We start from the raw sequence: 44453 nt of genomic DNA, 5'->3' as shown, positions 1-44453 counted from the left end.
ACGCACCATGTTGATGAGTCTGGCGTTCCACATGTTTTGCAAAATGGCGCGGATGAATTCCTGCGGCTGATCGGCGGAGGGCACCTCGTAAAAGGTCGGCGCCTGCTGACCGCCCGGCAGCCGGTCGATCTCACCGTGGGTATGCGGCGTGGCGGGCAGCACCGCCGCGTGGGCCAGTCTGATGGGGTCGTAACCCATCTGGCGGACCTCGGTGACGCCGTCGTGAGCCAGCCACTCCTCCACGATCCGGTTGCCCACGGTGAAACAGTCGGCCATACCCCAGCGCCAGACCCGGCGCCCCGTCGGTGGGCCGTGCTCGCTGTAGCCAGTGTTGACGCCCACGCTGGAGACGCGGTGGGAGGTGTAAAACCCACTGCGCTCGTCGCCGCTCCAGATCACGTCGTCGGCGAAGGCCCGGCGCTCGGCGTAGACCGCCATGCGCTGGAGGGTATTGACCACCATCGCCTCGCGCCCGTAGAGGGTGCCGCCCGACGTATGCACCGTGACGTTGTGGGCGTAGTGGGTGTAGATCAGCCCGACGGCCTTTTCTTCCCAGATCCTGTGGGTGCAGCGCACGATGTAGTCGACGATATCGGTGTAGTCCTCGTCGAAGCCCTCCAGGCCGTGCCTGCGACCCGTGCTGGCGGCGCCTGTGAAGTGGGAATAATCAGGCCGGTCCGCGAAGTCGAACACGGCTGCTGTCGAGAGTTGGTCTGCCGGTACCGGGGAGCTGGAGGGCGCAGCGGCCTGACTGGACACGGCGCTGGGCACCGCCTCAAGCGTTTGCGGGACGTGAATGGGTGCTGAGTGGGGCTCGCCGGTCTGAGCTTCGGTAGACTGAAGGCTGCTGGACTGGGCGCTGCTGGACGATTTTCTGGTCATAGGTCGGAACACCACCGGGTTGTCGTGGGAAGGCGTGGGGCGGGCGGCAAAACCCATACACCCCCACCCCGCCCACCGGCCCGGCTATGTCCCTGAGCACCTGACGCGCGTAACGGACGCGGACGGTTGTGGCCTTCCGGCTCATTCACTTGACCGCCTCACTTGACCGCTCCCACCGTGATGCCCTCGACGAAGTATTTGCGAATAAAGAACGACATCACTAAAATCGGCACCATCACGATCATTCCGGCTGCCGAGAGCTGCTCCCACATCGGGCCGCGCGGGCCGCTGATGCCCAGAATGGCGACGGGCAGGGTCAGCGACTCCGAGCGGGTCAGGATCAGCGCGAAGAAAAACTCGTTCCAGGCCGAAATGAAGGTGAACACCGCCGCCACCAGGATGCCCGGCAGCACCAGCGGCACCGTCACGAAGCGCAGGGTCTGAAATTCGTTGCAGCCGTCGATGTACGAGGCTTCCTCGATCTCGACCGGCAGGGCGTCGAAAAAGCCGCGCAGCAACCAGATGGCGTAGGGCAGCGTGAACGACAGGTAGACGATCACCAGCGCCAGGGGCGTGTCGATCAGGTGAGCGGCCCGGAACAGGTTGAAAAAGGGGATGGCCACCACCACGGCGGGCACGAACTGGGTGATGAGAATCAGCAAAAACAGCGTGTTGCGGCCCCGGAAGCGGTGGCGCGACAGCACGTAGGCGGCGGCGGCCCCCAGCGGAATGGTGATGGCCACCGTCAGGAACGACACCAGGGCGCTGATCCAGATTCTGCCGCCGAGCAGCACCGGACTGGCGAAGACGGCCCGGAAATTGTCCAGCGTCGCCTGAAAAAACAGCTTGGTCGAGTAAATGTCGATCTCGTTTTTGAAGGCGCCCAGCAGCATCCAGACCAGCGGGAACATCACGAAGAAGATGATCGCCAGCGCCCCGAAGACCTCGGCCCCCTGCGCCAGGCGCCTACTCAGCGGCGCGGGCCGCCGGGGCAGCGGTGGCAACTCAGCTACCAGGTCGCCGCGCACCTCAGTCGCCCTTCAGCAGCGTGCGGACATAGAACGTGGAGATGATCGCCATGATAACCACCAGGATGTATGAGAGCGCGGAGGCGTAGCCCATGTCCAGATTGCGAAAGGCGACCTGATACACGAAATAGTACAGCGTCTGGGTCGAGTCGCCGGGACCGCCGCCGGTCATGATGGCGATCTGGTCGAACATCTTGAAGGCCGAGATGATCTTGAGCAGCGCCACGATGTAGATGACCGGCGCCAGCAGCGGCAGGGTGATTTTGCGAAAAATCTGGAAACTGGTCGCCCCGTCCATCCGCGCCGCCTCGGTGGACTCGGCGGGAATGGAGCCGATGGCCCCGATGAACATCAGCGCGAACAGCGGCGCCCAGCCCCAGATCTCGGAGAAGGCGATGGCCAGCAGCGCGCTGAAATCGTGGCCTAGCCAGACATAGCCCCTGAGCGGCGGAAAAATGGCGCCGAGCATCTTGGCGTACACCCCGAATTCGGGATTGAGCATGAAGCGCCAGCTAAAGCCCTTGAGCACCGGCGCGACGGCGAACGGAAAGATCAGCATGGTGCGGGTCAGCACGTTGAGCGGCGTGGGCTTTTGCAAGATCAGCGCGATGCCCAGCCCCAGCACCAGCGTCAGGCTCACCGACACGAAGATGTACAGGGCGCTGACGGCCAGGCTGTTGAGAAATCCCGCGTCGGTAAAGGCGCGCGCATAGTTGGCGACCCCCACGAACGGCCCCGGATCGGGCGAATCGATCAGTCGCCACTGGCGAAAGGAGCTGATGAACGAGGCGATCAGCGGATAGATCACCGTCAGGCCGATGATCGCCAGGGCCGGGCCGAGCAGCGCCCAGCGCAGCGAACCGCTTCTACGCTGACGGGGCTTGCGACCAGGCTGCTGGGTGAGACCCGCCGGGCCATGTTCAGAGACTGAGGGTTGAGGTGCGGTCATGTTCACCTCCTGCACTGCTTTACTTCCTGTACTGCTTTGTTTACTGCACTGTGCCAAATTTCCTGCACCATGCCGGTCAACACGGACCGGGAAAGCGTTCCAGGGAGCCGAAACCTTCCGGCCCCCTGGGCACTACAGCGCTGACTGCTCTTTAGCTGACTCGTTCAGCACGCGCCGGTCCAGCACGCGCCGGTTCAGCACCTACTGGTACAGGCCGCCGCGCTTCTGAATGGCGTCCACGTCGGTAGCCATCTGATCGAGCGTCGCCTTGACGTCATCGCCGCTGGCCATCTTGTTGACGCCGATTTCCAGCACGCTCTGAATCTCAGCCCAGGTTTTGACCTGCGGCAGAGCGCGGGCGGTCTTGAGCGCCGCCGCGCCGACCTTGGGAATGCCGTTGTTGGCGGCGTTGACCTTGGCGTTGTTCATGCCCGAAAAGGTCACGATGGTGTTGTCGGCCTCAGCCGGAATACTGCGGTTGGCCGCCACTTTCTGCTGGACGCCGGTGCTGCTGACGTACTTGATGAACTCCCAGGCGGCGTCCTGATTTTTGGAATTCTTGAAGATGCCCAGCGGCCAGACCAGGGCGTAGTTGGCGGCGGTGCCGCCCGCCCAGCCCGGCGCGGGCGCAAAGCCCACGTTGTTCAGCACGTCCGCCGAGACCGCTTTGGGATCGGAGAACTGGGCGTAGTACCACCACCAGCCCACCCACATGGCGGCCCGGCCCTGCTTGAACTCGGTGGAGGCTTCCGGCTCGGCGAAGGTGGTCGCCGCCGGGTTAGTGATCTTGTCCTTGCGAATGAAGTCGATGTAGGTCTGGGTGGCCTGCATGCCCTTGGCGCTGTTGAACACGGCGTGGCCCTGCTTATCCAGAATGTCGCCGCCGTTGCCCCACAGCAGACTGACCCACGAAAACAAGTTTTGCCCGGCGCTCACCTTGTACATGGTCGAGAGGCCGCTGAGCTTGGGGTCTTTTTGCTGAATGACCTTGGACTCGCGCACCACGTCTTGCCAGGTCTTGGGCACCGGCAGCTTGAGACCTGAGAGCACGTCCTTGCGGTAAAACAGCACCAGCGGATGACCCCGGAACGGCATGCCGACGATGTTGCCGTCCTTGTCGCTGGACGCCTGGATGTACGCCTTGGGGTAGTCGGCCAGGTTGATCTTGTCGGCCTTGATACGGTCATTGAGCGGCACCATGTACTGCTTGAAGGCCTCGCCCCAGGAATCGACCCAGCCCACCGCGTCGTAGGTGCTGCCGGTGGTGGCCTCGATCAGAATTTTTTGCTGAAGCGACTCATACGGCGTGTTTTCCCACTGCACGGTGATGCCGGTCAGTTTCTCGAACTCACCGCCGGGGGCCGTCAGCTTGATCATCTGGGCGAATTGTCCGGCGGTGGCGCAGCAGATCAGGAACTTGAGCTTGGTGCCGTTGTAGGGCTTGCCCGACTTGAGGCTGTACGGCACGCTGCCCTGCGCCTGCGCCACCGGCCCCAGCGAGCCGATCACCAGCACGCCTGCCAGGCCCAGCGCCAGTTTGGCCCGTTGCCGGAGCAGTGAGCCGGTACTGCTCGCTGATGTCGCCTTGTCGGTGCGCTGCGGGGTGGTCTTCGGATCTGCTCTGTTCATAGGTGCCTCCGGAGTGGGCCAGAATCGAGTAACGGCTATCGAAAAACGGCTGGGGTCGGTGGTGCGGAGTGCAGGTGGCTGCCGGGTGTGGCAACGGTAGCGCAGCGGTTCAGGGCGGGTCTGGACTGCTCTGGACGTCTCGAATCAGGCCGCTGCACTCGCGTCAGCCTGGACCAGCTAGACCTCACAACATAGACCTCACGACGCAGACCTCACAACAAGGTGGCCGAAGGTGATGTCTGGTCGAAGGACCAGCGATATGAGCACCGGTCCTACCCTGGGTTTGCCATCGGCCCTCCCTGTTGCGCTTTGCATACGTATGCATACCGTACACGTCATCTTCAGATTCGTCAAGATAACGTCAGGCCAATCGCTGTTAGGCGGCGCTAAAGCCTCTGCCAGCCGTGCTTGAGTCATTATTGAACCATTTCTCACATCCTCTCATAAATTTGAGGGTAAGGCACTGGCACAGAGTTTGGGTTGCGCCGCTGCACCACTCAGATTCCCTACAGAGTCCCTATGAAGCACGGTCTGCCCAGAGCCAGGCCACAGTCAGGCCACAGTCAGGTCAAGCTCGACTGGAACAGTGCTGCGGCAGATCACACCGCTGGCGACCAAACGGCACACCTGGGGCGGGCGCCACTGCCGACTAGATACTGCCGACTAGCTGCCGACTTGACAAATCCAAAACAGGGCTCCTATGGTATGCATACGTATGCAAGTTCAGAGACTGAGGGAGTGCTGTCCTCCGGTCATCAGCCGTCCACCGGTTTCACGCCGTCCCTTCCCAGAGCCCTGCGCCGAGAGTCAGCCCAGCTCAGTCAGCTCAGCCGCGCCCCCGCTTCGCCAGGAGAGCTTATGACCCCCATCCCCGGCCCCAGCACCCCGCCCAGCAGCCAACCCAGCAACCAACCCCAGGAAGACCTCGGCGCCATGACCGGCAACGTGGTGCGTTTCGCCGACCTGAAATCGCGCCCGATTGCGCTGATGTTCATCGACAGCATCATTCCCGGCCATCAGCGCCACAACTACGCCGTCATCGGCGACACCGCCAGCGAGAACGACAGCTATCAGCCGTTCATCAGCTCGCCGCACGGCTTCCAGGTCGGCGTGGTCCGCGCCCGCCAGGGCAACGGCCCGGCTTACCACACCCACGACTACATCGAGTCGTTTCTGCCGCTGCGGGGGCGGTGGCGCTTTTACTGGGGCGCCTCGCCCGACAAGATCGACGGCGAGACCATCCTGAACGAGTTCGACTACATCACCATCCCGGCCCAGCTCTGGCGGGGTTTCGAGTGCATCGACGAGGGCGAGAGCTGGATTTTCGCGGTGCTCGAAAAGCATGAGGTCTACCAGGGCAAAGACCCCTACTGGGCGCCGGAGGTCATCCGCCAGGCCCGCGAGCACGGCTTCGAGGCCAGCGAGAACGGCAAGATGATCAAGCCGGGCAACTTCGCCGAACTCGAAGCAAAAATGCTGGCCCAGTTCGGGGACACCTGAGCGTGAGCGCCTCGCCGCCGGTGCTGCCGCTGACCAGCTTGCTGGCGCTGCCCACGGTGCTGCTGCCCGGCACGCTGTGCGGCGCGGCGCTGTGGGCGGGCGTGGCGTTGCCCGCCGGGGCGCAGGTGGTGGGGGCAGTGCGCGGCAACTCGCTTCAGCACGCGGCGGCGCTGATCTTGCGGGGGGCGCCCGAACGCTTTCATCTGCTGGGCTTCTCGCTGGGCGCCGTCCTGGCCTTCGAGGTGTTGCGCCGAGCGCCGGAGCGGGTCGCCCGACTGAGCCTGCTCAGCGCCAATCCACACGCGCCCACGGCGGCACAGCTCGAAGTCTGGGCGCAGCAGGAGCAGCAGGTGCGGGCCGGACGCTTCGGCGAGGTGGCGGCGAACCTGGCTGGAAGCTCTGGACCTCACCGTCAGACGGTGCTCGACATGGCTTATGTGGTCGGACCGGAGGCGTTTCTGGAGCAGTTGAACATGCTCCGCTCCCGCCCCGACAGCCGCCCGACGCTGGCCAGCTACAGCGGCCCGCTGACGCTGAACGTCGGCCAGGCTGATACGGTGACACCACCGTCACTGGTGCGCGAAATGGCCGCGCTGGCTTTGCAGGCCGACGTTCAGCTCATTCCCGGCGCCGGGCATTACCTGCCGCTGGACGCCCCGCAGGCCGTCTCGACGCTGCTCCGTGAGCTTGCTCATGCCTGACGCCCTGGCGCGGCTGCACACCCGCCTGAGCGCGGGCGAGACCGTCTTCAACGGCTGGCTGCACCTGCCGGGCGGGGTCAGCGCCGAGCTGATGGGCCGGGCCGGGTACGACGCCCTGACCATCGACTTGCAACACGGCCTGATCGGAGACGGCGGGCTGGTGGGCACCCTCCAGGCCATCGGCGCCACGCCCGCCGCCGCGCTGGTGCGGGTGCCCTGGCTGCACCCACCGGACCTGATGCGAGCCCTCGACGCCGGGGCCGCAGGCGTCATCTGCCCGATGATCGACACCGCCGAGCAGGCCCGGCAACTCGTCTCGGCCTGCCGCTACGCACCCCAGGGAACGCGCAGCTACGGCCCGACCCGCGCCCGAATGCTCTACGGCGACGACTATCCGGTTCGCGCCGATACCCAGACGCTGATCTTCGCCATGATCGAGACCGCCCAGGCGCTGGGCAACCTGGAGGCGATTCTGGACACGCCCGGCCTCAGCGGCGTCTACGTCGGCCCGGCAGACCTGAGCCTGAGCCTGAGCGGCGCGGCCACGCTGGACTTCTCAACGGGTGAAATCACCGACGCGGTGGCCCGAATCGCGGCCCAGACTGCTCAGCGCGGCCTGATTCCCGGCATCTTCACCCAGGGCGGCGAGCTGGCGCGGCTGGCCACGTCGCTCGGTTACCGTTTCGTGACCGCCGGATCGGACTTCGCGCTGCTGGGCGGGGCCGCCCGCGCCGTGCTGGACGACCTGCGGGCTAAGGCGCCGCCCAGACCGTCCACAACGAGTTACTGAACAACCCACCTACGGAGGTCCACCATGACACGCATCCTGAAATCCGGCATGAACCCTGAGACGCAACTTAGAGCGCAAGACAGCGTGCAGCAGACGGTGCGCGGCATCATCTCCGATATTCGGGAGCGCGGCGACGACGCCCTGCGCGAGCTGTCACAGCGGTTCGACGGCTGGAACCCGGACGCCTTTCGCCTGAGCGCCGAGCAGATTCAGGCCGCCGTGGCGCAGGTGCCCGCAGAGGTGCTGGACTCGATTCGTTTCAGCCTGACGCAAGTACGTACTTTTGCACAGGCGCAACGGGCCTCCATTCGAGAGGTCGAGATCGAGACGATTCCCGGCGTGACGCTGGGCCACAAGGTCTTGCCGATGAACTCGGTGGCCTGCTACGTGCCCGGTGGGCGCTACCCGATGATCGCCAGCGCCCTGATGAGCGTCGCCACCGCCAAGGTGGCGGGCGTGGGGCGCGTGGTGGCGGTGACGCCGCCCAAAGACGGCCAGCCCTACCCGGCCACCGTGGCGACCATGCACCTGGCGGGCGCCGACGAGATCTACATCATGGGCGGGGTGCAGGCGCTCTCGGCCCTGGCACTGGGCACCCAGAGCATCGCCCCGGTGGACATGCTGGTCGGGCCGGGCAACGCCTACGTGGCCGAGGCCAAGCGCCAACTCTTCGGCCAGGTGGGTATTGACCTGCTGGCCGGACCCACCGAGACGCTCATCATCGCCGACGATTCGGTGGACGCCGAGATGGTCGCCACCGACCTGCTGGGCCAGGCCGAACACGGCCCCAACAGCCCCGCCGTGCTGCTGACCACCTCCGAGACGTTGGCGAACGCCGTGGTGGCCGAGATCGAGCGCCAGCTCACGGTGCTGGCCACCGCCGAGGTCGCCTCAGCCGCCTGGCGCGACTACGGCCAGATCATCCTGGCCGACAGCGACGCCGAGATGGTCCGCGTGGCCGACGAGATCGCCAGCGAGCACGTCCAGGTGCTGACCCGCGACCCGGATTACTTTCTGACCCACATGACCAACTACGGCTCACTGTTTCTGGGGCCGGAAACCAACGTGGCCTACGGCGACAAGGTGATCGGCACCAACCACATCCTGCCTACCGGACGGGCGGCGCGCTATACCGGCGGGCTGTGGGTCGGCAAGTATCTGAAAACCGTGACCTACCAGCGGGCCACCCGCGAGGCCAGCGTGATTATCGGGCGGCACACCTCGGTGATCTGCGGCGTCGAGGGCTTCGCCGGGCATCAGCGCCAGGCCGATCTGCGGGTCGAGCGCTACAGCAAACCCGAACTGGTGCAGTCCACCGATTGAGCGGGCGGGAGTGGGAATGCCTACCCGCTGACGCGCCCCACCGTCAACACTATCCTGGGGGCTCAAGCATGACCACCCAACTATGACTACAAGGCCGCTCAGCCCAGCCCCAACCCTATCGCGGGTCACGTCGCTCGACGTTTCAAAGGAGGCGGGCGTGTCGCAGTCGGCGGTGTCGCGGGCCTTCACGCCGGGCGCCTCGATCAGCCCGGCCACGCGCCAGCGGGTGCTCGACACGGCGCGGCGGCTCGGCTACCAGCCCAACGCCATTGCCCGCAGCCTGGCGACCCAGCGCAGCGGCATCGTGGCTTTGATCGTGGGCGACCTCCACAACCCCTTTTACCCGCAGGCGCTCTCGCAGTTCGCGCAGGCCCTGGAGGCGCGGGGCAAGCGGGCGCTGCTGCTGACCCACGACTCAAAGCGCGACGTGCAGGAGACGCTGGACATGGCCGCCTCGTACCAGATCGAGGCGGCCATCGTCTTCCCGACCCGGCTGACCAGTAGGCCGCCGAGCCTGGGGGACGTGCGCTCAGGCGGCATTCCGGTGCTGCTGTTCAACCGCCACCTGCCGGGCCAGAACCTCCTCTCGGTGGCCTGCGACAACCAGGCCGGGGGGCGGCTGGCGGCCCAGGTGCTGCTGGGCAGCGGGGCACGCAACCTGGCCTTCATCGGCGGCGATCCCGAAACGTCGACGCACCAGGACCGTCTGCGCGGCTTTACCGGGCACCTGGCCGAGCACGGCCTGAGCCCCATCGCCACGCCGTCCCGCGCCTTCCAGTACGACTGGGGCGTGCAGGCCACCTTCGACCTGCACGCGGCAGGCGGGCGCCCGGACGGCATTTTCGGCGCCAACGACATCGTGTCTATCGGCGTGCTCGACGCCCTGCGGGCACTGGGCCGCCGCGTTCCGGAGGAGGTCGGCGTGATCGGCTTCGACGACATTCAGGAATCCGCCCGCATGGCCTACGGCCTGACCACCATCCAGCAGCCGCTGGCGGCCATGATCGAGGATTCACTGCTGGCGCTGAGCAACGATCAACCGGTCACTGGCCTGCGCCTGCACCCCGGCAAGCTGGTCTGGCGCAGCTCGGTGCGCGGGGCCAGGCCGTGAGCCGGGGTGACGTGACCCAGGGCACTGTGACTCAGGGCACTGTGACTCAGGACACCGTGACCCAGACGTCAGTGAGCGGCGAACTGGCTGGGCGGGTGGCGCTGGTCACGGGCGGCGCGGGCGGCATCGGCGCGGCCATCTGCGCGGCGCTGGCGGGGGCGGGCGCCGCCGTGCTGGTCGGTTACGCAATCGGACGTGAGCGGGCCGAGGGGCTGGCCGATATTCTCCCCGGCCCCGGCCTGCACCGGGCCGTGTTTACCCCGGTAGACGACAGCGCCGCGCTGGGCGCCGCCTCGGACGATATTCGCGCCGCCGGGGGCCGCCTGGACATGCTGGTCAACAACGCCGGTATCACCACGCCGGTGCCCCACGCCGATCTCGACGCCCTGAGCGACGAGTGGATCGACAATATCTTGCAGGTCAATGTCCGGGGGCCGTTCGCCTGCGTGCGGGCCTTCGCGCCGCTGCTCAGGGAAAGCGGCAACGGGCTGGTGGTCAACATCAGTTCGGTGGCCGGGCGCACCGGGGTGGGCAGCAACGTCGCCTACTGCGCCAGCAAGGCGGCGCTCGACAGCCTGACCCGCAGCCTGGGCCGGGCATTGGCCCCAGGTATCCGGGTGCTGAGCGTCTCGCCCGGCTGGGTAGACGGCGAATACGCGCAGCGAATGCCGGAGGTGCTGGCCGCCCAGGCCGCGCTGACACCGCTGGGCCGTGTCGCCCGCGCCGAGGAGGTCGGACGCGCCGTGCTGGCCTGCGCCACCCACCTGACCTTCAGCACCGGCGACGTGATCGCGGTAGACGGAGGCCGCCCGCTGAGCTGACTGGCCAGACTCAGGCAATGGCGCGAATGATGTGCTCATACCCCACTGCTTGAGCCCGGAAGTGGCCAGCGGGGCGGCGATTAGATGTCAAGGTCAATCTTCGCGCTCCGAGGCCAGTTCCAGGGCGTAAGACTCGCTGAGTTTGGCTTGCAGCAGGGCGCGGTCAGGCAGCTCGGTCATGTGGCGGGCCACCAGCGCGGGCGAGGCGCTGCGGGCCAGGGCGTACTCGACCACCTGCGCGTCGGCGCCGCTGCACAGCAACAGTCAGCGTGCTTACTCATCGGCGCCGTCCAGCGCTGAGCCCACCGTCAAGGATACGGACGTCACCAGCCCGTCGCCCAGCGCGAACAGCGTCCGTGATCCGGGGCGGCGGGGCAGGTCGGCGTGGCTGGCAGGCCAGTCGAAGGACAGGCGCCCGCTAAACGGCTGGGCGCCGCACAGCACGTCGGCCACACCCTGCCCCTCGCTGCCGGGCAACCAGGCGGCCACCAGCGCGTCCCACTGCGGCAACTGCTCGCTGACGATCAATGGCCGTCCGCACAGCAGCAGCACCACCAGCCGCTCGCAGTTGGCCCGGACGCGCTCCAGCAGCGCCATCTGCTCCGGGGTCAGGCCGAGGTCGCTGCGGTCCCCCATGCCCTCGGCGTAGGGCTCCTCGGCCAGCACCACCAGGCCCACCGGAAAGCGGCTTTCCGTATGACCATCGGGGCTATGGACCACGCGGTCACTGCCCAGCGAGGCTCGCAACCCGGCCAGGATGGTGGTGCCGGGCGTCACCGGCCCGCGCCCGCCCATCCAGCTCACCGTCCAGCCGCCGCACTGGGCGCCGAGGTCGTCGGCGTCGATTCCGGCGACCAGCAACGCCGGGCCGGTGGGCGAGAGCGGCAACACGTCGCCATCGTTTTTGAGCAGCACCAGCGACTTGCTGACCGCCTCGCGGGCGAGCGCCCGGTGCTGGTCGCTGCCGACCTGAGCGAGCAGAGCCGGATCGGTGTGGGGGTTGCCGAACAGCCCCAGCGCCCGCTTGACGCTCAGAATGCGCCGCACGGCGTCGTCGATGCGCGTCTGGGCGACGCGGCCCGACTGTGCGGCCCGCGTCAGGCTGGCGATGAAGCGCTGGTAATCGAAGGGCACCATCACCATGTCCATTCCGGCGTTGATGGACTGCACCACGCACTCGTCGTAGTCGGCGCCGAGCTGATCCACGCCCTCCCAGTCGGAGACGACGAAGCCCTCGAACCCCAGTTCGCCCTTGAGCACCTCGCTGATGAGGTGATGGTGGCCGTGCAGCTTCTGACCGAGCCAACTGCTGTACGAGACCATCACGTTCAGCGCCCCGGCCTGAATCGCCGCCCGGTACGGCGAGAGGTGAGTTTCGCGCAGCGTCGCCTCGGTCACGCTAGCGTCGCCCTGATCGAGCTGCCAGGCGCCCAGGTCCAGCAGATCGACGAAGCTCTGACCCATCTGGGCGATGCTGAGGGTCCGGTCACTCGCCAGCGTCCGGCGGTCCACCCGCCGCGAGCTGCCCCAGTCGGTGGCGCCGTCGGCGACGAAGTGCTTGACCGAGGGCAGCACCGAGGTGGCGCTGTTCCAGGCGTCGCCGCGCAGGCCCTCGATCAGAGCACTGGCCAGGCTGGACACCAGTTCATGGTCCTGGCTGTAGCCCTCGTAGCTGCGGCCCCAGCGGATGTCCTGCGGCAGGCTGACGGCGGGCGCAAAGGCCCAGCGCACGTCGGTGGCGGCGACTTCCAGCGCGGTGGCGCGGCCAATTCGGCGCAGCAAGTCCGGATCATGGGTGGCGCCCAGCCCGATGTTGTGCGGAAAGATGGTGGCGCCCACGACGTTGTTGTGGCCGTGAACAGCGTCCACGCCGTAGATCAGCGGAATCTGGAGGCGCGAGGTGTGGGCCTCGTCGATGAGGGCCGCGACCATCGAGCGCCAGCTCTGGGCGGTGTTGGGCTCCGGGTTGCCGCCGCCGCCGCTGAGCACCGAGCCCAGGCCCAGCCGGGCGACGTCGCCGGGTTTGACGCTGTTTTTCTCAGGCTGGGTCATCTGCCCGATCTTCTCGGCCAGGGTCATGCGGCCCAGCAACTCGGCGACGAAACGCTGGTCTGCCGCACTGAACGGGGAGGGGCTGAGAGCGGACTGGTCGGTTGAAGATTGGTCGGTTGGAGACTGGGTCATGGGGAAACTCCTTGCCGTGCGGGACTGTACCCGATCATAGGGCCTGAAGCCCGGCACTGTTCGGACGGAGCGGGCGAGACTGCGTGGGTCTGCGGCTGTGCGGCCCGGACGCTCCCGGTGGCCAGGTCATCCGCGAGGACACGCCACCGGGGGCGCCTCGGCGGCTACAGTAAACCCGCCGCTCTTCATCCGGACGACCTGCCGAAAGCGGCGCAGGCCCGACTGACCCGGCACACCACACGAATGTGTGTCACACGAACGGGCGCGGCGCTGGACCATGAGCGCCGACCCCACTTCAGGAGGAACAGCATGACCGAGGTATTCGGAAACAGGTTCACAGGCAAGGTCGTGCTCGTCACCGGTGCGGGCGGCGGCATCGGGCGGGCGGTGGCCCTGCGCTTCGCAGCGGAGGGCGCCAGGGTCGCCGTCAACGACATCAAGGCCGACGCGGTGCGGGGCGTGGTCGGCGAGATCACGGCGGCGGGCGGTCAGGCGCTGGGGGTGAGCGGCGACGTGTCGAGCAAGGCGCAGGTGGAGGCCATGTTCAGCCAGGTCGAGCAGGCGCTGGGCTTCGTGGACGTGCTCTACAACAACGCCGCGCTGATCGACACCAGCCGTCATTTTCTGGACGCCGACCAGGACTGGTGGCAGCGCATCATCGAGGTCAATCTCGGATCGGTGTTTGTGTGTTCGCAGCGGGCGGCGCAGGTCATGGCGCGGCGGCGCCGGGGCGTCATCATCAACACCTCGTCGGGCGGCGCGACGCGCTCACACCGGGGCAACGTCGCCTACGACGCGGCCAAAGGCGGCACCGAAGCCATGACGCGGGCGATGGCGCTCGACCTGGCGCCCTACGGTATTCGGGTGAACGGCGTGGTGCCGGGCTTTATCAACACCTACGGCCTGGAGGGCGATCAGCTCCGCGAGCGCGAACAGACCGTGCCGCTGGGCCGCTACGGCGTGGCTGAGGACCTGACCGGCGCGGCGCTGTTTCTGGCCTCCGACGACGCGGCCTACATCACCGGGCAGTTCATCACCGTGGACGGCGGCGTGCTGGTGCAGCAGCGCTCGGCCAACGTGGACACCTTCCCGGTGGCGGGCTTTCCGGTGATCGAAGCCGACCTGATGTGAGCGGGCCGGAGGTTACTTGGCCGCCAGCCACTGTTTTATTTTATTCCGGCGCAAAAGTCGGACTATGGCCAAAGCCCGCCCGACCCGTTTCGCGGTGGTACTCGTCGAGCCGCAGGGTGCGGTGCGCTTCGGGCAGATACGGGAATTCGGCGTTGTCGATCTGCTGGGCCAGCACCGTGGGCGGCACGCTATGCGATCGGCCCGGATTGCGCCCCAGCAGCGTGCTGATCGGCGGCTGAAACACCACCAGGGTAGTCAGGGCGCCGTAGTCCAGGCCCAGGCCAATCGGCACGCGCCGGAAGTCGCGGCGGGTATTGGTGGCGTCCCAGACGACCTTGCCACCCCGCCTGAGCACGACCCGCAGCGCCTCCTTGGCGGCCTGGAGCACCTGTCCGTTGAGCGACTGATCGGCGCGTTTGCCCGCCATGGCGTCCCGCAGCGCGTCGAGCGAGACGACGGTGTAACCGGGTAGGTGCTCGGCGATCCAGCCGCTTTTACCCGACCCGCTCGGCCCGCAGGTCACGACCAGTTCGGGAAAGCCGGAACGGGCTGAATACGAGCGCGACACCGCTTCCTGGGGCGTCTGGATCAGCCCCGCCTCGTAGTCGAGAATGCCGCCCTGCGCCGTCAGGTCGAGAAACGCCGGACCGAAGCCGGGCAGCGCGTCGGTGACGGTCCCGCACCAGTCGCCATAGGGGTCGCTGTTCTCCCACAGCTCGTACTCCTCGGCCTGCATCCGGAACAGCTCGGTATCGTCCAGGCGGGCTTGCCGGTCCTTCGTGACGCGCCCACGGGTGTCGGCCATTTCCAGCAGGTACAGCAGCCGCAGATCGACCTGCCGGGCCAGGCGACGAAAGGCGCTGTGCGTGCCCGCCTCCAGCGTCCGGCCCAGATCGTGGTGGTGGCCGACCAGTGCCAGGACCGCCGACTGCACGGCCTCCGGCAAGCCCAGTTCGGGCAGGCGGTACGCCAGGTACGAGCGCCCCCGGTCGGCGTGGCGCGGCGAGATGACGCGCTCCCGGCCCGTATTGTCCAGTGAGCGCCGGGTGGTCAGCGCCTTGCCGATATCGTGCAGCGCGGCGGCCAGCACCAGACTCAGGCGGGTGTCGCCGCTCAGGTCGTGGTGCTCGGCCAGCTCATACGCCCCGGTCAGCACCAGGCCGGTGTGAACCGCCACGTCGCCCTCGGCGTGCCACTCGGCGTCCTGCTCGGTGGCGGCGAGCCTGTCCAGCAGCGGCAGCGCGGCGCCGAGGGCCACCCGGAAGGCCGCGAAGTCGGGCGAGGCGCCGCGCCTGATCTCGTCCAGAAAGGCGTTCACGGCTCGCTCTCCCCTTTCAGCCGGTTGGGCACCACCGCCGCGTGCATCCAGTGCTGATCGGTCTGGACGTGGCCCTGACGCACGTACTTGGCGATGTGCTGCTGAAAGTCGGCGTGGGCGAAGCCCGCCACCGTCCGCACGACGTAGCCTTCCACCAGCGCCGCGTCGAAGGTCACTGCGCGCACCGCCGCCTCGTCCCAGGGGCCGCGCCAGAGCTGCCGGGGCGTCGGCAGGCCCAGGGTCGCGGCCCAGTCCAGCGTTTCGTCCCAGCTCAGCGCCGTATTGGAGTCGTCCCAGACGCTGAACAGATAAAAATAGCTCTCCAGCTCGTCGTAGGCCAGCGAGTGCCGGGCGTAGAGGTTCTCGCCGCAGACGCGCCAATCCGCCGGAATCAGGTAGCCGAGGCGGCCCTGGAGCCCCTTAACCCAGTCCCGCGAGGGGTGAGGCCGGGGGTCGAGCGAGCGGGCGTGCAGGCCGCGCCGGTAGAGGGTGGTGTTCTCGCCGTCGAGCTTCTCGGTGACGATCACCTCCTGACCCGCGAACTGGCGGGCACTGCCCAGCACAGTGTCGTCGCCGCCCGCGCCGGGCGACCAGGGCAGGTGCGGCGTGCGGGGATACTTCAGGCGGTCGGTCATGGGGAATCCGGTTCAGAGTAGCGGGTTGGTGGGCGACATGACAGCGCCAGGTAGCCGAGGAAAACGGTAGGCCAGACAGCCGATGCCGAGGGCCATGTCATTCGCCAGGCCCGGCGAAAGAGACCTCGAAGCCAGGTTTTATCTCCTTGCGTTCTGATTCGGCGGTTGTTGGTTCGGCGGTTGTTGGTTCAGCCGCGCCCCGCCCATTCCCGCGCCCAGTTCACAGTGCACGGTTCACAGTGCCCAGTTCACAGTGACCGGACGATCCAGTCGGTCCAGTGGGCGCCGCGCACGCCGCTTCGCTGTTCGGCGGGCGCCTCATCCAGCAGCCTGAGCAGGTCGCCGTAACTCTCAAGGCCCGCCGGAGCTTCCTCGACGCCGAAACCGCCGTCCATGTCGCTGCCCAGCCCCACGTGTGCCCAGCCGAACGCCTGGCCGTGCCTGGCCCATTCGCCGAACGTCGCCCGCGCCTCGCCCGGCTGCCAGCCTGAGCGGATAAAACGGCTGGGACTCACCAGCCCGATGACCCCGCCCTGCGCCGTGATGACCCGCGCCATCTCGCCTGATAACTGACGGTTGCCCGGCACCAGAGCGCGGCTGTTGCTGTGCGAGGCCACCAGCAGCGGCTGGAGGACGGCGGCCTCCTCGAAGCTGGCGTCGTCGAGGTGCGAGGCGTCGAGCGCGACGCCCTGTTCGCGCATGGCGATCAGCAGCTCGCGCCCCAGCCCGCTCAGTGCTCCGGGCGCGTCGGTGCCCCCGGCGTAGCGGGTCCGGCCCCAGGCGGGTCCGATCAGGCGCACCCCGGCCTCTCGCCAGAAGGCCAGGTCGTCTGCCGTACCGAGTGGGTCGGCGCCTTCCATCAGCAGCGTCACGCCCAGGGCTGAGTTGTTCTCCGGCGTCCAGCTCGCCAGGTGAGCGCTGAGCTCCACGCCGCTGGCGAGCAGCCGGATGTGCCCGGCGTCCTGCCAGCGCCGGTACTGGTCGAGCTGCGAGACGGCCTGGACGCGGGCGGCCCGCCAGCCCCCAGGGCTGCGCTGATCGTAGCCCTGGGGATAGTCGTGGTGAGCAGGGCAGGCGAACAGCGTGCCGAAACAGGCGGCGACCCCGGCCCGGCGCAGCTCGGCGAAGGTGACGCAGGGCGTCTGCCCGCTCAGCCGGTCGCTGGCCCTCAACTCGGAGAGCGGCAGGGTCAGGTCGCGCCCGATCTGGGCGTTCCAGGCCAGGTCGAGGTGGGCGTCGAACACCGGAGTACCGTTCAGCGGGCTCACCGGACGCATTGAGATCGGGCGCATTGAGATCGGGACAGCCGCGCAGGGACCGTGCTGGTCAGGTCGTGGGTCAACAACATCAGGGGCTCCTTGCCTGGCCCGGTGCCAGTGCCGACACCCGGTCAGTATTCGTAGACGGCGAAGGCTTCTTTGAGTTTCTCGGCATCCTGAAGGTGGCCGCCGCCGAGTTCACGGGCCAGCAGGGAGGCGATCAGCGACGTGATGCTCAGAAAAGGCGCCAGGGACGCCAGCGCCTCCGAACCCTGGGTGGGCAGCCGGATGCTCTGGTCGGCGACCTTACCCAGCGGCGAGGCGCCCTGGTCGGTCAGCAGCAGGATGGTGGCGCCCCGCTGCCGCAGGGCCGTCGTCACCCTGGTGGTGGCCCGGCTGTAGCGCCGGACGGTGTAGACCAGCACGGCGTCCGGTGGCCCGATTTCCAGCAATTGTTCGGGGCGGCTGCTCAGTTGATCGCTGGAGTACGCCTGGACCCGTGGCCGGAACGACGAGAACAGGTACTCCGCCGTCTGCGCCAGCCCATACGAGGACCGCGACCCGATCAGCCAGACCTGCCGGGCCTGCACCAGCACCTGAGCGAAAGCCAGGAGCTGCTGCTCGGCGATGGCCTGAAGCCCGTCGAGGTTGGAGCGTTCGCTGGCCCAGAAGTTGGCGACCACCGCGTCTTGTCGTCCCGGCGTCTTGATGCCCAGGGTGGCCCGCAGGTCCTGGCGGATCAGGCGTTGCAGGTGCGGGTAGCCCTCGAAACCGAAGCGCTGGCTCAGGCGGGTGATGGCCGGGCCGCTAACCCCCAGGCGCTCGGCGATTTCCCCGGCGCTCAGAAACGGCACCTCCTCGGCGTGGTCGACCAGAAAGCGGGCGATCAACTGATCCCTGGGGCCGAATTCCTCCAGCCTGGCGCGAAGCTGCCCGACTGCCGAGTTAGGCACTGCTGAGCTGGCGCTGGTCCCGGCGAGCGGGGGTATGGTGGTCATCTCCGCATCATCCTACAGGCCCTTGCACCGGCGTCAGGGCGCCGGGGCCGTAGAGCCGCATGCCGGGCCGGGCGCGGGTGTGCTGAGCGCCGCGCAGCACCCTTGTACCGTTGACCCACACGTCGCGCACGCCCACCGAGAGCTGGCCCGCGTCGCCGTAGGTGGCCCGGTCGGTGACGGTCGCCGGGTCGAAGATCACCACGTCGGCGTAGGCGCCGGGTCGCAGCTCACCCCGGTTTTGCAGACGGAAATGCCGGGCGGGCAGGCCGGTCAGGCGGTGGACCGCTTCCTCCAGGCTCAAAATGCCCCGCTCACGCACGTAGTGACCCAGTAGCCGGGTGAAGTTGCCCAGCGCCCGTGGATGGCCGGTGGTGCCGTTACCCGGCTGCTCGGCAGGGTCGTAGCCTGCCGCGTCGGAACCGAGCATCACCCAGGGTTCGCGGAGCTGAAGCTCAACGTTGGCCTCGCTCATCAGGTGCAGCAGCACGCCGACCCGCTCCGGCTCGGTCACGATCAGGTCCAGGGCCGCGTCAATCCAGTCCTGGCCGCGCGACCCGGCGATGCTCGCCAGCGATTGACCCACATACGCGTGGTGCTGCGGTAAGGTCAGCCCCACCGGATACGCGCCCGCTGGCCCAGCCAGATGGCCCAGCGGCTCCCAGCTTCCGTTCGGTTCCAGCATAGCCTGCCGGATCTCGGCGCGGGACACCGGGTCAGCCAGCCGCTCGCGCAGCCGGTCGCCCTCGCTGGCCCAGGGCGGCGCCAGGGCCGATAAGCCGGTGCCCCCGGCGGTGTACAGGTACATATCGGCGTGAATGTCGTTCCCGGCGGCCCGCTCGGCATTGACGCGCTCGATCAGCGCCTGCATCTTCGGCCAGGCCACCTCGCCCGCCGCCTTGAGGTGGTACAGGTGCAGCCGCGCGCCGCTGCGCCGGGTGATCTCCAGCGCTTCCTCCAGGCCGTCCAGAATGGCGGCGCTCTCGGAGCGCATGTGGGTGGTGTAGATGCCCTGATAGCGGGCGACCTCCTCGCAGACGGCGACCAGCTCGTCGGTGCTGGCGAAGCTGCCGGGCGGGTAGATCAGCGCCGTCGCCAGGCCGAAGGCGCCGTCCTCCATCGCCTCGCGGGTCACGCGGCGCATCAGCTCCAGTTCCGCCGGGCTGCTCTCGCCCTGGGCGTGTCCACGGGCGACCATCCGCACAGTGGCGCCGCCGATGAACGACCCGAAATTGACCGAGGCACCGACTTGCTCCTGGGCGCTGAGCCAGTCGCCGAAGCGGGTCCAGGACTTCGAGCGTTCTATCCACGCCTCGTCACCGCCGGGCAGGCCGTGAATCGGGAAGCCGTGCGCCTCGCCCGGCACGGCTGGGGCGGGTGTCCAGCCCTCGCCCATGATCTCGGTGGTCACGCCCTGGGTTACCTTGCCCAGACTCAGACCGCCCTGGAGCAAGGTGGCGACCGAGTGGCTCATCACGTCGATAAAGCCGGGCGCCACCACCAGGCCGGAGGCGTCTACCACCTCGGCTCCTGCGGGCGCGGGGCCGCCGGGTTCCTGGACGGCGGCAATGCGCTCACCATCGATCAGTACATCGGCCCGGCGACCCGGCGACCCGCTGCCGTCAATCAGGGTGGCGCCGGTGATCCAGATCAGGGCGCTCACGCCGTCGGCTCCACTCCATTTGATTCCGGCCCGCTGGCCGCGTCACGCGGAAAGAGTCGCCCGGCGACGCGGATGAAATCGACGCTGCCCTGCTCGTTGCGCAGAAACTCCACCGCGTAGCCTTTCAGGTCGCCGCTGCTAATCAGCGCGGTTTCGGGCGCGATAAAGCTCAGCGGGGCGCTGAGCGTGCCGCCGGTCAGGTCGTCGGGAAGACTCAGGATCAGCCCAGCACCTTCCTGGCTCACGCCGATCTTGCTGGTCATGCCGACGCGCTCGTGCGAGCCGGTGAACTCGGCCAGGCTGGCGGGGATGTGGACCGGATGCTCCTGCGGCGTGAGGCCCAGCACCTCGCGCTTGAGCCAGTCGCCCAGCTTGCGGCCCAGCGCGTGGCCCGCACCAGCGTTGGTCAGCGAGATGAAACCGACGTGCTGACCCGGCGAGAGCCAGAAGTCCGAGGTCTGCCCCAGGGTGGTGCCGCCGTGGCTGATGATGGTGGCGCCGGGGTAGCTGTCGTTGAACCAGCTCTGGGCCATCTGGCCGGGCATGCCGGGAAAGCCGTTCATCGAGATACCGATGGGCCGCACCGGGCTCCACAGTTTGGGCCGGTCCACCTGCGGCAGCAGCGACTGGGCGACGGGCGCGACCTTGAGCGGCTTGCCGTAGCCGTCGAGCGCCGGGGGGGCGTCGCTGACCGGAGCTGCGTTAGTCACGTCGGTAGCAGGCATGGTGCCGCTCAGGACGTAGTGCGCGTAGCGCAGCATGTCGCTTACCGTCGAAGAGATCGAGCCCGCCGGGCCGACCGAGCGCATCATCAGCCAGGGGCGCTGAATCTCCAGCCTGTCGCCGATCTTGTTGTGTCCGGCGGCAAAGCGGTGGGTCATGATCTCATTGACCGAGAACATCGAGTGGTCCATGCCCAGCGGCCTGAAGAGGCGCTCGGTGACGGCGGCCTCGTAAGTCAGGCCGGTGACGACCTCGGCGACCCGCCCGACCACGTAGAATCCGGCGTTGTTGTAGCTCCAGTGGCCCCGCAGCGGCACGACCTGGCGCGACTCGGCCAGGATGTCGAGCACCTTGGCGAGCGCGTCGTCGCCGTCGCCGGTATCCTCGAACAGATCGCCCTGGAAGCCGCCCTGGTGGCTGAGCAGATCCAGAATGGTCACGTTCGCCGCCACCGACTCGTCCCTGAGCTTGAAGTCGGGCAGGTGGTCGCGGATACGGTCGCTGAGCCTTAATTTGCCCTCCGCCTCCAGCACTGAGATCAGCAGCGAAGTGAAGGTCTTGGTGGTGCTGCCGATCTGAAAGAGGGTGTCGCTGGTGATCGGCAGCGGGTTCTCGACGCTGGTAACGCCCAGGTTCAGGATGTGGTCGCCGCCTGGGAGGATGATCCCCAGACTGACGCCGGGAATGCCCGATTCCTCGAACAATGGCCGGGCAAAGGCCTCGAAGGCGCTGATGATCTCGCTGGGCGATTTGGTGCTGGCGGGTGCAGTCATGTTCAAAGCTCCTCGTGAAAACGGAAACGGACCGTGAAATGGGCGGCTCTGGCAGTCGGCACGGGGCTGCACGGTGCGGTAACAACATGCGGCGGGCGGGTTCAGGGAGGAGGTCGCCCGCTGGCCGGAGCGAGACCTACTTGCTCAAAACCTTGAACAGGTTCGTCCTATTAAAGTTCTCGTAGCCCTTGAGGGACGAGACGGTGGCCGCAAATATCGACGGCTGCGGCAGGGGGAAGGCGTAGGTCTGCTGATTGAGGTACGTCAGCAACTCTTTGTAGAGCGGCTTGCGGGCGGCCTGGCCCACCGCGTCGCGGGCCTGATTGAGCATGGTTTCCATCTTGGGATCGTTGATGTTGGTGGCCGGAGCGAGGATGCCGCCCGAGCTATAGAGGCCGCGCAGGTTGGTATCAGGATCGGCTCCGCCCCAGGTCAGCGGATTGAAGGCCAGCTTGCCGCCGAGCAGGGAGGCGTTTGCCGCGCTGAGTTCCAGGCTGCTGATGGTGGCGTGGAATTTGGGGTTGAGGGCCTCAATATTTTGCTTGAAGATGCCCGCCGCCACTTCCGAGACGCCGCTGCCCGCGAAGATGGAGATCGGTACGGTAAAGCCCGTCGTCCACACCTTGCCGCCGAAGGCCTGCTTGAGTTCGGCCTCGGCGGTTTTGAGGTCGTAGGCGGGGGGGTTGAGCGTCTTGACTTCGGCCCAGTTGTTGGTGGGCAGGGTAGTATGACGCGCCAGACCATAGCCCTTCAGAGCGTCGCGGAGATAGGTTTTGGTGTCGAACAGCGCGGCAAAGGCCCGGCGGACATGCACGTCGCCAAAGAAGTTGAGCGGCATGTTGTTCTCAGCCAGTTGTCCGGCGGGTAGCAGCTTATCGTCTTTGACACTCTGGTTGTACAGCACCACGCTTGTCAGGTCGTGGGTGGGCAAATCTTCGTAGACCTTGACGCCTGATACGCCCTTGAGCTTGGCGAGGGTGTCGCGGTCAGGGATGACAGCGATGTCGGCGTCGCCTTTTTGCAGCGCCAGCACGCGGGCCGTGTCGCTGTCCACCTTCTGAAGAATCACGTTCTTGAGCGCGGGCGCCTTGCCCCAGTACCCCTCAAAACCTTTCAGCACGAAGCGGCTGGGATCGCGGGCCACGAACTGATAGGCCCCGGTGCCGTCCGGTTTCTGGGCGAGTGAGGAGTTGGAGACGTCCTTTCCGATAAAGGCTTCGAAGTCCCTGGCGGTGCCGCTCCAGTCGCCGCCCGCCACCAGCGCTTTCATCGGTACGATGTAGGTCTGGGTGATGGAATCGAGCAGGCTGGGCACGTTGCGCTCCAGTGTCAGCACCAGTTGGCCCGCCGCGTTGCACTTGACCAGGCTGGACAGTTTGGCGAAGGTGTAGGTCTTCTTGACTTCGGGTGTGAAGCCGCTGAGGTTCAGCAGGTTGGCGCGAATCTGGGCGGCCAGCGAGGTCTCGTTGCCGACCAGCAGGGTGCGGCGCATGGAGTACTCGGCGTCCGCGCAGCTCATCGCCGAGCCGTCGTGAAACTTGACGTTCTTGCGGAGTGTAAAGGTGGTGACTTTACCGTCCCTACTCTGGGTGAACCGGGTGGCGAGCAGCGGCTCGTACTTGCCAAAGTTGTTGAGATACAGCCCCTCGTACATCTGCATGACGGGCAGCACGTCATAGGTCACGACGGCCTGGGCCGGTTCGACGCTGGCGGTGGCCGAGGAGATCTGGTAGACCAGCGTGTCGGCGGGCGTAGCGAGGGCGGGCGAGGCGGCGAGAGCAATGGTGAGCGCAATCAAGGAACGGTTCATGGTGTGACCTCCGTGCGGAAGAAGACTGTATTGGTCGGCATTCAGATTGGTCGGCATTCAGCGATTGCGCGGATCGAGTTGCTCACCGAGCGCGTCGCCCAGCAGGTTCCAGCCGAGGCTGTAGAGGGCGATGCACAGGCCCGGAAAGAGGGTGACGTACCAGTAGGCGAACGGCTCACCGGGCGGCCCCTGAATCCATTTCTGGGCCAGGGCGATGAGCTGGCCCCAGTCGGCGAAGCCCAGCGGCGTGCCGAGGCCCAGGAAGGAGAGCGCCCCCGCCACGATGGGCAGGCTGCCCATTTCCAGCACCACGATGCTGAAAACCGGCCCCAGCGCGTTGGGCAGCACGTGGCGCAGGGCAATCCTCACCGGCTCGCTGCCGAGGCCGCGCGCCGCCGCCACGAAGTCCAGCTCGCGCAGCCGCAGCACTTCAGATCTCAGGACGCGGGCCGGTCCCGCCCACGACACCAGGCTCAGCGCGATGATGATGTTTTGCAGGCCCGGCCCCAGCGCGGCCACCAGCACCAGCACCAGAATCAAACCGGGGAAGGCGAAGGTGACGTCAGTCAGGCGCATCAGCACGTTATCCAACCACCCTCCAGAAAAGCCCGCCGCCAGCCCGATCAGCCCGCCCACCGTCACGGTGATGGCGACCACCGTGATGCCCAGAAAGAAGGCGGTGCGGGCGCCCCACACCAGCCCGTAGCGGATGTCGTAGCCGTTCACGCTGCCCAGCGGTGTGCCCCCGGCGGGCGGTTTGGGCTGGGCTGCGAAGCCCTGACGCGGCATCTGAAGGCACTCGATAGGCGGCGCCACCAGCTCGCGCAGGTAGGCGGTAGGGCCAGGGATACGCTGTGTTTCGGCCAGGTTGAGCGCCCGGCGGCAGTTGCCCTGCGGCGGAGCCAGCACCGGAGCCAGCAGCGCCACCAGCAAATAAAGGCAGATCAGCGCGGCCCCGATGCGGGCGGGCAGATTGCGCCGGAAGGTGCGGGCCAGCACCGAGCGCGAGGCGGGCTTTTTGATGGGTTGGAATGGACGGGACGTCACGACGCTCACGCATACCTCACGCGGGGGTCGATGACGGTGTAGGCCAGATCGGTGAGCAAATTGACGACGGCCACGATGGTCGCGGCCAGCAGCGCGAAGCCCAGCACGCCGGGAAGGTCGCCCGCCGCTGCCGCCTGAGCGGCCCACGCGCCCACACCGGGATAGCCGTAGAGCGTTTCGGCCAGCACCGCGCCTTGCAGCAGTCCTGAGACGCTCAGGCTGATGAGGGTGGCGACCGGAAGTAAGGCGTTGCGGCGGGCGTGCTTACGGATGACGACTTTCTCGGCAATGCCCTTGGCGCGGACGGTGCGGATGTAATCGCTGTGCAGCGCCTCGATCATGCTGGCGCGGGTGCCTTTGATGAGGGCCGGAATGCCCACCACCAGCAAGGTGAAGGCAGGCAAAATCAGGTGTTTGAGGCCGTCCCAGAAGACGTCCAGCCGCCCGCCCAGCAGGGCGTCTATGGTGACCAGACCGGTGACACGGCGCACGCTGCCGGTCATCAGCAAAATGGCGCTGTCGTTGCTGATGTTACCGGTGCCGGGCAGCCAGTCCAGCGCACCGTAAAAGATCACCAGCAGCCAGATGCCCAACACGAAACTGGGAATGCTGTAGCCCAGCACGGCGATCACCCGGATCACGGCGTCGGGCGCTCTGTTGCGGTGAACGGCGGCCTGAGCGCCCAGCCAGACGCCCACCCACACCAGCGGCACCAGCGTAAAGAGGCTCAGCTCCAGGGTGGCGGGAAAGCGCGCGAGCAGCGTGGCGAGCACCGGCTGCCCACTGGTGCGCGAGAAGCCCAGGTTGCCGCCCAGCGCCTGACCCAGCCACAGCCAGTACTGCTCAAAGACGCTGCCGCCTAAGTGGTTGGTCTTGATGATCTCCTGCACGCGGCCCAGTTGCTGTAAGTTAGTGGTAAAGGCCACGGCCCGCTGCTCCGGCGGAATCAGTTGCATCACCAGCACGATCAGGAACGTCACCGCCAGCATAATCAGCGGCAGCGCCAGCAAGCGGCGGATGATGAAATTCAGCACCTGGCTCCGCGCGTAAAGAGGTACTGTTCCCGGCTCAGGTCCACGTCGGTCAGGACGTAACCCCGATCAAACAGGCCACTCAGGACCGCCCTGGCCTTCAGGCGCCAGACCAGGGCCAGAGCGGGGTCCTGGCGCCGCAGCCGGGCGAAGTCGGCGGGCACGTCGAGCGCCAGGGCGTCCGGCAGCGCGGCGCTCAGCGTCTCCAGCAGCGGGTTAAGAGTCAACGTGGGATCGGGCCAGGTGGGCACAGCGGCGCGGCTCAGGTGACGCTCGACCCGTTCGCTGCCCAGCCGCCAGTCCGCCTCGAAGCGGTCCGAGGGCAACCCGGCGTTGATACCCGGCATGGCGCCGTAGTAATCGGGGAGCAGGCTGCTGACCGTCGCGCCCAGCCGGTGAATATTCAGGTGGGCGTTGGCGATCAGCAGCGGATCGAAGGTCCAGCGGACCTCGTGAATGCCGCGCTCCAGGCACCACTGGCGCTGAAACAGCTTGAGGCGCTCGGCCAGGCCCCGGCGCCGGGCGTCCGGGTGAACGCCCAGCCGGTGCGAGTGCTGCACCCTGGCGTCGCTGGTGGGCAGCCCGACCAGGTACGCCTGCAAGGCGCCGTCCTCACTGAAGACCCCGGCGACCAGCCCACCGGTCTTCCGGACGACCTGCAACAGCGCCGGGGCCTCCGGCTGATCGGCCTCACCCCAGATCGCCCGCGCCAGGCCCAGCGTCAGGCCGAACTCGGCTTGGCCCGACAACTCCCGCAGCACGGTGGGAGCGGCCTGGGTCACGCCGGGCTTCCAGCGGCAGGCCCTGCAACAGCACGCCGTACCGGCCCGATCTCGGTTCTCAGCCGGGTCAGGCTGTCGAGAAACGGCAGGTCGAGGCTCACGCCTGTTCCGGCGCCAGGCGGCACCCTCATCATGCCGCCCTCGGTTTCCAGCGGCTCGACGATGATGTCGCGTGCCCAGTAACGCGAGCTGCTGCTGGTGTCGCCCGGCTTGGTGAAGTTCGCCAGGGTCGCGAGGTGGATGTTGTGCGCCCGGCCCACCCCGCTCTCCAGCATGCCGCCGCACCAGACCGGGGCACCGAACGAGGCGGCGACGTCGTGGATGCGCCGGGCCTCCAGGTGGCCGCCGACCCGCCCGACCTTGATGTTGATTAAGCGGCAGGCTGCCGTCTCCAGCGCCTTGCGGGCGTCCTGGGCGCTGGTAATACACTCGTCCAGGCACAGCGGGGTGTCCATCAGGGCCTGAAGTTTGGCGTGGTCGTGCAGGTCGTCCCAGGCCAGCGGCTGCTCGAAGTAGTCCAGCCCCAGCGCGTCGAGCTGGCGCAGAATGCCCAACTGGCCCAGCGAATACGAGGCGTTGGCGTCCACCGTGACCGGCAGGTCGGGCAGCGCTTCCTTGACGGCCCGCACCACCGCCACGTCCCAGCCGGGCTCGATCTTGAGCTTGATACGCTTGTAGCCGAGTTCGGCGTGGCGCACGGCGCTGTCCACGGTGGCCTGCACCGTCGGCTGGATGCCCAGCGAGACGCCCACCGCCACCTCGCGGCGCACCCCGCCCAGCACGGCCCGGAGCGGCAGTCCTAGGCTGCGGGTCCACAGATCCCAGAAGGCCATCTCGACGGTCGCCAGGGCCATCCGGTTGCCGCGCAGCCCCGACAGGTGGGCCATGAGCTGTTCGGGATTTTCCCAGTCGTGTCCCAGCACGGCGGGCAGCACCGTCTCCTGCAAGAAGGCCAGGGCGCCGCTGATGGTCTCCTCGCGGTAGCGCGGCTCGGCGTCCATCACGCCCTCCGAGACGCCCTCCAGACCCTCGCCGAACAGGCGCAGCAAAATAAAGGTCTTGTCGGTCATGACCCCGAAGGAGGTTTTGAAGGGGCGCAGCAGCGGCAGAGAGATGACCCGCAGTTCGGCGCGTTCGAGCTTCATGCCGATACCTGAGTGGTGATCTGGGCCTGAATGGTGATCTGGGCCTGAGTGGTGGTCCGGCACCGCTGGTCGGCACTTCCCGTGACGGGTTCAGGCATCGGTAACTCCTCGTGAGAAGGTCGGTCAGTGGTCCTGAGCAGCGGCGTGTCGGCTCTCATCGCGTGTGCAGTTAGGTTTGCAACACAGTAGGCGTTTGCAGAATGATTTTCAAGTGGCCCGTGACCGTGTTGCTGACGGTGAACTGACGGCGCGGGGGTGAGCCGCCCGGCCTGGTGCCCTTTGCACAAGAGTTTCCACAAGATTGGGCGAGGCGTGTGAGTGGGCAACGGAGCGGCGGGGGAACTGGAAAACCACGGTCAGCACGGCAACGAGATGGTGTTCGGGAAAGTCACGTTGTGGACGCATCTGATGGGAATGGCCCCCCGAACCCTCATGCCGTCAGCGGTCTGCCTCGTCATTTTCAGGTCTGCGCGGCGACGAGCGCGATGGGAAAAAGCTCTGTGCAGAGCGCGGCGGCACGAACAAACACCGTCAGGACCGTGCTTTTCTCCGCTTTACCCTCGAAATGACCGTCCCACACAGCCCTTTTTCCTGACTGGAAACTTTTGTTTGCACGAGTCGGCGTCGCGCCCGCACACCGCCGGGTCGCCGTTCTGGTCAAGGCTGATCGCCCGTCAGGCTCGTAAAGGAGCCCGACGAGCGAGTCGCTGGCGTTTTGCTGTACCACCTGATTTTATCGCCTGGTTTTGCAACAGTGTGGACCGTGTCTGGCAGTAAGGTAGCCACAACCGGGAATGTGTCGTCTGGGCTACGTCGTCTGGCTTATGTCATCTGGGCTACGTCGTCTGGAACGGCGATCAGTCCCAGCCTCTCGCGGTGCGGGCGAACAGGTCAGGGAGATGCGGTCGAGCGTCCTGATGAGGGCAGGCCAGAGAGCTACCGCTGTGCCCAGGACGGGCGCTGCTCTGAGCGGAACGCCGCTCCGTTCACGATCAATGAAGAGCCGGACGCTCGACGCGAGGTTGCCCTGGACCTCACTTGCCGATCTGACCGATCCTGAGCTTGCCCAGTTTGGTATTGATACCGGACGCGAGCGACTTCATGGTCGCGGTGGGATCAGCCTTGTCGAGCACGATGCTGCGCAGAGCCTGCGACCAGTCGGTGGTGGTTTCAAAGAAGTACGGCTGCGGCGTGAACTTGATGGACGTGCCGCGCACGTATTCGTAGAACGAATCGGTGTAGCCGGAGAAGCCGGAGAGCGACCGGGTGAACTTGGAATTGGCCCATACCGAGCGGCGCGGCGGGTTCATGGTGGCGTCGTTGAGCGCGGCCTGAAGCTGATAGCTGGGGCTGGTGAAATACTGCATGAACAGCCAGGCCGCCGTCTTGTGCTGGCTGGCCGCGTTCATGCCGATGCCCCAGATCCATTCGTTGGCGGTGGGGCGCCCGGTGCCGACCGGGGGCAGCGCCCAGGCGATGTTGCCCGCTTCCTTGGAGTTGCCCGGCACGTTCTGGGTGAACGCGGCGTTGTCGGCGTCGAACATCATGGCGGCCTTGCCCGCGCCCAGATCGGTGCTGGCCTGATACCAGGTGTAGTTTTGCCAGTTGGGCGGCCCACCGTCGCGGATCATATCGGCCCAGGTTTTGGTGAAGGCGATGGCGGCGGGGGTATCCAGACCCGACACCAGTTTGTTGCCCTGGACGACGAAATCCCGGTTGCCTGCCGCGTTGAAGGCCGTCATGTAGCCGGGGTGGATGGTCGCCCAGCTCAGGGTGCCGCGCACCGCCAGGCCGTAGCTGCCGGGGCCGTTCCAGCCCTTGAGCTTGATGGCCAGCGCCGAAAGCTCGTCGAGCGTCTTGGGCGGCTTGAGTCCCTTGGAATCGAAGTATTTTTTGTTGTAGCTCAAGGTATTGCTCTCAAAGCCCAGCGGCAGCACCCACTGTGATCCGCTGCCGGTCGGCGAGCCGAGTTTGAGGTTCCACTTGCCCGCACTGAGCACGCCGGGGAAAAAGTCCTTGGCGTCCCAGCTCGCCTGGGTCAGCTTGGGGTTGTTCATGTACTTGTCCAGCGGCTCCATCTGCCCCGCCGTGGCGTAGTCCCACGACTGATAGATGCCGGTCATGAAGACGTCCGCGCTGCCGTCCTTGGCTTTCAGGGCCGCCGAAACCTTACCGAAGTAGTTTTCTTCGGGCGTCACCGTGTAATCCACCGTGATGCCGGTCAGCGCGGTGAAGGCTTTGATCTTTTTGACCATCGCCGCCTGATAAGGGTGCTGGTTGAGCATCACCGAGATGCTCTGGCCGGTGGCCTGCTTCCAGTTCACGCCCTGAGCACTGGCAGCGCCGCTCAGCAGGGCGAGCGAGGTGAGGGTCACCGCCGAAAAGCAGCGAGGAAACCGGGGGGGCCTGCACATACGGGGCTCAAACATAATCGGACTCCTTGAGGTGGTGCTCGGTGGTGAATTCTGGTCGCCGCCCGTCGTTTGAGCTGGCGTCAGTGTCTGTCTAGAGCAGATGTCATAAAAAGACCCTTTTTATGACCGAGCGGAGCGAGTAGTTTTGACTGAGTAGGACGCAGAATGGAGGCGCGGGGAGGCTGTTTTCCCCGTGGCGTAATTCGGAGTACTGCACTAGGGTCGGTGTCTGGCCAGGGTCGGTGTCTGGTTAGCATCGGTGTTTGGCTGGCGTCGGCGCCCGACAGGCGGGCAGCGGTCTGCCGATACGGGCCGCAGGTGCGCCCTTCACAGCTCGCAGCGGGCGTCTTCGCGAAAGGCGAGCATCGACGCGAGGTGGTAACTGCCGTTGCCCATCACCCGGCCCAGCGCGGCGTTCAGGGCCGTGCGCAGGCCGTCGTTGCCCTTGCTCACCGTCATGCCGATCCGCTCATCCCGGTAGGGACCGCTGGCGCTCATGGGAGACTTGCCGTAGACCAGCATCATTTGCAAGGCCACGTACTTGTCGGTGATGGTCGCGTCAGCCTTGCCCAGCGCCACCGATTGCAGGGCGCTCTGGGCGTTGCCCACCACCGTCACCTTCTTGGCGAAGGGAAGCTGCTGGGCATACTTCTGGTAACTGGTCCCGGCCTGCACCACGAAGGTCTTACCGTCCATCTTTTTGCTGGGGCGCAGGAGTTCACTCTGCCGGGCGACCAGCACCGCCGAGGTGCAAAAGTACGGCCTGGTGAAATCGGCCAGGTTATTGTTCGGGTCGATGACCTGGGTCGAGATCACCACGTCGTACTGGTCCTGTGCCAGCCCACGCGGCAATTCGTCGAACGGTCTGGTGACCCACTGCGTCTTGAGATTCATCGACTTGGCCGTCAGTTGACCGAGTTCGTAACTGAAACCCGCGAGCTGGCCGTTCTGAATAAAACTGATCGGTTCCACATCGGTCGTAGTGGCGATTCTGAGTACACCACTGCTCCGGATGAGATCGAGGCTGCGGGCCTGAGCACTGGGGAGCAAACTGAGCATCAGTGCGGCGAAGATACGAAAGCGCATGAGGTGACCTCCAGAATCAAAAGACGTTCAGAGCCGCGCAACTTGTCAGGGCACCGCAAAAGACGAGCACCGGGAGCGGGTACGATGAAATGTGGGCCAGAAAACTGCTAGCTTTCAAGAAATGCAGGCGATTTCAGCGAAGCGGCAACTGCCGGAATGAAACCGTGACGCGTATCGACCTATGCCAGCAGCCGTGTAACGATACCGGATGTTGTTTGAAGTGATTTTACGCGGTGTCGTCACACATGTTTCTTACAGGTAAACAGACTTAATGAAGGAGCGAGTCGGGCACGTTCAGCGAGCTGCCGGGGCCGACTTCTCAGCGGCAGAAGGGTGGTGAACAGTCGAGGCAAACAACCGGGGTAAACAATCGGGTCACCATGAATTCGTCAACCCCTCACCTAAAGCAGCCGCACGCCCTGCACCGAGGCTGCGGCTGGAGGCCCTCACCGACCTGCGGTGTTCCGAGAACTGGCTGTGAGAGCGCTCAGGGTTCCAGCACCACTTTGATGGCCCCGTCGTTGTACTCGGCCAGCAGCGCGAAGGCGGACCTGACCTGTGACAGTGGAAGGCGGTGGGTCACGATGGCCTCGACATCGACCAGGCCGCGCTGCACGTACTCGATGGCGCGGGGATAGACGTGGCCCATACGCCGCGAGAGTTTGATGGTCAGGGCCTTGCGGCGCACCAGCGAGCCGGTCAGCGAGAACTCGTCGCCGTCTGGGATGCCCACCAGGATGACCTTGCCGCCGATGCGGGCCACCTCGCTGGCGTGGCGCGGGCCGTGTGGGCTGGTGGTGGCCTCGATCACCACATCGGCGCCGCCGGTCGGCGTGCCGCGCACCGAGGCGAGGTAGCCCGCCACGTCGCCGTGGGTAGAGGTCGCGCCGAGTTCAGCCGCCCTGTCACGGCGGTAGGCCAGCGGCTCGATCACACTGATGTTCAGCGCCCCGCTTTGCCGGGCCAGCATCAGCACATACAGCCCGATGGGACCGGCGCCCAGGATGGCCAGGTGGGTGCCGGGGCGCAGCCTGGCCAGGTCGAGCGCGTGCATCGCCACGCCCAGCGGTTCGAGCAGGGCCGCCTGCACCGCCGTGAAACCGGGCGGCAGCGCAAAGACGCTGCTGAGCGGCACGGCGATGTACTCGGCCATCGCTCCGGCGTGCGGCGGCGCCCCCACGAAGACCATCGTCGGGCACAGGTGCTGGTTGCCCTGATGACACCAGTAGCACTCGCCGCAGGGCTGGGCCGGGTCGATGGCCACCAGCGTCCCGTCGGCCAGGCCGTGCGCCGCGCCGCTGCCACCGGCAATCTCTCCGGCGAACTCGTGGCCGGGCGTAAAGGCCGTGCCCACCACCGCCGAACCGATCCGGCCCTCGTGCCAGTAATGCAGGTCCGAGCCGCACAGGCTGTTGGCCCGCACCCGGATCAGGACCTCGTGGGGCGCGGCCACGGGGCGGATCACCCGACTGAACTCGACGTCGCGGGCACCGTTCATCACCGCAGCGCTCATGGTCGTGTCGTCCGGTGCGGGCGCAGTGGGTTGAGCTGAGTGGATAGTCACCGGATACTCCTCAATGGCGGTTCTGACGGTGCTGGGCACGGGCGAGGCGAATCTGGTTACTCCGGAATCAGCAGGATTTTCACCGACTTGTCGCCCGCTTTCATCAAATCGAAGCCGGTCTTGAACTCGCTCATCTTGAGGGTGTGGGTGACCATGCCCTCGGTGGGCAGGCGTAAGGCCCCAGGTGGGCGCCCAGCACGTCGAGTTCCTTGCGGTCGCCGATGATGCTCCAGTCGACGGTCACGTCCTGCCCGAAGACGCTGAACTCGACGAAACACCCCAGCTTGCGGATCATCTCCAGGCCCTGCGCCACGTCCACCTCGGTGGGGTTGAGCACCACGTCGGCCCCGAACATCTTGGCCGTCTCCAGGCGGTAGTCGCCCGGCGCGTAGGCCACGACGGCCTGCATGGTGCGCGGCAACTTCACGTCGGGGTTGATGTCACCGGGCTGGAGAGTTATAAGCGTGTCCTTGACGGGTTTGTGGATGGTGTCGGTCATGGCGAGAACTCCTCGAAAAGACGTGCCCCTGGGGTGGTCTGGGTTGGGCGCAGGCGTGCAGGCGTTACTTGATGGCGCCCATGGTCAGGCCCTGCACCAGATGGCGCGAGACCAGCAGCGAGAAGATGATGACCGGCAGCACGATCAGCGTGCCCGTCGCCATGATCTCGCCCCAGGGCACGTCGTAGCCGCTCAGGAAGGAGGTGGCCTTGACCGGAGCCGTCACACCGCTGCCTCGCGTGAGAAACAGCGCAAAAAGCAGTTCGTTCCAGCTAAAAATAAAGCTCAGGATGCTAGAGACCACCACGCCGGGCAGGGCCAGCGGCAGCGCGATTCGCAAAAAGATGAAGGCGGGCGAGGCGCCGTCGACCATGGCGGCCTCGTCGAGTTCGCGGGGGATGCTGCGAAACTGGTCGGTGCAGATCCAGACGACCACCGGAATGGAAAACGTCAGGTACATGGCGATCAACAGCCCAGGGTTGCCGATCAGCTTGAGCTGCGAGGCCAGCAGGTACACCGGCAGAATAATCACCACGGGCGACATGAAGCGGTTGGAGATAAACCAGAACCACAAGTCGTCCTTGCGCTTGAACTCGAAGCGTGCCAGCGCGTAGGCGGCGGGCGTGCCCAGCAGCACCGCCAGCGCCGTGGCGCTCACCGAGACGATCAGCGAGGTAATTAAGCTCTGACCGACGTTGTACTGGTCGCCCAGGATGGTGCGGTAGTGGTCGAGCGTGCCCTCGAAGAACACCAGCGGCGGCGTGGCCGTGATCTGGGCGCCGGTCTTGAAGGAGGTCAGCACCATCCACAAAAAGGGAAAGAGCGTGCCGAACAACACCACGATCAGCCCGACGCCGTGCAGGGCCGTCTTGACGGTGCTGCCCCGGCGGGCGCGCAGCACCGCGAGCTGGTCGGCGCTGCGAATGGCCGCCGCTGAATTTTGCTGGGTGGTCATAACGCCTCCGATTGAATCCCGGATGAGATACGGGTCTGATCCGACCAACGGGAGTGGGAGACAATACGGATTTCGCTCCATTCCCGCGCAGGCGGGAGAGCGCCGCCTGAGCGTCCATACCGCACAATCCGTATCATGCGTTGTCTCCCTTGTAGAGATAGCGGATGTACAGGCGCGAGAGCACGGTGGTCAGCACCAGCATCAGCAGCGCCTGGGCCGAGGCCACGCCCTGATCGAAAGCGCCGCGCAGGCCGATGCGGGTGATGTAGAGGTTGATCAGCTCGGTGGAGCTGCCCGGCCCGCCGCTGGTCAGGGTATAGACCATATCGAACTGTTTGAGAATATCGGCGGTGCGCAAAATCAGGATGGCGGTCAAGGCGGGCAGCAAAAAAGGAAGCTGAATCGATCTGAGCATCACCCAGAAGCTGCGGGTCTCCAGGGTGGCGGCCTCCTCGACCTCGGCGGGCACGGCGGTCAGGCCCGACAGGAAGATCAGGGCGGCGAACGGCGTCCACTGCCAGATTTCCAGCACCAGGATGGTCACGAAGGCCAACGTAGGGTTACCCAGCCACTCGGTACCGATCTTGTTGCTGCTGAGGCTGGTCTGCACGTAATTGACGACGCCGAACTGCTGGTTGAAGATCAGTCGCCCGATCAGGCCGGTGACCACCGGGGTCATGGCCAGCGGAATGACCAGCATCACGCGGGCAAAGCCGCGCAGGTGCGCCCAGCGGCCCCGCCGCAGCATGAAGGCGATGGCCAGGCCCAGCACGATCTCCAGGGGCAGGGCGACGGCCAGATAAAACAGGGTGCGGCCAATAGAGCCCCAGAACGAACTGTCCCGGATCACCGTCAGGTAGTTGCTCAGCCACACGAAGTCGTGCGGGATGTTGGGTTGCGCCAGCAGGTAGTTGTGCAGCGAGACCCAGGCCGCGAACACCAGCGGATAGATGCCGACCAGCGCCAGGATCACCACCGCAGGCGCGAGAAAGAAAAAGGGAGTGAGGCGTTTTTGGGTATGCATAGGCAGCACGCTCCGGAGCTGGGCAGGGTCGTGAACACACCGGATGGGGGGGGCGGGGCCTGCGGTGAGGTGTGGGGCGGCGCTCAGCAGCGCCGGTAGGGTTCCGGTATGGCCAAAGAGGCTTTCTCTGATATTGGGTTCTGGTGTTGGGGTCTGGTGCCGGGTAGGGTCTGGTGGGGCTAGACCAGATCAGCATGACCGGAGACTCGACTCGCGGTCATGCTGGTCTGGTCATGCTGGTCTCATGTGGGTGCAGGGCGCACACCGGGCGGCGCCCCGCTTTACTTACTGGAGCTTGGCCTTCTTGCCGCTGTAGTACCCGGCTTTGTCCAGAATGGCCTTGACCTGATCGTCGATGACCTTGGCACCGGCAGCCGTGGAGAGCTGGCCGAGCATGATCTTGGTGCCGTTCTCAGCCACGATCTGCGAGATCTGGGGCCACTCGGCGAAGCGCGGGCGGAAGGCGGGCACGGCGGTCCCGGCGCTCCAGCTCTTGACCATCGGGTCGACGTAGAGGAACTTGCTGCGGATAGCCGGGTCCTTGTAGACGGCCTGGCGACCGGAGACGCCGCCCGCCTGCACGTAGGCCTTGGCGTTCTTCTCGGAGGTGATCCACTGGATAAACAGGTAGGCGGCGGCCTGCTTCTTGGCGTCGCTGTTGGGGTTGACACCCAGCGAGAAGCCGCCGAGCGCGGGCTTGAGACCTGCCGAGCCGAGGGGTTCGGTGGTCACGCCCAGACAGTTCAGGCCGATCTTGGACTGCTTGGGATCGGTGATGGTCGGGTAGAAGGCCGACCACTCGGTGATGATGGGCACGGTGCCGTTGTTGAAGGCCGCGACCACCTCGTTGTGGTCCTGGTCCACGACGCCGGGGGGCATGAACTTGAGCAGGTCCTGGCGAAATTGCAGGCCCTTTTGCGACGCGGCGCTGGCCAGGGTGGGCTCGAAGGTCTTGGGATCGATCAGGCTGCCGCCCGAAAGCCACAGCGTGCGCATGAAGCTGTCGGCACTCTGGGTCTCGCCCCGGCGCGACTGGAGCGCGAAGGCGTACTTGCCATTGCCGGTCAGCTTGGGGCCGTACTTGGTGAGCAGCTCGTTCCAGGTCTTGGGCGGGCCAGCAAAACCGGCCTGCTTGAGAGCGCACTTGTTGTAGTACATCAGGCCCGAATAGTTGTCGAAGGGCAGGCCGTAGACCTTCTTGTTCCAGGTGCCGAAGCTGTCGAGCAGCACCGGGAAAAAGCCCTTGAGGTTCAGCGCCGGGTCGGCCAGCTTGGGGTCGTTGTAGAACTTGTCGAGCGGCGCCATCCAGCCCGCGTCGGCAAACTGCCCGATCCACACCACGTCGCTGAGCACCAGGTCGGTGCCGCCGCCGGAGGTGAAATCCAGCACGTAGCGCTGGTTGGTGCTCTCGTAGGGCACCACTTCGGTCTTGACCTTGATGCCGGTTTCCTTCTCGAACTGCGGAATCAGGGTGTCGGCGGCCTTGTAGCCGGGGCGGTCCAGAAAGATGCCGGTGATGGTGGTGCCCGCGTAGGGCGCAGCCGCTTCCTTGAGGCTCCAGGCTTGCGCCTGTTGGGTCGCCAGGGCGACGGACAGAAAAGCGGCGGTCAGAGCAAGGGTACGCTTCATGGTGTTCCTCCTGAATCTAGGGTGCTGTCGCTAGAGCGGTAGACGCAACCCAAGTACGCTCCAGTACAGGTGTACCGAACATGTTCTCGCACGAAAAACAGTGCCTTCTGAACATTTGCGCTTTGGTTGAGCATTAGTTAACCATCGCCGCCTGCGGATGTCAACACCCTGAACGCTGAACCGGGTACACCCTTTCCACTTTCGCCCATTGCTTCGCCGACCGGACACATCCTGCCTGAATCGCCATCGGCCAGACCGCGTGCCAGACGCATGCCACTTGGCATCGGGTCGGCGGCGCCGGTTTACGGCCCGGTCAGGTCAGCCGAATGGGGTTCGGGGCAGCTCAGCCGGGTCGCCTGGCTTCACGGTGCCCATCAGACCCCAACACGGCGTCAGGTGTGATCTAATGTCCAGTGTCTGAGAACTTACGCAGAACAACTGCTCAGTCAGGCTGGTCAGTCAGGCTGGTCGGTGAGGCTGGTCGGTGAGGCTGTTCGGTGAGGCTGGCCTGACCTGGGCGGCGACCGGGGGCAACTTGCGCAGCCCTCTAGTTGAGAGCCGTCCGGTCAACAGCCGTCCAGCTTTCCACAACACGAACGCTGCCGCGCCGTGCGAACCGAATTCTCTACCCCTACATACTGTGCTTCTACATTCACTGCTCCTACATTCTCTGGTTCTACTCACCCTGGAGGTGACCGCCTTATGTCTCAACTGCATTCCATGTCGCCCTCCAGTGGAAATATGACCGACGAGCTGACGACGCTGGCGACGCTGTACTACGTCGACGGACTGACCCAGGAGGAACTCTCCAAGCGCTTCGGCGTCTCGCGGGCCACCATCGGCAGGCTGCTCAAACGCGCTCAGGAAGAGGGCATCGTCGAGATTCGCGTCCGGCAGAGTCCCAAAGTCGCCGACGAACTCGAACGCGCCTTGATCTCGCGCTTCGGCGTCATGCGCGCCCTGCTGACCCCCGACCACACCGATCCTGAAAAACAGCGCGGCATGCTCGCCTCGCTGGTGGCGGGATTTCTCGACAAGAACCTGCAAGACGGCATGATCGTCGCCGTCGGCATGGGCCGCAACATCAACGCGGTGTCCGACCACGCCATCTCCACGGTGGCCCGCGACTGCTCGTTCGTCTGCGCCATCGGCGGCTCGTCGCAGGGCGGCGAGGCCATGAACCCCGATCACATCTGCCGCCGACTGGCCGCCCAGTTCGGCGGCGAGTCCGAGACCCTCTACGCCCCGGCGCTGGTGGGCGACCGGGCGACCGTCGAGCAGCTCGTCAAAAACGGCACGGTGCGCCAGACCCTCGACAAGGCCCGGCGGGCCGACCTGGCGCTGGTGGGCGTCGGGGACATGTCGGCGGACAGCAACATGGTCCGGATGGGCTGGTTTACCCCCAGCGAACTGGCCGAGGCCAAACGCATCGGCACGGTGGGCGACCTGATGGGCTACGACTTTCTGGATATCCACGGACGCACCGCCGCCACCCCGATTCAGGGCCGGGTGGTGGGCCTGAGCGTGGCCGACCTGCGCAGAATTCCCAACGTCATCGCCATGGCCAGCGAGCCGAGCAAGGTCACGGCCATCCTGGGGGCACTGAGAACCGGGGCGATCAACACCCTCGCCACCAGCGTCTCCAACGCCACCACCCTCCTGCAAATGGACGAGGCCATCAGCCTGGGACGGCAACCCGCCGACTGATACGGCCTTCGGCTGACCGGTCAGCCGAAGGGGGCGGTCAGGGTGAATTCACCTGACATTCACCCCGCCTTGATCCGTACCGTTGGTCCAGACCAGCCGGGCAGACCATGCCCGGTGCCAGACGTGCCAGACTACGTACCAGACTACGTGCCAGACTATGCGTCCGAAACAACGTGCTCGACACTGTAGGCCCGAAGCTGTTCTCTCTGTTGCCACAGTACCTTACGAGGTCAATTATGATAGTACCGGAATCGGAGTTTTTTGCCCACAGGTTTTTCGCCCCTAGCGTCACGGCCCACCTGGGGCGCGGCCCTGTCGCCTTGCGGCTGAACCCATGACCACCGCGTCCGCAGACCTGCTGATGGGCATCGATGTCGGCACCTACAGCAGCAAGGGTGTGCTGACCGACCTGCACGGCACGGTCATCAAATCCAGCGTGGTGCCGCACGGCGTGTCCTTTCCCCAGCCGGGCTGGGCCGAACAGGACGCCGACGCGGTGTGGTGGAGCGACGCGGCGCAGATTATCCGTACCCTGCTGGACGGGGTGGACGCCCAGCGCGTCGCGGGCGTGGCCCTGTCGGCCATCGGACCCTGCCTGCTGGCCCTGGACGAACACGGCACGCCGCTGCGCCCCGGCATTCTGTACGGCGTGGACACCCGCGCCTCGGCAGAGATCGACGCGCTGGACCATGAACTCGGCGAGGCCACCGTCTTCGCCCACAGCCAGATGGCGCACACCAGCCAGGCTGTCGGCCCCAAGATTCGCTGGCTGCGCGAGCACGAAGCTGAGATCTGGGCCAAGGTCCGCACCCTCAGCACCGCCAGCAGCTACCTGTGTTACCGCCTGACCGGTGAGTGGGTCATCAACCACCACGAGGCCAGCCACTACATGCCGCTCTACGACCCGCAGGCCCGCTGCTGGACCGAGCAGTTCGCGGCTGCCGTGCTGGGCGACCCGGATCAGGGCGGCAAGAGCCTGGACGTGCTGCCCCGCCTGGGCTGGAGCGACGAGCTGGCCGGGCACGTCAGCGCCCAGGCGGCGGTCCAGACCGGCCTGAAGGAAGGCACCCCGGTGGCGGTGGGCGCGGTGGACGCGCTGAGCGAGGCCATCAGCGTCGGCGTGACCCAGCCGGGCGACCTGATGGTGATGTACGGCTCGACCACCTTCTTTATCCTGGTCCAGCGCTCACCGACCCCCGATCCCCGCGTCTGGACGGTGGGCGGCGCCTTTGCCGGGCAATACAACCTGGCGGCGGGCATGTCCACCACCGGCAGCCTGACCCGCTGGTTCGCTGACGAACTCGCCCGCGACCTGCCGGAAGACGAAGCCTACAATCGGCTGTTCGAGGCCGCCGACGCCGTGAGTGCCGGGGCCAACGGCGTCATCATGCTGCCGTACTTCAGCGGCGAGCGCACGCCCATCAACGACCCGCACGCCCGTGGCGTGGTCGCCGGGCTGAGCCTGTCCACGACCCGTCAGGACCTGTTTCGCGCCGCGCTGGAGGGGGTCGGCTACGGCATCCGGCACAACATCGAGACCTTCAGGGACCTGGGCGCCGACGTCAGGCGCATCGTGGCGGTGGGCGGCGGGGCCAAGACCCAGACCTGGCTCCAGATCGTCACCGACATCGCGGGGGCCGTGCAGGAAGTCCCGGCGCAGACCATCGGCGCGAGCTACGGCGACGCCTTTCTGGCCGGGCTGGCGGCGGGCAAGCTCAGGCACGCCGACCTGGCGAGCTGGGTCAACCCAGGCCGCGTGATCGTGCCGGACGACTCCAAACGCGCCGTGTACGACAAGAACTTCGAGCTGTTCAAGGCGCTGTATACCCAGACGAAAGACATCGTGCACGGGTTGAGCTGAGCGCGCGCCACTCCAGACTGTGTTGTTCTGTTCCTGACTGTGCAGCTCCTGACGGCTGGGTTGTTCCTGACTGTGCAGCTCCTGACGGCTGTGCAGCTCCAGCCTACTGACCCGCGCCCGAATGGGCCAGCCAGGCGCGGGCCAGCGGGTCGGCCAGCAGCAGCACGCTGGTCCATTCGCCCTCCGCGCCGCCGCTGGGCTTGAGCCTGAGCTGCATGTCGGGGTTGAGCTGGTACACGCCCCGGCTGCTGCGCGTCCACAGGCGGCGGGCCGGGAGGTAGTTGCTGGCGACCTCGGCGCGGGCGAGCACGTGATTGACATAACTGCGCTTTCGCCGGGCCTCCTTGAGCACGCCGTAGGGCATGGCCTCCAGGTTGGTCAGCAGGTAATCGGCGAAGAACCCGGAGGCCCGCCTGAGACGCTGGGCGGGTGAGAGCGGCACGCCTTGCAGCGCGGAGAGGTAGTGGGGCAGCGTGGAGAGCAGCACGCTCAGGAAATAGAACTCGGCGCCGTCCGGCGGCAGCCGCACCAGCCGGTCTGATACCAAAACGTCCAGGGCTGCCGGGCGCAGCCGCTCGTCGAGCGCCCCGAAGAGCCTGCTGGCAAACGGGGCGTCCTCCAGGGCGCGGTTCAGGGCGATCAGGTGCGGGGTGCGCCCGAACAGATCGGTCTGGGTCAGGTCGGCGCCCCGCGTCAGCAGCGCGTCCACCAGCGCCAGATTGCCGGTCTCGGCGGCCAGCATCAGCGGCGTCAGGTTGGCGGGCGTGCGGTAATCCACGCCGTAGCGGTCACAGTCGCCCAGAATGCTCCTGAAATTGGCCGCCTCGAAGGGCGTGCGGTACTTGTCGAGCACCACCTGGCGCTGCAACTTGCGGTCCTTGTCGGGGTTGCGCAGATACGCCGCAGCGGGCTTGACTTTCAGCTCGCGCAGCGCCTCCAGCAGTCGGTCCTGGCGGTTGAGCAGCGCGAAGTCGATCAGGCCGCGCGCCAGTTTGGGATCGCCGGGATTGGCCCGCACGGCAACGTCCATGAGGCGCAACTGCTCCGGTGTCCAGACCTCCCAGGGGACGGGTTTTTGTTGCAGAATGCGGCGGCGAATGTCGGTGGCCTGCTCGCGTTTGCCCTGCAATTCCAGTTTGCGGGCCTCGCGCTCCCAGTCGTCACGGCTGGCCTGGCGCACGTTCAGCCGCTCGGCCTCGTCGCCCAGCTCGATGCCCAGCAACCCCAGCAGCGGGTGGCGGGTGTCGGACTCGATCAGAATGACCCGGTTCACGGCGCGGGTCACCGCCACGTACAGCGCGTTGATGTAGAACTTGTAGATCTCCAGGCTCTTGTCCGACTTGTCGCGGGCACGGCTGTAGCGCAGCTCGTCGGTTTGCAGGTCCGCCGGGACGACGCCCTCGGCGATCTGGCGGTACATCTGGCGCTGGGAGCTGATGACGCCGTACAAGATGACGTTGGGGTACTCCAGCCCCTTGGCCTCCTGCACGCTGAAGACCAGCGGCGTGGCGAAGGCGCGTCTGGCCTCCGCCTTGTCCTCCTCGCGCAGCACCAGCACGGCGTAGTCGGTGCTGCCCCGCGTCTGGTCGTCGAGCAGCTTCTTGACGGCGGCCTGGTCGGGCAAAAAGGTCACGCTGCCCGGCTCGCTGGCCACGGCGCTGACCAGAAAGTTGCTCTCGCGGTCCACGCTGCCGAAGCGGGCGTGCTTGACTTTCAGCAGATCGTTGGCGACCCGCGTGACCTGGGTGGCGTTGCGGAAATTGAAGCGCAGCACGCTGATCTGCTGGCGCTCGGCCAAATCGGGGTCGTGGTAGAGCAGCGTCTTGACCGCCGCCCACGAAAAGAAGTTGGGATGCACGATCTGGTTGCTGTCGCCGCACAGCAGAAACTGACCGGGCACCTTCAACGCCCTGAGAATCAGCGCGAGTTGCGCGGCGGTCAGGTCCTGCACCTCGTCGACCACCACGAAGTCGATATCTGGCGTGACTGCGGCGCTGTAGCTGGCGGCCAGCAGACTGTAATCGAGCAGCCCGGCGCCCTCCATCCAGGCCAGGTATTTCTGGAACAGCTCGTAGACCACCGGGCGAAGCGCCGAATCGTAGATCGACTGGCGCACGCCCAGCGCCAGGTACTCCTCGCGGCTTAGTGGCCCCTGCGGACGGCTGCTGAGCACGCCGCGAAATTCCTCGAAAAGCTGGTGGGCGTCGGTAAAATTCAGGTTCGGCTGCCGGGCGGCCCAGGCGCGGAAAGCTTCAAAGCTCACCTCCCGGCCCGGCGGTCTGCGGATGGTCTCCAGGTACTCGCGCAGCGACAGAAACTGCGCGTCCTGGGCCTCGTTCTCAAAGCCGAAGGCCCGGTAGAGTTCCCCGGCGCTCTGGGCCAGGTACGGCGAGAGCGTCACGTACAGCACCTTCCCCGGCATCTCGCGCAGTTTTTGCAGCACCAGGGCGGTCTTGCCGCTGCCCGCCGAGCCCACCACGATCAGCGGCGACGGCGTTCGGTACACCGCGTCCTGGGTGTCGTCAAAGGAGATCACCTTGTCGAGCAGGTGAAACTCGCGCCGGGTCGGGTGCAGGTATCTCAGCGGCGCGGCGGCCTGCTCGGCTTGCTGGGGCGTGAAATCGGGCAGTTTGGCGTCGTCGATCACGGCGCCCCGCAGAAAGCGCGACTTTTCGTAGGCGTGCTGATGAATGACTTCCAGCGCCAGGCAGACCGTTTCCGTGCCGCTGCGCACGAAGGTCAGCAGCAAGCGGTTGGTGTCGTCGAGCCGGGCGCGGTAATACTGGCCCTGGCTGAGTTTTTTGACGTCGGCGCTGCGAAAGTCGTCGCGTTCAATGGCACCCTGGACTTTGGCGACCAGTTTGCCGACCCTGCTGGTGTCGAGGCCCTGATAGGTCATAAACCGCATGCCGTCAGTGTCGCATGATTCGCTACCACGTGCTCTGGCGTTCACCATTGCTGGGGAGGATGGGGCTCACACCGAAACGCTGGGCCAGCGCCCTGACCTGTCGGGCACTGAGCTGGCGTTTGCCGTTGAGCCGTTCGCCGACTACTCCTGCCAGCGTGAGGTGTTGTGCTCCCTACCGGCGGCACTGCCCACCCCCGACCCGCCATACTGATCCCCACATGGCCCCCACACCCGAATCCTTCACCGCCCGCTGGTCGTCCTCCGGGGGCAGCGAACGCGCCAATTACGCCCTGTTTCTCAGTGAGCTGTGCGATCTGCTGGAGGTGCCGCGCCCCGAAGTCTCTACCGCCACCGGCAGCGGTCAGTACGTCTTCGAGCGCGAGGTCCACGAGGTCTTCACCGACGGCAGTAGTACCAACCGTTTTCTGGACCTCTACAAGCAGGGCTGCTTCGTGCTGGAGGCCAAGCAGGGCGTCGAGCTTGAGGACGCCAAAGACGATGCCCAACGCCTTCAGAGCGGCAAGCCCGCCCGTAAGAAGCGCGGCCACGGCGTACGCGGCACCAAAACCTGGGACGTCAGCATGGTCAAGGCCAAGGCGCAGGCCGAAGCGTATGTGCGCTTTCTGCCCCCCAGTGAGGGCCGCCCGCCGTTCGTGCTGGTGGTGGACGTGGGCCACGTCATCGAGGTCTACAGCGAGTTCACCCGCACGGGCGGCACCTACCTGCCGTTTCCCAGCGCCGCCACCCACCGGATTCCCCTGGCCGAGCTGAGCAGGCCGGAGATTCGTGAGCGGCTGCGCTCCATCTGGCTTGACCCGCTGGAACTGGACCCGGCCCGGCACGCCGCACTCGCCACGCGGGCGGTGGCCGTCAAGCTGGCGCAGATCGGGCAGAGCCTGGAGGCCACGCTGGATGCCCAGGGCCAGCGCCAGTTCAGCTCCGAGCGGGTCAGCACCTTTTTGATGCGGATGATCTTCACCATGTTCGCCGAGGACATGGACCTGATTCCCAGCGGTAAGTTTCTGGAGGCGCTGGGGGCGATGCGCGGCCACCTGGAGGGCTTCGTGCCCTCTATAGGGGAACTCTGGCGCAACATGGCCACAGGCGGCTACAGTGCCTTCCTGCGCGCGCCCATCCTGCATTTCAACGGCGGGCTGTTCGAGGACGTGGAGGTGTTGCCGGTCACCCCGGCGCAGCTTGAGCTGCTGATCGAGGCCACGGCCTGCGACTGGAGCCAGGTGGAGCCGAGCATCTTCGGCACGCTGGTCGAGCGGGCACTGAACGCCACCGAGCGCCACCGGCTGGGCGCCCACTACACGCCCCGCGCCTACGTCGAGCGGCTGGTCAAGCGGGTGGTGCTCGAACCGCTGCGTGAGGACTGGAACGGGGTGCTGGTCGAAGTCCAGAGCGAGCTGAATAGTGTGCCGGAAGGCGCCAGCGCCGACGATCAGAACAAGGCCCGCCAGAACGCCGCCAGCCGGGTCGAAGCCTTCCTGGCCTCTTTGCGCGACATTAAAGTGCTGGACCCGGCCTGCGGCACGGCCAACTTCCTCTACGTCAGCATGGAGCTGGTCAA

At 66.2% G+C, this 44453-nt stretch carries 34 protein-coding genes and 1 pseudogene; 10 read left to right on the top strand and 25 right to left on the bottom strand.

The window, feature by feature from the left end:
• The 4 genes and pseudogenes from Q0R23_RS03885 to Q0R23_RS03870 form a co-directional block, all read right to left on the bottom strand.
• A pseudogene (locus tag Q0R23_RS03885) lies at positions 1 to 882 on the bottom strand (hypothetical protein); the annotation flags it as partial.
• A gap of 158 nt (positions 883 to 1040) precedes the next feature.
• The gene (locus Q0R23_RS03880; protein WP_293910563.1) at positions 1041 to 1910 is read right to left on the bottom strand and encodes a carbohydrate ABC transporter permease; all 870 of its coding nucleotides are present in this window, start codon (positions 1908 to 1910) and stop codon (positions 1041 to 1043) included.
• 1 nt (position 1911) lies between these two features.
• Positions 1912 to 2859 (bottom strand): sugar ABC transporter permease, encoded by a 948-nt coding sequence (locus Q0R23_RS03875; RefSeq protein WP_293910561.1) that lies wholly within the window; start codon positions 2857 to 2859, stop codon positions 1912 to 1914.
• A 201-nt stretch (positions 2860 to 3060) separates the two neighbouring features.
• Positions 3061 to 4488 carry a sugar ABC transporter substrate-binding protein gene (locus Q0R23_RS03870; protein WP_293910559.1) on the bottom strand — a complete coding sequence of 476 codons (1428 nt, stop codon included), beginning with the start codon at positions 4486 to 4488 and terminating at the stop codon, positions 3061 to 3063.
• Positions 4489 to 5346: 858 nt separating this feature from the next.
• Here Q0R23_RS03870 and Q0R23_RS03865 point away from each other — a divergent pair.
• The 6 genes from Q0R23_RS03865 (at position 5347) to Q0R23_RS03840 (ending at position 10734) form a co-directional block, all read left to right on the top strand.
• Complete coding sequence (locus Q0R23_RS03865; protein WP_293910557.1) at positions 5347 to 5988, top strand: cupin domain-containing protein; 642 nt, start codon at positions 5347 to 5349, stop codon at positions 5986 to 5988.
• A 2-nt stretch (positions 5989 to 5990) separates the two neighbouring features.
• Complete coding sequence (locus Q0R23_RS03860; RefSeq protein WP_293910556.1) at positions 5991 to 6689, top strand: alpha/beta hydrolase; 699 nt, start codon at positions 5991 to 5993, stop codon at positions 6687 to 6689.
• Positions 6682 to 7479, top strand: a complete 798-nt coding sequence (locus Q0R23_RS03855; protein ID WP_293910554.1) for an aldolase/citrate lyase family protein — start codon at positions 6682 to 6684, stop codon at positions 7477 to 7479. Before Q0R23_RS03860 ends, Q0R23_RS03855 begins: the two co-directional genes overlap by 8 nt.
• Before the next feature lie 24 nt (positions 7480 to 7503).
• Positions 7504 to 8802 (top strand): histidinol dehydrogenase, encoded by a 1299-nt coding sequence (gene hisD / locus Q0R23_RS03850; RefSeq protein ID WP_293910552.1) that lies wholly within the window; start codon positions 7504 to 7506, stop codon positions 8800 to 8802.
• A gap of 82 nt (positions 8803 to 8884) precedes the next feature.
• The gene (locus Q0R23_RS03845) at positions 8885 to 9913 is read left to right on the top strand and encodes a LacI family DNA-binding transcriptional regulator (protein ID WP_293910550.1); all 1029 of its coding nucleotides are present in this window, start codon (positions 8885 to 8887) and stop codon (positions 9911 to 9913) included.
• A gap of 56 nt (positions 9914 to 9969) precedes the next feature.
• Positions 9970 to 10734 (top strand): SDR family oxidoreductase, encoded by a 765-nt coding sequence (locus tag Q0R23_RS03840; protein WP_293910548.1) that lies wholly within the window; start codon positions 9970 to 9972, stop codon positions 10732 to 10734.
• 93 nt (positions 10735 to 10827) lie between these two features.
• On the opposite strand, the gene Q0R23_RS03835 is transcribed toward Q0R23_RS03840, so the two are convergent.
• Positions 10828 to 10995: a hypothetical protein gene (locus tag Q0R23_RS03835; RefSeq protein WP_293910546.1), complete on the bottom strand. Its 168-nt coding sequence runs from the start codon at positions 10993 to 10995 to the stop codon at positions 10828 to 10830.
• A 12-nt stretch (positions 10996 to 11007) separates the two neighbouring features.
• Positions 11008 to 12918 carry a glycoside hydrolase family 3 N-terminal domain-containing protein gene (locus Q0R23_RS03830; RefSeq protein WP_293910544.1) on the bottom strand — a complete coding sequence of 637 codons (1911 nt, stop codon included), beginning with the start codon at positions 12916 to 12918 and terminating at the stop codon, positions 11008 to 11010.
• Positions 12919 to 13227: 309 nt separating this feature from the next.
• On the opposite strand from Q0R23_RS03830, the gene Q0R23_RS03825 reads away from it, so the two are divergent.
• A complete protein-coding gene (locus tag Q0R23_RS03825) occupies positions 13228 to 14049 on the top strand; it encodes an SDR family NAD(P)-dependent oxidoreductase (RefSeq protein ID WP_293910542.1) in 822 nt (273 codons plus the stop codon).
• Between the two features lie 40 nt (positions 14050 to 14089).
• On the opposite strand, the gene Q0R23_RS03820 is transcribed toward Q0R23_RS03825, so the two are convergent.
• From Q0R23_RS03820 to Q0R23_RS03735, 18 genes are all read right to left on the bottom strand, one after another.
• Positions 14090 to 15367 carry an AAA family ATPase gene (locus Q0R23_RS03820; protein WP_293910540.1) on the bottom strand — a complete coding sequence of 426 codons (1278 nt, stop codon included), beginning with the start codon at positions 15365 to 15367 and terminating at the stop codon, positions 14090 to 14092.
• Entirely contained in the window at positions 15364 to 16002 is a 639-nt protein-coding gene (locus Q0R23_RS03815) for an RNA ligase family protein (protein ID WP_293910538.1), read from the bottom strand. Before Q0R23_RS03815 ends, Q0R23_RS03820 begins: the two co-directional genes overlap by 4 nt.
• Positions 16003 to 16250: 248 nt before the next feature.
• A complete protein-coding gene (locus Q0R23_RS03810; protein ID WP_293910536.1) occupies positions 16251 to 17294 on the bottom strand; it encodes a membrane dipeptidase in 1044 nt (347 codons plus the stop codon).
• Positions 17295 to 17392: 98 nt separating this feature from the next.
• A complete protein-coding gene (locus Q0R23_RS03805) occupies positions 17393 to 18259 on the bottom strand; it encodes a MurR/RpiR family transcriptional regulator (protein WP_293910534.1) in 867 nt (288 codons plus the stop codon).
• A gap of 7 nt (positions 18260 to 18266) precedes the next feature.
• Positions 18267 to 19919 (bottom strand): D-aminoacylase, encoded by a 1653-nt coding sequence (locus Q0R23_RS03800; protein WP_293910532.1) that lies wholly within the window; start codon positions 19917 to 19919, stop codon positions 18267 to 18269.
• Complete coding sequence (locus Q0R23_RS03795) at positions 19916 to 21415, bottom strand: serine hydrolase domain-containing protein (protein WP_293910530.1); 1500 nt, start codon at positions 21413 to 21415, stop codon at positions 19916 to 19918. The genes Q0R23_RS03800 and Q0R23_RS03795 overlap by 4 nt, the downstream gene beginning before the upstream one ends.
• Before the next feature lie 136 nt (positions 21416 to 21551).
• Positions 21552 to 23225 carry an ABC transporter substrate-binding protein gene (locus Q0R23_RS03790; RefSeq protein WP_293910528.1) on the bottom strand — a complete coding sequence of 558 codons (1674 nt, stop codon included), beginning with the start codon at positions 23223 to 23225 and terminating at the stop codon, positions 21552 to 21554.
• A 57-nt stretch (positions 23226 to 23282) separates the two neighbouring features.
• On the bottom strand, positions 23283 to 24281 hold the full coding sequence (locus Q0R23_RS03785; protein ID WP_293910526.1) for an ABC transporter permease: 999 nt from the start codon (positions 24279 to 24281) through the stop codon (positions 23283 to 23285).
• On the bottom strand, positions 24278 to 25306 hold the full coding sequence (locus Q0R23_RS03780) for an ABC transporter permease (protein ID WP_293910524.1): 1029 nt from the start codon (positions 25304 to 25306) through the stop codon (positions 24278 to 24280). The genes Q0R23_RS03785 and Q0R23_RS03780 overlap by 4 nt, the downstream gene beginning before the upstream one ends.
• Complete coding sequence (locus Q0R23_RS03775; protein ID WP_293910522.1) at positions 25300 to 26085, bottom strand: GNAT family N-acetyltransferase; 786 nt, start codon at positions 26083 to 26085, stop codon at positions 25300 to 25302. Before Q0R23_RS03775 ends, Q0R23_RS03780 begins: the two co-directional genes overlap by 7 nt.
• Positions 26082 to 27230 (bottom strand): o-succinylbenzoate synthase, encoded by a 1149-nt coding sequence (gene menC, locus Q0R23_RS03770; RefSeq protein WP_293910520.1) that lies wholly within the window; start codon positions 27228 to 27230, stop codon positions 26082 to 26084. Before menC ends, Q0R23_RS03775 begins: the two co-directional genes overlap by 4 nt.
• Before the next feature lie 1034 nt (positions 27231 to 28264).
• Positions 28265 to 29659, bottom strand: coding sequence for a sugar ABC transporter substrate-binding protein (locus Q0R23_RS03765; RefSeq protein ID WP_293910518.1), 1395 nt, complete (start codon positions 29657 to 29659; stop codon positions 28265 to 28267).
• 312 nt (positions 29660 to 29971) lie between these two features.
• A complete protein-coding gene (locus tag Q0R23_RS03760; RefSeq protein ID WP_293910516.1) occupies positions 29972 to 30730 on the bottom strand; it encodes an ABC transporter substrate-binding protein in 759 nt (252 codons plus the stop codon).
• A 487-nt stretch (positions 30731 to 31217) separates the two neighbouring features.
• Positions 31218 to 32294: an alcohol dehydrogenase catalytic domain-containing protein gene (locus Q0R23_RS03755; RefSeq protein WP_293910514.1), complete on the bottom strand. Its 1077-nt coding sequence runs from the start codon at positions 32292 to 32294 to the stop codon at positions 31218 to 31220.
• 130 nt (positions 32295 to 32424) lie between these two features.
• Positions 32425 to 32793, bottom strand: coding sequence for a hypothetical protein (locus Q0R23_RS03750; RefSeq protein ID WP_293910512.1), 369 nt, complete (start codon positions 32791 to 32793; stop codon positions 32425 to 32427).
• A gap of 64 nt (positions 32794 to 32857) precedes the next feature.
• On the bottom strand, positions 32858 to 33748 hold the full coding sequence (locus Q0R23_RS03745; RefSeq protein ID WP_293910510.1) for a carbohydrate ABC transporter permease: 891 nt from the start codon (positions 33746 to 33748) through the stop codon (positions 32858 to 32860).
• A 133-nt stretch (positions 33749 to 33881) separates the two neighbouring features.
• Positions 33882 to 34772 (bottom strand): sugar ABC transporter permease, encoded by an 891-nt coding sequence (locus tag Q0R23_RS03740; protein ID WP_293910508.1) that lies wholly within the window; start codon positions 34770 to 34772, stop codon positions 33882 to 33884.
• A 285-nt stretch (positions 34773 to 35057) separates the two neighbouring features.
• A complete protein-coding gene (locus Q0R23_RS03735) occupies positions 35058 to 36401 on the bottom strand; it encodes a sugar ABC transporter substrate-binding protein (protein WP_293910506.1) in 1344 nt (447 codons plus the stop codon).
• Between the two features lie 741 nt (positions 36402 to 37142).
• Here Q0R23_RS03735 and Q0R23_RS03730 point away from each other — a divergent pair.
• Both Q0R23_RS03730 and Q0R23_RS03725 read left to right on the top strand, forming a co-directional pair.
• Entirely contained in the window at positions 37143 to 38108 is a 966-nt protein-coding gene (locus tag Q0R23_RS03730) for a sugar-binding transcriptional regulator (protein WP_293910504.1), read from the top strand.
• A gap of 334 nt (positions 38109 to 38442) precedes the next feature.
• Entirely contained in the window at positions 38443 to 39969 is a 1527-nt protein-coding gene (locus Q0R23_RS03725; protein ID WP_293910502.1) for an FGGY-family carbohydrate kinase, read from the top strand.
• Positions 39970 to 40072: 103 nt separating this feature from the next.
• Here Q0R23_RS03725 and Q0R23_RS03720 read toward each other — a convergent pair whose 3' ends face one another.
• Positions 40073 to 42877 carry an AAA family ATPase gene (locus Q0R23_RS03720; protein WP_293910500.1) on the bottom strand — a complete coding sequence of 935 codons (2805 nt, stop codon included), beginning with the start codon at positions 42875 to 42877 and terminating at the stop codon, positions 40073 to 40075.
• A gap of 218 nt (positions 42878 to 43095) precedes the next feature.
• Here Q0R23_RS03720 and Q0R23_RS03715 point away from each other — a divergent pair.
• Positions 43096 to 44453: type IIL restriction-modification enzyme MmeI (locus tag Q0R23_RS03715; RefSeq protein WP_366520378.1), on the top strand; the 1358-nt coding region annotated here is incomplete at its 3' end.

It is taken from the genome of Deinococcus sp. (genome assembly GCF_025362455.1).
GTDB lineage: Bacteria > Deinococcota > Deinococci > Deinococcales > Deinococcaceae > Deinococcus.
Note: the sequence above shows the minus strand (reverse complement) of the source record. Positions and strands in the feature narration are given on the sequence as shown.

What these genes read in the sequence shown, in the direction of transcription:
- Q0R23_RS03830 (WP_293910544.1), bottom strand. Translation starts at nt 12,918, where the DNA reads ATGACCCAGTCTCCAACCGACCAATCTTCAACCGACCAGTCCGCTCTC.
- Q0R23_RS03795 (WP_293910530.1), bottom strand. Translation starts at nt 21,415, where the DNA reads ATGACTGCACCCGCCAGCACCAAATCGCCCAGCGAGATCATCAGCGCC.
- Q0R23_RS03870 (WP_293910559.1), bottom strand. Translation starts at nt 4,488, where the DNA reads ATGAACAGAGCAGATCCGAAGACCACCCCGCAGCGCACCGACAAGGCG.
- hisD (WP_293910552.1), top strand. Translation starts at nt 7,504, where the DNA reads ATGACACGCATCCTGAAATCCGGCATGAACCCTGAGACGCAACTTAGA.
- Q0R23_RS03810 (WP_293910536.1), bottom strand. Translation starts at nt 17,294, where the DNA reads ATGCGCCCGATCTCAATGCGTCCGGTGAGCCCGCTGAACGGTACTCCG.
- Q0R23_RS03855 (WP_293910554.1), top strand. Translation starts at nt 6,682, where the DNA reads ATGCCTGACGCCCTGGCGCGGCTGCACACCCGCCTGAGCGCGGGCGAG.
- Q0R23_RS03765 (WP_293910518.1), bottom strand. Translation starts at nt 29,659, where the DNA reads ATGTTTGAGCCCCGTATGTGCAGGCCCCCCCGGTTTCCTCGCTGCTTT.
- menC (WP_293910520.1), bottom strand. Translation starts at nt 27,230, where the DNA reads ATGAAGCTCGAACGCGCCGAACTGCGGGTCATCTCTCTGCCGCTGCTG.
- Q0R23_RS03825 (WP_293910542.1), top strand. Translation starts at nt 13,228, where the DNA reads ATGACCGAGGTATTCGGAAACAGGTTCACAGGCAAGGTCGTGCTCGTC.
- Q0R23_RS03845 (WP_293910550.1), top strand. Translation starts at nt 8,885, where the DNA reads ATGACTACAAGGCCGCTCAGCCCAGCCCCAACCCTATCGCGGGTCACG.
- Q0R23_RS03875 (WP_293910561.1), bottom strand. Translation starts at nt 2,859, where the DNA reads ATGACCGCACCTCAACCCTCAGTCTCTGAACATGGCCCGGCGGGTCTC.
- Q0R23_RS03745 (WP_293910510.1), bottom strand. Translation starts at nt 33,748, where the DNA reads ATGACCACCCAGCAAAATTCAGCGGCGGCCATTCGCAGCGCCGACCAG.
- Q0R23_RS03730 (WP_293910504.1), top strand. Translation starts at nt 37,143, where the DNA reads ATGACCGACGAGCTGACGACGCTGGCGACGCTGTACTACGTCGACGGA.
- Q0R23_RS03865 (WP_293910557.1), top strand. Translation starts at nt 5,347, where the DNA reads ATGACCCCCATCCCCGGCCCCAGCACCCCGCCCAGCAGCCAACCCAGC.
- Q0R23_RS03790 (WP_293910528.1), bottom strand. Translation starts at nt 23,225, where the DNA reads ATGAACCGTTCCTTGATTGCGCTCACCATTGCTCTCGCCGCCTCGCCC.
- Q0R23_RS03740 (WP_293910508.1), bottom strand. Translation starts at nt 34,772, where the DNA reads ATGCATACCCAAAAACGCCTCACTCCCTTTTTCTTTCTCGCGCCTGCG.
- Q0R23_RS03720 (WP_293910500.1), bottom strand. Translation starts at nt 42,877, where the DNA reads ATGCGGTTTATGACCTATCAGGGCCTCGACACCAGCAGGGTCGGCAAA.
- Q0R23_RS03725 (WP_293910502.1), top strand. Translation starts at nt 38,443, where the DNA reads ATGACCACCGCGTCCGCAGACCTGCTGATGGGCATCGATGTCGGCACC.
- Q0R23_RS03815 (WP_293910538.1), bottom strand. Translation starts at nt 16,002, where the DNA reads ATGACCGACCGCCTGAAGTATCCCCGCACGCCGCACCTGCCCTGGTCG.
- Q0R23_RS03750 (WP_293910512.1), bottom strand. Translation starts at nt 32,793, where the DNA reads ATGACCGACACCATCCACAAACCCGTCAAGGACACGCTTATAACTCTC.
- Q0R23_RS03735 (WP_293910506.1), bottom strand. Translation starts at nt 36,401, where the DNA reads ATGAAGCGTACCCTTGCTCTGACCGCCGCTTTTCTGTCCGTCGCCCTG.
- Q0R23_RS03760 (WP_293910516.1), bottom strand. Translation starts at nt 30,730, where the DNA reads ATGCGCTTTCGTATCTTCGCCGCACTGATGCTCAGTTTGCTCCCCAGT.
- Q0R23_RS03805 (WP_293910534.1), bottom strand. Translation starts at nt 18,259, where the DNA reads ATGACCACCATACCCCCGCTCGCCGGGACCAGCGCCAGCTCAGCAGTG.